59 protein-coding genes and 1 other annotated feature (1 of these 60 running past the window's edge) are annotated in these 56,042 nt (G+C 42.6%); of the genes, 42 read left to right on the forward strand and 17 right to left on the reverse strand.

All coding sequences use genetic code 11. From position 1 onward, the window contains the following. From JEQ21_RS02865 to JEQ21_RS02885, 5 genes are all read right to left on the reverse strand, one after another. The coding region (locus JEQ21_RS02865; protein WP_199363878.1) for a transposase at nt 1-553 on the reverse strand (553 nt) is incomplete at its 3' end. 587 nt (nt 554-1,140) lie between these two features. Next, nucleotides 1,141-1,413, reverse strand: a complete 273-nt coding sequence (locus JEQ21_RS02870) for a GIY-YIG nuclease family protein (RefSeq protein WP_196090912.1) — start codon at nt 1,411-1,413, stop codon at nt 1,141-1,143. Continuing rightward, nucleotides 1,400-2,146, reverse strand: a complete 747-nt coding sequence (locus JEQ21_RS02875) for a tRNA1(Val) (adenine(37)-N6)-methyltransferase (protein ID WP_199363879.1) — start codon at nt 2,144-2,146, stop codon at nt 1,400-1,402. The genes JEQ21_RS02870 and JEQ21_RS02875 overlap by 14 nt, the downstream gene beginning before the upstream one ends. Before the next feature lie 133 nt (nt 2,147-2,279). Further along, nucleotides 2,280-3,443: a tyrosine-type recombinase/integrase gene (locus JEQ21_RS02880; protein WP_199363880.1), complete on the reverse strand. Its 1,164-nt coding sequence runs from the start codon at nt 3,441-3,443 to the stop codon at nt 2,280-2,282. Between the two features lie 484 nt (nt 3,444-3,927). After that, nucleotides 3,928-4,548 (reverse strand): helix-turn-helix domain-containing protein, encoded by a 621-nt coding sequence (locus tag JEQ21_RS02885; RefSeq protein ID WP_199363881.1) that lies wholly within the window; start codon nt 4,546-4,548, stop codon nt 3,928-3,930. 165 nt (nt 4,549-4,713) lie between these two features. Between JEQ21_RS02885 and JEQ21_RS02890 the strand changes: the two genes are divergently transcribed. From JEQ21_RS02890 to JEQ21_RS02965, 16 genes are all read left to right on the forward strand, one after another. Next, nucleotides 4,714-4,902: a helix-turn-helix domain-containing protein gene (locus JEQ21_RS02890; RefSeq protein WP_199363882.1), complete on the forward strand. Its 189-nt coding sequence runs from the start codon at nt 4,714-4,716 to the stop codon at nt 4,900-4,902. 51 nt (nt 4,903-4,953) lie between these two features. Beyond that, nucleotides 4,954-5,559, forward strand: coding sequence for a BRO-N domain-containing protein (locus tag JEQ21_RS02895; protein WP_199363883.1), 606 nt, complete (start codon nt 4,954-4,956; stop codon nt 5,557-5,559). A gap of 10 nt (nt 5,560-5,569) precedes the next feature. Then, entirely contained in the window at nt 5,570-5,788 is a 219-nt protein-coding gene (locus JEQ21_RS02900; protein ID WP_199363884.1) for a hypothetical protein, read from the forward strand. Between the two features lie 216 nt (nt 5,789-6,004). Beyond that, nucleotides 6,005-6,343 (forward strand): hypothetical protein, encoded by a 339-nt coding sequence (locus tag JEQ21_RS02905; RefSeq protein ID WP_199363885.1) that lies wholly within the window; start codon nt 6,005-6,007, stop codon nt 6,341-6,343. Then, a complete protein-coding gene (locus JEQ21_RS02910) occupies nt 6,340-6,546 on the forward strand; it encodes a hypothetical protein (protein WP_199363886.1) in 207 nt (68 codons plus the stop codon). Before JEQ21_RS02905 ends, JEQ21_RS02910 begins: the two co-directional genes overlap by 4 nt. 10 nt (nt 6,547-6,556) lie before the next feature. Next, nucleotides 6,557-6,895, forward strand: coding sequence for an HTH domain-containing protein (locus JEQ21_RS02915; RefSeq protein WP_199363887.1), 339 nt, complete (start codon nt 6,557-6,559; stop codon nt 6,893-6,895). Then, nucleotides 6,879-7,151: an XRE family transcriptional regulator gene (locus JEQ21_RS02920; protein ID WP_199363888.1), complete on the forward strand. Its 273-nt coding sequence runs from the start codon at nt 6,879-6,881 to the stop codon at nt 7,149-7,151. The genes JEQ21_RS02915 and JEQ21_RS02920 overlap by 17 nt, the downstream gene beginning before the upstream one ends. Then, the gene (locus JEQ21_RS02925; RefSeq protein WP_199363889.1) at nt 7,148-8,026 is read left to right on the forward strand and encodes a primase alpha helix C-terminal domain-containing protein; all 879 of its coding nucleotides are present in this window, start codon (nt 7,148-7,150) and stop codon (nt 8,024-8,026) included. The genes JEQ21_RS02920 and JEQ21_RS02925 overlap by 4 nt, the downstream gene beginning before the upstream one ends. Before the next feature lie 27 nt (nt 8,027-8,053). Further along, nucleotides 8,054-9,547, forward strand: coding sequence for a DNA primase family protein (locus JEQ21_RS02930; protein WP_442805112.1), 1,494 nt, complete (start codon nt 8,054-8,056; stop codon nt 9,545-9,547). Between the two features lie 513 nt (nt 9,548-10,060). Continuing rightward, entirely contained in the window at nt 10,061-10,366 is a 306-nt protein-coding gene (locus JEQ21_RS02935) for a hypothetical protein (RefSeq protein WP_199363891.1), read from the forward strand. 28 nt (nt 10,367-10,394) lie between these two features. Then, a complete protein-coding gene (locus JEQ21_RS02940) occupies nt 10,395-10,853 on the forward strand; it encodes a hypothetical protein (RefSeq protein WP_199363892.1) in 459 nt (152 codons plus the stop codon). A gap of 30 nt (nt 10,854-10,883) precedes the next feature. Further along, the gene (locus JEQ21_RS02945) at nt 10,884-11,039 is read left to right on the forward strand and encodes a hypothetical protein (RefSeq protein ID WP_199363893.1); all 156 of its coding nucleotides are present in this window, start codon (nt 10,884-10,886) and stop codon (nt 11,037-11,039) included. An 87-nt stretch (nt 11,040-11,126) separates the two neighbouring features. Next, a complete protein-coding gene (locus tag JEQ21_RS02950) occupies nt 11,127-11,996 on the forward strand; it encodes a hypothetical protein (protein ID WP_199363894.1) in 870 nt (289 codons plus the stop codon). A 58-nt stretch (nt 11,997-12,054) separates the two neighbouring features. Next, nucleotides 12,055-12,480 (forward strand): DUF1492 domain-containing protein, encoded by a 426-nt coding sequence (locus tag JEQ21_RS10185; protein ID WP_199363895.1) that lies wholly within the window; start codon nt 12,055-12,057, stop codon nt 12,478-12,480. 127 nt (nt 12,481-12,607) lie between these two features. After that, nucleotides 12,608-12,928, forward strand: a complete 321-nt coding sequence (locus tag JEQ21_RS02960; RefSeq protein ID WP_199363896.1) for a hypothetical protein — start codon at nt 12,608-12,610, stop codon at nt 12,926-12,928. Between the two features lie 871 nt (nt 12,929-13,799). After that, the gene (locus JEQ21_RS02965) at nt 13,800-14,312 is read left to right on the forward strand and encodes a hypothetical protein (protein ID WP_199363897.1); all 513 of its coding nucleotides are present in this window, start codon (nt 13,800-13,802) and stop codon (nt 14,310-14,312) included. A gap of 103 nt (nt 14,313-14,415) precedes the next feature. On the opposite strand, the gene yghU is transcribed toward JEQ21_RS02965, so the two are convergent. Continuing rightward, nucleotides 14,416-15,204, reverse strand: a complete 789-nt coding sequence (gene yghU / locus JEQ21_RS02970) for a glutathione-dependent disulfide-bond oxidoreductase (RefSeq protein ID WP_199363898.1) — start codon at nt 15,202-15,204, stop codon at nt 14,416-14,418. Nucleotides 15,205-15,455: 251 nt separating this feature from the next. Beyond that, complete coding sequence (locus tag JEQ21_RS02975) at nt 15,456-17,810, reverse strand: HAD-IC family P-type ATPase (RefSeq protein WP_199363899.1); 2,355 nt, start codon at nt 17,808-17,810, stop codon at nt 15,456-15,458. Nucleotides 17,811-17,894: 84 nt separating this feature from the next. Between JEQ21_RS02975 and JEQ21_RS02980 the strand changes: the two genes are divergently transcribed. The 9 genes from JEQ21_RS02980 to JEQ21_RS03020 all read left to right on the forward strand — a co-directional run bounded on the left by JEQ21_RS02980 (nt 17,895) and on the right by JEQ21_RS03020 (nt 25,783). Further along, a complete protein-coding gene (locus tag JEQ21_RS02980) occupies nt 17,895-18,632 on the forward strand; it encodes a lysophospholipid acyltransferase family protein (protein ID WP_199363900.1) in 738 nt (245 codons plus the stop codon). A gap of 43 nt (nt 18,633-18,675) precedes the next feature. Next, entirely contained in the window at nt 18,676-19,305 is a 630-nt protein-coding gene (locus JEQ21_RS02985) for a helix-hairpin-helix domain-containing protein (protein WP_199363901.1), read from the forward strand. Nucleotides 19,306-19,320: 15 nt separating this feature from the next. Next, complete coding sequence (locus tag JEQ21_RS02990; RefSeq protein WP_199363902.1) at nt 19,321-21,567, forward strand: DNA internalization-related competence protein ComEC/Rec2; 2,247 nt, start codon at nt 19,321-19,323, stop codon at nt 21,565-21,567. Between the two features lie 144 nt (nt 21,568-21,711). After that, nucleotides 21,712-22,005: an antitoxin gene (locus tag JEQ21_RS02995; RefSeq protein ID WP_199363903.1), complete on the forward strand. Its 294-nt coding sequence runs from the start codon at nt 21,712-21,714 to the stop codon at nt 22,003-22,005. Continuing rightward, on the forward strand, nt 21,998-22,336 hold the full coding sequence (locus JEQ21_RS03000; RefSeq protein WP_199363904.1) for a type II toxin-antitoxin system RelE/ParE family toxin: 339 nt from the start codon (nt 21,998-22,000) through the stop codon (nt 22,334-22,336). The genes JEQ21_RS02995 and JEQ21_RS03000 overlap by 8 nt, the downstream gene beginning before the upstream one ends. A gap of 157 nt (nt 22,337-22,493) precedes the next feature. Beyond that, the gene (locus JEQ21_RS03005) at nt 22,494-23,369 is read left to right on the forward strand and encodes an ABC transporter ATP-binding protein (protein ID WP_199363905.1); all 876 of its coding nucleotides are present in this window, start codon (nt 22,494-22,496) and stop codon (nt 23,367-23,369) included. Then, entirely contained in the window at nt 23,366-24,097 is a 732-nt protein-coding gene (locus JEQ21_RS03010; protein WP_199363906.1) for an ABC transporter permease, read from the forward strand. The genes JEQ21_RS03005 and JEQ21_RS03010 overlap by 4 nt, the downstream gene beginning before the upstream one ends. Nucleotide 24,098: 1 nt before the next feature. Beyond that, the gene (locus tag JEQ21_RS03015; protein WP_199363907.1) at nt 24,099-25,184 is read left to right on the forward strand and encodes a sensor histidine kinase; all 1,086 of its coding nucleotides are present in this window, start codon (nt 24,099-24,101) and stop codon (nt 25,182-25,184) included. Nucleotides 25,185-25,186: 2 nt separating this feature from the next. Next, nucleotides 25,187-25,783 carry a response regulator transcription factor gene (locus JEQ21_RS03020; RefSeq protein ID WP_199363908.1) on the forward strand — a complete coding sequence of 199 codons (597 nt, stop codon included), beginning with the start codon at nt 25,187-25,189 and terminating at the stop codon, nt 25,781-25,783. A gap of 348 nt (nt 25,784-26,131) precedes the next feature. Here JEQ21_RS03020 and adhE read toward each other — a convergent pair whose 3' ends face one another. After that, entirely contained in the window at nt 26,132-28,780 is a 2,649-nt protein-coding gene (gene adhE / locus JEQ21_RS03025; protein ID WP_196090926.1) for a bifunctional acetaldehyde-CoA/alcohol dehydrogenase, read from the reverse strand. A 148-nt stretch (nt 28,781-28,928) separates the two neighbouring features. On the opposite strand from adhE, the gene holA reads away from it, so the two are divergent. From holA to JEQ21_RS03040, 3 genes are all read left to right on the forward strand, one after another. After that, nucleotides 28,929-29,969: a DNA polymerase III subunit delta gene (gene holA, locus JEQ21_RS03030; protein WP_199363909.1), complete on the forward strand. Its 1,041-nt coding sequence runs from the start codon at nt 28,929-28,931 to the stop codon at nt 29,967-29,969. Nucleotides 29,970-30,029: 60 nt separating this feature from the next. Then, a complete protein-coding gene (locus JEQ21_RS03035; RefSeq protein ID WP_199363910.1) occupies nt 30,030-30,635 on the forward strand; it encodes a superoxide dismutase in 606 nt (201 codons plus the stop codon). Nucleotides 30,636-30,732: 97 nt separating this feature from the next. Beyond that, complete coding sequence (locus JEQ21_RS03040; protein ID WP_199363911.1) at nt 30,733-31,125, forward strand: HIT family protein; 393 nt, start codon at nt 30,733-30,735, stop codon at nt 31,123-31,125. 327 nt (nt 31,126-31,452) lie between these two features. On the opposite strand, the gene JEQ21_RS03045 is transcribed toward JEQ21_RS03040, so the two are convergent. Next, entirely contained in the window at nt 31,453-34,239 is a 2,787-nt protein-coding gene (locus JEQ21_RS03045; protein ID WP_199363912.1) for an ABC transporter permease, read from the reverse strand. Nucleotides 34,240-34,251: 12 nt separating this feature from the next. Beyond that, nucleotides 34,252-34,953, reverse strand: a complete 702-nt coding sequence (locus JEQ21_RS03050) for an ABC transporter ATP-binding protein (protein WP_196967593.1) — start codon at nt 34,951-34,953, stop codon at nt 34,252-34,254. Nucleotides 34,954-35,073: 120 nt separating this feature from the next. Here JEQ21_RS03050 and JEQ21_RS03055 point away from each other — a divergent pair, with 120 nt between their 5' ends. Then, the gene (locus tag JEQ21_RS03055) at nt 35,074-35,619 is read left to right on the forward strand and encodes a TetR/AcrR family transcriptional regulator (protein WP_196967592.1); all 546 of its coding nucleotides are present in this window, start codon (nt 35,074-35,076) and stop codon (nt 35,617-35,619) included. 70 nt (nt 35,620-35,689) lie between these two features. Here the strand turns inward: JEQ21_RS03055 and queA are convergent, their stop codons facing one another. Together queA and JEQ21_RS03065 are read right to left on the reverse strand one after the other, a co-directional pair. Further along, nucleotides 35,690-36,718 (reverse strand): tRNA preQ1(34) S-adenosylmethionine ribosyltransferase-isomerase QueA, encoded by a 1,029-nt coding sequence (queA, locus tag JEQ21_RS03060; RefSeq protein ID WP_199363913.1) that lies wholly within the window; start codon nt 36,716-36,718, stop codon nt 35,690-35,692. Between the two features lie 9 nt (nt 36,719-36,727). Then, nucleotides 36,728-36,907: a hypothetical protein gene (locus JEQ21_RS03065; RefSeq protein ID WP_199363914.1), complete on the reverse strand. Its 180-nt coding sequence runs from the start codon at nt 36,905-36,907 to the stop codon at nt 36,728-36,730. Between the two features lie 133 nt (nt 36,908-37,040). Here JEQ21_RS03065 and JEQ21_RS03070 point away from each other — a divergent pair, with 133 nt between their 5' ends. After that, nucleotides 37,041-37,748, forward strand: coding sequence for a glucosamine-6-phosphate deaminase (locus JEQ21_RS03070; RefSeq protein ID WP_199363925.1), 708 nt, complete (start codon nt 37,041-37,043; stop codon nt 37,746-37,748). A gap of 103 nt (nt 37,749-37,851) precedes the next feature. Further along, on the forward strand, nt 37,852-39,399 hold the full coding sequence (locus JEQ21_RS03075; RefSeq protein ID WP_196967588.1) for a peptide chain release factor 3: 1,548 nt from the start codon (nt 37,852-37,854) through the stop codon (nt 39,397-39,399). Between the two features lie 65 nt (nt 39,400-39,464). Here the strand turns inward: JEQ21_RS03075 and JEQ21_RS03080 are convergent, their stop codons facing one another. Beyond that, nucleotides 39,465-39,737, reverse strand: coding sequence for a type II toxin-antitoxin system YafQ family toxin (locus JEQ21_RS03080; protein WP_199363915.1), 273 nt, complete (start codon nt 39,735-39,737; stop codon nt 39,465-39,467). Between the two features lie 3 nt (nt 39,738-39,740). Next, nucleotides 39,741-40,022: a type II toxin-antitoxin system RelB/DinJ family antitoxin gene (locus JEQ21_RS03085; RefSeq protein ID WP_199363916.1), complete on the reverse strand. Its 282-nt coding sequence runs from the start codon at nt 40,020-40,022 to the stop codon at nt 39,741-39,743. A 993-nt stretch (nt 40,023-41,015) separates the two neighbouring features. On the opposite strand from JEQ21_RS03085, the gene lepA reads away from it, so the two are divergent. The 5 genes from lepA (at nt 41,016) to JEQ21_RS03110 (ending at nt 51,659) form a co-directional block, all read left to right on the forward strand. Then, a complete protein-coding gene (gene lepA, locus JEQ21_RS03090; RefSeq protein WP_199363917.1) occupies nt 41,016-42,839 on the forward strand; it encodes a translation elongation factor 4 in 1,824 nt (607 codons plus the stop codon). Nucleotides 42,840-43,252: 413 nt separating this feature from the next. Next, nucleotides 43,253-44,290, forward strand: a complete 1,038-nt coding sequence (locus tag JEQ21_RS03095; protein WP_199363918.1) for a M42 family metallopeptidase — start codon at nt 43,253-43,255, stop codon at nt 44,288-44,290. Nucleotides 44,291-44,292: 2 nt separating this feature from the next. After that, nucleotides 44,293-47,520 carry an ATP-dependent nuclease subunit B gene (gene rexB, locus JEQ21_RS03100; protein WP_199363919.1) on the forward strand — a complete coding sequence of 1,076 codons (3,228 nt, stop codon included), beginning with the start codon at nt 44,293-44,295 and terminating at the stop codon, nt 47,518-47,520. Between the two features lies 1 nt (nt 47,521). Further along, a complete protein-coding gene (addA, locus tag JEQ21_RS03105; RefSeq protein ID WP_199363920.1) occupies nt 47,522-51,124 on the forward strand; it encodes a helicase-exonuclease AddAB subunit AddA in 3,603 nt (1,200 codons plus the stop codon). Between the two features lie 55 nt (nt 51,125-51,179). Beyond that, nucleotides 51,180-51,659, forward strand: coding sequence for an EbsA family protein (locus JEQ21_RS03110; protein WP_196092240.1), 480 nt, complete (start codon nt 51,180-51,182; stop codon nt 51,657-51,659). On the opposite strand, the gene JEQ21_RS03115 is transcribed toward JEQ21_RS03110, so the two are convergent. Then, on the reverse strand, nt 51,656-51,847 hold the full coding sequence (locus tag JEQ21_RS03115) for a ferredoxin (protein ID WP_196092241.1): 192 nt from the start codon (nt 51,845-51,847) through the stop codon (nt 51,656-51,658). The two genes, JEQ21_RS03110 and JEQ21_RS03115, sit on opposite strands and share 4 nt — an antisense overlap. A 54-nt stretch (nt 51,848-51,901) precedes the next feature. On the opposite strand from JEQ21_RS03115, the gene JEQ21_RS03120 reads away from it, so the two are divergent. The 6 genes from JEQ21_RS03120 to JEQ21_RS03145 all read left to right on the forward strand — a co-directional run bounded on the left by JEQ21_RS03120 (nt 51,902) and on the right by JEQ21_RS03145 (nt 55,309). Next, a complete protein-coding gene (locus tag JEQ21_RS03120; RefSeq protein ID WP_210766477.1) occupies nt 51,902-52,342 on the forward strand; it encodes an SAG1386/EF1546 family surface-associated protein in 441 nt (146 codons plus the stop codon). An 8-nt stretch (nt 52,343-52,350) separates the two neighbouring features. Then, nucleotides 52,351-53,031 (forward strand): (d)CMP kinase, encoded by a 681-nt coding sequence (cmk, locus tag JEQ21_RS03125; protein ID WP_199363921.1) that lies wholly within the window; start codon nt 52,351-52,353, stop codon nt 53,029-53,031. Between the two features lie 32 nt (nt 53,032-53,063). After that, nucleotides 53,064-53,191 (forward strand) — a sequence feature (ribosomal protein L20 leader region). 15 nt (nt 53,192-53,206) lie between these two features. Beyond that, nucleotides 53,207-53,737 (forward strand): translation initiation factor IF-3, encoded by a 531-nt coding sequence (infC, locus tag JEQ21_RS03130; protein WP_135037791.1) that lies wholly within the window; start codon nt 53,207-53,209, stop codon nt 53,735-53,737. Nucleotides 53,738-53,766: 29 nt separating this feature from the next. Beyond that, nucleotides 53,767-53,967, forward strand: a complete 201-nt coding sequence (rpmI, locus tag JEQ21_RS03135; RefSeq protein ID WP_135037788.1) for a 50S ribosomal protein L35 — start codon at nt 53,767-53,769, stop codon at nt 53,965-53,967. Nucleotides 53,968-54,004: 37 nt separating this feature from the next. Beyond that, entirely contained in the window at nt 54,005-54,364 is a 360-nt protein-coding gene (gene rplT / locus JEQ21_RS03140) for a 50S ribosomal protein L20 (RefSeq protein ID WP_135037785.1), read from the forward strand. Nucleotides 54,365-54,670: 306 nt separating this feature from the next. Then, complete coding sequence (locus JEQ21_RS03145; protein ID WP_233340720.1) at nt 54,671-55,309, forward strand: NAD(P)H-binding protein; 639 nt, start codon at nt 54,671-54,673, stop codon at nt 55,307-55,309. Between the two features lie 215 nt (nt 55,310-55,524). Here JEQ21_RS03145 and JEQ21_RS03150 read toward each other — a convergent pair whose 3' ends face one another. After that, nucleotides 55,525-55,830, reverse strand: coding sequence for a bacteriocin immunity protein (locus tag JEQ21_RS03150; protein ID WP_196092057.1), 306 nt, complete (start codon nt 55,828-55,830; stop codon nt 55,525-55,527). A gap of 3 nt (nt 55,831-55,833) precedes the next feature. Beyond that, nucleotides 55,834-56,042: the 3' portion of a garvicin Q family class II bacteriocin gene (locus JEQ21_RS03155; protein WP_199363922.1), read on the reverse strand. The gene runs 19 nt beyond the window's last position; 209 of the gene's 228 nt are visible here — the last part of the coding sequence; its start codon lies beyond the right edge, outside the window; the stop codon is at nt 55,834-55,836.

The raw sequence follows: 56,042 nt of genomic DNA on the forward strand, positions 1-56,042 counted from the left end.
CATTGAAACAATAGCCCGTTTGACTTTCAAAAGCATAGAGAGGATGGTAGCCTGTAGCACGGTAATGGGCATTGTAATCCGAACCTTCTTGCTTCCCATAAGTTGTAAAATGAGTTGAATCGACATCTATGATAAGATTATCCAACTGATGAAATTGTAAAAAGAGTTGGATTAGTTCAAAATTAAGCTGTCTTAAAGCCTCAACAGTTTCTTCTGTTGCACGTGAAAAGAAACGCGACAGGGTTGATTGAGAGGCTACTTGTTTCGACTCTAGTAGCTGATGGAAATAAGCATCATCTTTCAATTCTTGACAGGCATAGTCTGTATCATGACCCGCTAGAATTTGAAAAATGAGTTGGATAACAATCATTGTGTCTGAGTAAAGAGGGGAATGGCGTTGATCATTAGTGACTAAATATTTGGAAATTAACTCAGCCAGCTTCAAGACCTCAAACAATTCTTTAAAGAGAATCAGTCCGCCATAATTCGTAAGATTTCCTCCCTCAAAAGAAAAATTCTTGTTTTTAGCATTATTATTTGATAGACTGAACATGTGGATTTCCTTTCTTTTTGTTGTTCTATGCACTTATATCATAAAGGGGAAATCCTTTTTTGTCTAGTTGAATGTTTCACCCAATGGGTGAAAAGCAGAACCTTCCAGAAACCCTGTGATCAATACGGTTTCTGGAAGGTTTTTAAGTTAGGTATGAATAATTTGGGTTTAATTTTTTTCGTAAGAGTCTCGCTTGATTTCGAGACTCTTTTCTATTCCAGAATATCTGGAGCATCAAATTTTTTATACTTATTGCATTTTAAACTCTGGCTTTGTCAAGCCTCTTTGATGAATTTATTGATTGCGTGTTTTCACGCCTTATCCTTAATATTCAAAGTGAATTCAACTAACTAAAATAGGAAGGTTGGGACAAAAGTCTCAACCTCGAACGATCATCATCGGCATTCCTCGTCATTTTTTTGAAATTCCGCAAGTATTCTGAAGTTGAAATTAGTTAAGTATAGTCTTTTAGTTTACTTTTAGTACAAGGCAGCGAGTCGTAGACAGTACTGAGTTACGGCAAGACGAGCTAACACAGTAATAAAAGATAAACTAAAAGAGTATATAAGCAAAAAAGCCGCTTGAGTCTAAGGATTCAAGCGGTTTTGGTATTCTTCAATAATGGCTTCTTTTTTAGCTTTGCTGAGTTTTTTGAATTGGGCTTCGGCTTTGAGGGCCTGACTTTTGTCAGGGTAGGTTTGGGTATAGACCAGGGTTACCGGGCCTTTGGCACGTGTGTACTTTGCTCCCTTACCGTCGTTATGTTGTTTGATTCGCCGTTCCAGATTATTGGTGTAACCAGTATAGAGGCTGTTGTCCCGGCAACGTACGACATAGATGCAGTCTTTATTGGCGTCCATAAATCTCTTGAATATCCGGACGATAGGATCCGTCTTCCTCATGAATATAGAGAGGAGGGAAGATTTTTAGCCCATCCGTTGAGCCATCTTTAATCGCCTCAATTAAGATCATATTGGCCTCGCGGTTTTCTTTAGGGTAAATAAATTGAAGGCGCTTGGGTGCTAATTTAAAAGCCTGCAGTGTATTTAAAATGTCTAGTAAGCGATCGGGGCGATGGACCATGGCCAGTCTACCGTTGGATTTTAGAATCTTTTGGGCAACTGCACAAATCTCCTTCAGGTTGGTTGTGATTTCATGACGGGCTAAAAGATAGTGGGGGCTATGGTTCTTGTTGGAGGTTTCACTAGCTTTGAAATAAGGTGGGTTACAGAGGATTAAGTCCACCTGACTAGGAGGTAACTGTTGGGGAAGCTCCTTTAAATCCATATTCCAAACCTGAACCTGCTGCTTTAAGTTATTGAGAGCCACAGAACGTTGAGCCATATCTGCTAAGCGCTCCTGGATTTCCACTAAAAGAATCTCCGCCTTGGTATGCTGACTAGCAAAGAGGCCTACAGCGCCGTTTCCGGCACAGAGGTCCACAATTTTGCCCTTTTTAGGGAGTTTGGGGAAACGAGACAGAAGGATACTGTCGATCGAATAAGAAAAAACTTCTCGATTTTGGATAATTTTTACCGGGCTCGTGAACAACTGATCTAGCCGTTCCCCCGGACGCAATTCAATTTCACTCATAGAACCATTATAGCATTTTGCTCAAAAATAAGGATTTCCCCTTTATCACACCTTAAAAACCCCGTATCTATAGGCTTTTTGAGGTCTATCCTTTTGTTTTTCCATAAATTTGCGCACCATTTTGCGGACTTTTCTATAAATCGCCCATAGCTTTCTCAAACAATGAGACGGCTTTTTTTGCGCTTTCTCGTGATAGATGACTATAGACATCCATGGTCACCGAGATATTGGAATGCCCTAGGCGGTGCTGGAGTTCCTTGTAAGGTATCCCAGAGTTTAGTAGCAAGCTGGCATGGGTATGGCGGAATCCGTGAAAGCCAATTCTTGGGACATTGGCTTTTTTGAAATGAGTTTGGAGACGAAAGTCCAAGTTGTCCCTTTTGGGGTATTCGTGAATGAAGTCCGAAAATACAACCGTTTCAGTTCGCCCTAGTTGCCAAGCTTCCAAGGTTTGGCGTTTCTTGTACTCTTTTAGCATGCTAACCGTTTGGGGATCTATATCTATATCCCTCTCGCTGGCCTTGGATTTAGGCGAGTTTATGCCACCTTTTAGATTGATTGTTTTTGTGATGGATACAACACCACCCGCCAAGTCAATATCTTCCCAGTGTAAAGCTATGGCCTCCCCGATACGGCAACCCGTAGCAAGTAGGAACTTATATAGCACTGTTTCATAATAATTGCGGTAGCGATTATGGTCAAGATTATCCAAGTGGTCAAGGAATCTTTTTAGTTCCTCTTTCTCAAAGTGTTTGACCTTAGTCCGTTTTGCTTTCTGAAGATTACGGGGGAGAATGACCTCCCTAGCTGGGTTGAATGGGATAACTTGAAGGACAACCCCATATTGAAGTATTCTCTTGTTGAGCGCGTGGATTTTATCATAGTGGAGATAAGCACCTTTTTCCCCTCGATTGGTTTTGCTGGCCAAGTTGTTGATGGTGGATTGAATCAAGGGAGTAGTCAGCTTATCCAACTTGTACGACCCGAATAAACTTAGAACATGTTTAAGGACGTTTTTAGTGCTTAGTTGAGTATTTACTTTCACGGTATCCTTGTAACTATCCCACCAAAGTCCTGCTAGTTCCTCGTAAGTATCCACCTTGGCAAAGCGAACCCGTGTAGATCCATTGTTTTTAAAATTGGCCACGGCTTCGATTGCCTTATGCTTGACCTCTTTTTGAGTTCTCCCAGTGACCTTGGTTTTGACTTTCTTCCCAGTTACTGAATCAGTTCCCAAGTAGACATCAGCACGGTAAATGGTAGATCCGTCTTTCTTTTTGATTTGATTGATTTTCATGATATTCCTTTCTACAGTAGGCAAGGTTATTGAAAAGGACTTAGGTATCATGAAATTTTAAGCGAGTCTTGAGCGGTAGATTGTAAGGGAAGAAGCAGGATGGGCGTATCACGCGCCACGGTTTATATTTTTACGTTCCGGCGAATTTGAGAAAGTAGAACCGCTGGAGTGGGTCGCTATTTTGTCAAAATGGCCAAAATGTGAAAATAGGGACTGTTAGGAAATGTTAAGTTTTTCCAGAACCCCAAAGAACCTAAAATAATAATGCGGACTTTTGCGGACTTTTTTCGTAGTTCAGGACTACTGACAAAAACTGACTTTTTTTCCGAAAATGTGAAGCAAAGGAACTCGTTACAAAACGTGACTTTTTTCACGTTCTAAGGAAAATCCCCAGCTATTGAATTGATCCGCTGGGCGCGTGGGTTGGCTGATGACTCCCTAAAACAGGGACTCACCGATAACATTGGATAGCTGGTTGCGTGGGTTATGGTTCTAATTTAGTTAGGTAGAACTTATATTTATTTCTATCTCTAATAATCACTGACAAGAGACCGCTATCTAATGATCCTTCATCAAAATCAGATACACCGTGAATCAATTTATTAAAGCCTTCAATTGATTTTTTTAAATATTTTATCAAACTTTCACGATCTGCAATTTTTATTTTTTCAAGTACACAAGACGAGTAGAACGTTTCTATATCGTGACGTGTAAAAGTAACTTCATCAATGCTAGATAGAGTATTTTTTATTTCAATGAAAATTTCTTCATGAAATGGAGAAGGAAGAAGATTTCCGTCCCAATCGTAAGTCCCCCATCCCCTTAAATTTTCCTCTTCATCGTCCCAATCGTATCTTGTTGAATTAACTTTAATAACTTGGTCACCGTCTAATTTCTGTATCAAGCTATTGATTTCTATTCCCATAGCTTCAGCGATTGATTTTAAAGTCTCAAAAGTTGGAGCAATGGGTTTGTGAGTTTGAGGATTTTCTCCTTTCTCTAACATTGATATATATCCTTTTGTTTTCCCTATTTTGTCGGCAAATTCTTGCATAGTTAGCTTGTTACTTTTTCTATATTCTTTTACAATATCGCCTATTTTCATTATCATTTCCTACTTTCATCTACTCTTGTTTAGTGTATTATACAACGATTTCTAAACAATATCAATTATTTTGTTTAATACGCTTGACAATAATAGTTTAATACGCTAAACTCAATATAATCCATTGTTTAATGGATTTAACTTTTGATGAAGGAGGAAAAACTCTTGAATGGTAAAAGAATAGCAGAAATGAGAAAACTTCAAAGACTTTCTCAAGAGGAATTGGCTGAAAAAGCAAAAGTATCTCGTTCTATTATTTCCTTTTTAGAAACTGGAAAAGAAAAAGATGTAAAGCTTTATACTCTTATTAGAATTGCTAACGCTCTTGATTGTAAAGTTGAAGATTTTTTATAATCAAAAAGTTTAATTCGTTGAACTTTTTTATAAAACATAAGGAGTAGAACCATGAAAACAGAACAATGGAACGGCTATCCCATTCGGTTTGTAGACCATGAAGGCGAATGGTGGGCGGTAGCCAAAGATATTACAGACGCCCTAGGAATTAAGAACACAGGGGACGCCCTAAAAAGATTAAAGGGTGTAGCTATTACCTATACCCTTACAAATGGGGGAACTCAAAAAGTTCTTATCATTGATGAAAAATCAATCTATAGACTTGTTTTCAAAAGTCGCAAAAAGGAAGCTGAACAGTTTCAAGATTGGGTTTTTGAAGTGATCAAGAACTTACGTCAAGCGACAGGACTAGAAGGGTTCGAAGTCTTTCGAATGTTGGACAAGGAACATCAAAAGCAAGCTATGAAGCGCTTGAGTGATGGCCTAGAACACGCGCAACAGGTTGACCTTATCAAGGCGAACACCATTGCTAATAAGGCAGTATCCAACTTATACGGACTTCCGAAGATGGTCAAAAAGAATGCTATGAGTGAAGCCATGTTGAAGGACAGGGAGCAAATCCTTGATGATACTGTAGGACTTATGACGGTCAAAGAACGGTATGGCTTACCTATCAGCGTTTCAAAGGCAATTTACAACAGGAACAGACGGGCTTAGGAGGAAAGCAATGACAGACAAAAGAACACCCCAACCCTATGACATTCTGACAGACTATGACAGGCTAATAAAAAGTGCCAGTCAAGTCTTGGGAGTCTTAGAACAGTTTGACGGATTTAAGTCAACACAAACCGTGGCCGTCCCAGTTTATGCCTTACGGGCTATCTTGGACGAACATAGAGCCGTAACCAAAGAATACTATTCCGCTATTTTCGCCAAAACTAACTAGAGCGGAATAAGTAAAAAATCTGATCGTATAGTAAAACCCGCAGACACAAAAAAGACCCATTGGGAATCAGCCAATGAGTCAGCACAAAAAGTAAAATCAAAACCAAAATCACAAATAACGTAGGCAAGGTTATTGTAAGGGACTTAGGTTATTGGATTTATTTAATTATAGCACAGAAATTGGCCTTTTCGGCCATCTTAAAAGGAGAAATCAGGAATGAAAAAAGCTAGCGTTTGGACGATTGACAAGAGCAGATACACGGCCGAAGAATTGGAAAAGATGAGACTTAGGGACGAAAGTAAGAAAAGAGCCGATAAGTTTTTCAAAGATTTGTACGGGCAAAGTGTTTCGTGGGTGATTGTGGCTAATATCATGGAGCAAGGAAGCCGAGCAGGGGCGAAACGTTTCCGTACATTTGAAGAAGCGTGGGACGTTTTGCCGTTTGAGCAAATCACAGAAATCATTTTCCGAGCAGTGAACGGCCTTCTGTGTGCTGAAAAGGATACGGGTCAAATGGCAGAACTTAAAGTAAAAAGAAAAGGAGTAGGCGCATGATCACAGAACTAAACTTGTCACCAGCAGGGCAAACAGTAGCCATTTTGGTTCTGCTGGGCTTGCTATGGCTGGTACTCAAACACAGACCGACCAGAATCAGCCTAGACGAGCCGAAACCCGAACCCGTGGAAGAATCTACCACAATGGATTTAAATCCCGACTATGGCCGATATGTATGGCTTGCTGGGCGCTATTACAACTAGGAGGGAATGAATGACAGACATCGAAATCAGATTGTTGCGATTGATCCCCGTAGGGAGTGACAGACCTATCAATACAAATGAATTGAGCCGAATCCTCGGGGTTGATGAACGAGCGACAAGAAAAATCATAAGCCGACTAATTACCAAGTACGGTGTACCGATTGTTGCCAAGCGTGGAATCAATAGCGGTCACTATATCCCAAGGAATGAAGTGGAACGGCTGGAAGGTATCAGAGAGTTACAGGCGCAACATCAAGCGGAAGGCAAGCGCCTAGACACACTTATCATGGCCGACCTGAACCGCCGTGATGAATTGCTGGAGGAGTACGGAAATGAAAGTATTGAGTGAAGAAGTAGGGCGGGAGTTGGTAACGGAAATTCTCGGAAGTGTTGAGGAATATATCAATGCAAGGGAGAAAATCCCCCGCAGGCTAACGGGTTTGATGACTAAAAAAGAAATTTTTGAGGAGTTAGACATCAACGGCAACACCTTGAAGCGCTGGGAATCACTTGGGCTAAAAAGATACATGCCCCCAGTTGAAAACACCAAGAAAGCCTATTACCGAGTTAGTGACGTATTGAAATTTTTAGGAGCAGAAAGATGATTTATACAAGTATAGGAGTGCAAAATAGACGACTGACCCTAGTAGGTTCTGGCATGAGTTCGTGGGACTATTTGGCTACTTTAGAGCCTGTACCTGTCCCATCTACCGCAGGACTCGGTCAATGGAAGAAAAATCAAGCCCCTTATTGTATCGCTGGAACAGTTGAATCTGAAGCAGACGGGAGTTACAAACGAAATAACAAAAGTCTTGTAGCGCGTGATTTGATTTTTCTTGATTATGATGATCTGGAGGATCAACATTCTTTCTTTGAGGCTGTGAATGAGGTTCTTAAAGATTACAGTTTTTTGCTTTACCCAACTATTTCATACAGTCAAGAGAAGCCAAAATACAGATTGGTAGTCAAGCCGAGTGAAGAGATGGACGAAGTAAGCTATAAAGCTACTGTTAGGGAGATAGGGGATAGAATTGGTCTCCCTTATGATGGGGCTTCTCTTACATGGTCACAATTGCAAGGCTTGCCAGTGGAAACAAAGGCAATGGCTGGGGCTATCCGCTTCCAGAACCTGGGGCAGGACTATCCGATACAAAAGATTGGAAAGGCCGAGGTGGTCGGTGTAACTTCTCCTAAAAGTTCGGGAACTATATCAACTACTTATAGCGGTGACTCAATCACCATGCGAGTTGTTAAAACTCTTTTGAATGGTCTAGGAGACGAGGGAGGGAGAAATGTTGTGCTGACTCGCTTTGTGGGGCTTTTATACTCAAAGTATGTCCGTTGTGATGTTGCTACAGCGTATGAGTTGGCGAAAATTGCCAACAGCGTTACGGCTGACCCCTTAAAGGCGGAAGAGGTTGACAGAACTTTTGAAAGTATCACGAGAAGAGAAATTGAAAAAAGGAGATTGGGTTTATAGATGAATATTGAAGAGTTGACCCTAAGCATGAATCAAGCTGGGGCGGAGCATGATTTTAGCGAGATTGAGAACACGGCGGATTTGTACCGCAGAATCAAGCAAGCTGGAGATTTTTGGAGGGTAGAGCATACAGAAGAGCGAACTATCACAAAAGGGCCGAGAAAGGGGGAGGTGGAAACAAAAATCCCTATACCGTCCCCCGTGGATGTTGCGGAGAATTTGAATAAGCTATGCCATTTCACCTTTATTGGTCGGGGAGGAATTTCAGACAGTAGTCCCGTCTATACATTTGATTGGGATAGTGGGATATATTCCCATAGTCGGGATTTACTTTGGCGATTATGCAGGGCTTTTGATAACCGCTTGAAGTCTGCTCACTACAAAGAGGTTGAAATGCAATTAAGGACTATGATAAAGATGAGGCGACCGCTGGAGGATAGAAATCTTATCCCCGTGAACAATGGAATTTTTAACCTTAAAGACAAGACTTTCAGACCGCACGCGCCCCAGTATATCATCACTAGTAAAATCAAGACTAGTTACAACCCAGAAGCGAAAAAGCCAATACTAGGGGGCTGGTTTGATTTTGATGAGTGGCTAGATGGTATTGCAGTAGGTGATAGGGATGTTGTTACGCTCCTATGGCAGATCATGAATGAAGCCATCAACCCAAACCATACAAGAGGAAAAATCGTTATTCTTCTAGGGGACGGAAATAACGGGAAAGGAACCTATCAAGATTTATTAAAAAATCTGATAGGACAAGAAAATATATCCGCTTTGCGTCCGTCCCAGTTTGAAGATCATAAGACAGCTTCTCTTCTTGGTAAGGTTTGTAATATTGGGGATGATATTAGTAACAAGTATCTGGACGAGGTGGCTGACTTGATGAGTATAGCAACAGGCGACACGGTCATGGTTAACCCTAAACATGAGAAACCTGTGGAATTGACCCTAAAGCCTTTATGCTTATTTTCAGCTAACGCTTTACCGAATAGCCGAAACAAATCTCAAGGGTGGTATAGGCGTTTGTGTATTGTCCCATTTAATGCCGACTTTAACGGACAGAAGGAGCGTCCTGAAATCAAGCAAGTGTTTCTAAAGGACAGGGAACTGTTGGAGTGGGTTCTGTTTAAGATATTGAATAGTCCTAATTTTGACAAATTCATAGAACCAGAAGCAGTGAAAGAAGTTCTTGAGAATTACAAAGCAGATAATGATCATATCCTGCTATGGCTTACGGAGTTTTATATCCCCAATGGATGGCATGAGATGAAGCATGTTCCTTTATTCATAGCTAAAGAGCGACTGAAATCATTTCTGTCAGATATTGGAGCAGACAATCCGAAGACAACCAATTTTGGGCGGAAAGTCGTACAACACTTAGAAAAAGAGACCAAGAACAAGTACAGTTTGAGAAGCGGAAGGGTGGAACTCAAAGACAGGGAGGCTTTAATTGATGGAATCTGGGAAACGGATAAGACGCAAGAATCAACCCACGGTATACACAAAGAAGATTAAAAATGAATATGTGAGAAAGTGAGAAAATTGGTGAGACCTTTTTTTTGAAAATCTCACCCCTAAAACCCACTAATAGCAACGTTTTTCCCTATTATGTGAGAAGGTGAGGTTTTTAATTCTATTATGGGTGAAATACAGAGAACAAAAAAGATTTCCTTTTATTTTATATATAATGGAAAACCAAAATCTCACATCTAACTTTTTGGGCTAACCCCTTGGTACATAAGGGTTTACGGAGGTTTTTAAAATCTCACCTAAAATCTCACATTTTGGAAAAATTAGACAAAGGAGCTAAAAATGAGCAAAAAAAAGACTTAAGCTATTTATCCCCCAAGACAAGTTGGGTGTAGAAGGTAGCCTTGAGAGTTTTGAAGATATGGTTAACGAGTTTTTGAAGTCTCCCCATGTTGGGGACGTGAGAACCTACCCTATCGGCGAAGGTCTAGCGGTAGAGTACGTAGATTTGAAGAGTGTTAGGGAATCGTTTAGAGAAGATTGAAGGAGAGTAGCAACATGACACTAACAACATTTAGAAATAACAACGCCTTGGGTGACATTGAAGCCCGTTTCGTAAAAGAACGGATTGGCCAACTTTATCAGCTTGAGAAAACCGACCTGATGGAATTGGTCGCCTTGTATGAAATTGATTTACTAGATTACATTGACCGACTTTTATCAGATAACCCAATCCCATTGGATCATGATACGGCATACAATTCCCTATCAAACATGGAAGAAGGGGCGTTACTGACATTGTTGTCCGTTGATACAGAACAGGAATATGATGGCTTACATCAGTACGCAGAGGGTGAGGCCTAGATAATAGCAAAGCAGGAGGAGAGAAAAGATGCAATTCGAAAACAAAAAACTAAATGATAAGATGGCTATAACAAACAGAAAAAATCTAAATAATATGGCGGAAATGGTCGATGAACTTGTCGAAAAATTGAAAAATAGGGGAGTACCGGCTACCCCTGACGTGATTTATGAATCACTGGGCATGCAGTGTGAGAAGTTTTCGTTTAATGTGGTTGAAGGAGATCTATCAAGCGCCAATAAAGCAATGAATCATATTCGGGGTTTTTTCGTGAAGAAGGGTGGAAAAGTTATTGGTGTACACCAAAATTCAATACCTAATCCTGAAAAAGGAACTAGGGAACTAATATTTTATGTTGGTTACTCAGATAAGTTACTAAAGAGAAACAAAGGGCAGAACAATGCAGTCGAGCGTACTATGGGGGAGGTATACGGCGTAGACAAAATGATGAATACTTTATCTAATCAAAGCAAAACTAAAAAAAATTGATTTTAGACTTTTTTAAAACGAGGTGAATCAATGAACAAACCAAATAGAATTGAAGAAGGTTGGCTTTTCTTTTTGAAAGATGGTAAAATAGATAGTGTCAAGTTACCGCAATATGGCAAGGTTGTCTTGAGTGTTACCGATGGCAATATCGTATTTGCGGAAACTAGAACACAAGAAAAATTATAGCTGACTGAAAAAATCAGAGGCACGATATAAGAGCGTAAAATGCTTTTAGTCGTGCCTCTTTTGTTTTGTCAAAGAAAGGATTTAAAAATGGAATTACAGGAAGCAAAATCAATTTATCATGCACTTAGAAATGATTATAGTTTGTTTTTAGGGGATAAGAAAACCTTTTGGGAATTTTCAGAAGGTGAAGACTTATATACGATATTGGGAGTGTATGAGGATATTAAACCTTACCTGACTAAACCACAAGTAGGTTCGATTAAAAAAGTGTTAGAAAAATACGAAGATTTTCAAGAACGTTGGTATGCCTTGCATAGTAAAGTTTATGATGAAAAACACGAAATTGAAAGTAACAAATTATTAACAAGAAAACAGAAAGAAGAGGCACTTTTATCTTTACGGGAGGAAGTAGAAAAAGAACTTACAAAGTTGAACGATCTATCTCAAAAGAATCAATCTGAACAGTTTGAGGTGAATTCGTTTGCGATTGAATTTTTGAAATCAGTTGAGGAAGTTTTAAAAACGAAGATGCCACAAAAGTTAGCCCCTCGAAATCTCTATGAACTAGACACGGTTAGCCCAATGTATAAGGAACAAGTCTTAGATAGAATTTGCCCACCTTTTGTGCCGTACGAAGAACGCAATTGGGGATATTATCAAAGTAAAGGGCTTGATGTACGTTTTGTTAAGTTTGTAGATAAATTGCTAAAACAAACCGTAGGGCAGTTTGCGGAAGATTGGCGACAAGGGCAGTATGCTAAACAACTAGGATACACCAATGCGACAGAGTGGAAAGCTAAAAAGTTTGAAGAATATCTAGAGGAGGAAGATCTAGAACAAATTAAGGAAGTAAAAAAAGAGATGGCCTTCCAGAGATTACAAGAAGAAGGAGGAAAAGAAAAAGCGTTTGGTTGGTTTGATAAGATCATCAACGGCTGGCGTCCTGAAGAAGAATAATGGAATTTGAAGTGCTGGGTTAGCGCCTAGCACTTTTGTATTTGTAAGGAGGAAGCTCGTGACGAATGTTAAAGACAGATTAAACAGACTCAAGAAAATCCCTAAACGCTTGCAAGAAATCAAAAGGGAAATCGAATACTTGGAGAGTAACTTAGCCTCCCAGAATCTACCAAACGAATCAACAACAAAGAATTACAAGAACACCGCTGAAGATAGAATCATCAATGCAATTGACAGATTGTCAGAATTAAAAAGAGAAAGGTATACCATCTATTGTGAGTATTCGGATATGATTAAAGTTATTGAGCAATTGCCTGACCTTGAGGATAATCTAGTCTTACGGCTTTTGTACGTCAATGGCCATAGCTGGAACGAGGTCGCCAAGAGCATGAAGATGAGTTCCAGCACTGTACAGAGGGTTAGGACTAGAGCAATAAAGGAGTTGGAAGAGTTGCTGGAAGACAACGCCACAGAATCCAACTAGACGAACGAGACCATGCCATTTTGAAGTGTTAGCCGTTAACTGGTAAGATTATCCCATCGAACACTAGAACGCCATACAGGGCGAATGAGGGGGATTGTAGAAGGTGGATGAATTAAGCAAGCACGCCGTGAGAGTGTTGAAAAATTACCGAGGTTTCCAGCAGTTGGCAGAGAGTTCTGGCAGACCTTTTTCAGTCCGTGGGGGAGAACTGGCGGAAGAGATTGAACGAGTTACCGACAACCTAGATGAATTGGTTAGGGCTATCCTAGTCAATCAGTACATGATAAGGCCTAAAGATAGATTGTCACGGATAGCATTCTGTAAACACTATGGCCTGACCGTGAAGGAATATGATCAAGTAAAAAGCGAGGCCTTGCATGAGTTCGCCAATGCATATCTAGGAGGTTGCTTGCTGGAGTTGGTGGAATGTGAACAGGCAGAAACCTAGGACTTGCTGGAAGCCATTCTGACACCCATACAGTAACAGTAAAACGCAGTAGGTAACAGAACGAAGCTCGAAGGAAGCACGAGAACACCCCCACCCTGAAAAAATTTGAGTTTAAATTTTGTTTCGCCACCGGTGGTGGGGTCGATTACGGAGATATACGCCTGTTTCGCGTACGACCCCCCCTCCCCCTGATTTTTATCGTATTTAGAAATGCGTGTGTTTTTAAAAACACAATAGTAGTGCGGGTCTGCTGGGATTTGGTTGAATCAATTCGCTGGAACTCTTACTCAAAAACGAGTGAAAAAACAAGCAGATTTTTGTCGTTTTTGACCCAATATGATTGTGTTATACTTGATTTAGGCAATAAAAAAAGCGTAGCTGGTCGCCACGCCATCCTTGCCTACTGAACCCGTAAAATGTTAGTGCCCGTTACAGGGCTTTTTTTTGCGCCAAAATTTGCGCACCCTTGAGGGTATGGATATGGATAGATATGAATAGGTGAAAGTGCCACAAATGCCTAAAAGTCAGCGTTTTAGGGGGGATATGAATAGATATGGAGGCCCGCGATTGAGTTTGCTCAAAAATAAGGACATCTGTGAAAGGTTGTCCTATTTTAAATGATAAATGGAAGAACTTGTTTTGATCATAGACAAGGAACTTCTTTACAGACGGGTCTTTTCATGATCATTGATTTCCTAGCTCTGGTTTTCTTTGAAAATTTCTGACAATAGGTGTAGAATAATCTTGGAAGTAAAGTAGAGGTTCTATTCATTCATATCGGCAATGATTTCTTGAACACTCTGAATTTTTATAGCGTTTAAGAACGCTCTCTGGTCTATCTGAAGTCTGGAGATCGAAAAAGGAGGTCAAGATGACAAATGCTGAAAAAATCCCTGACGTCAATACAGATAATTTTCAAGAAATTGAAAACGACGTTCATCCAAATAAGAAAAGAAGATTGTGGAGTATGACCCTACAAGATGGCTATTCAAAATCTGAAGTCGATTTAAAGCTGGATAAAATCGAATCGGATATGCACCATGGATTTGAAAGTGTAAATATACGTTTCCAACATTTGGGGACAGAAATTGATAGGCGCTTTGAACAGGTGGATAGACGATTTGAACAGGTGGATAGACGATTTGAACAAATTGATGAGCGGTTTAACAAAATGGAACAGCGTTTTGATCAATTCCAAAACCAAATAGTAACCATGATCGAACAGTTGGATCAGAGATGGGAAGTCAAGTTGGAGAATTATTTTTACAAGCAAGATGCAGAAAGAAGAAAGGAACAGCGTATCTTTTTTAGATGGTTGATTGGATTTGGCTTCATGTTGATGGTTACGGTCCTCGCCAATTTCATCTCGCTTCTTTTTAAGTGAGTTTGATTTCCTAAAAGAATAGTGTTCGAACAAAGAAAAGTGAACCCCAGTTGGTCACTCCTAGTTAGGAGTCTCGGGTTCACTTTTTTATAGTTCAGTCAGTCTAAATTTCCTGATACTCAACTTCCAAGGCTCGTTGAACGGCTGGACGCTGGGCGATTTTGTCAGTCCAAGCTTGGAGATTTTTGTACTCTTTGACATTAAGGAAGAGGCCGGCTTTATCCCAAATCTTGTCTTGGGCGAGACGACCGTACCAGGACCAGATGGCCATATCCGCAATGGTGTAAGTATCGCCGGCAATATAGGGTTTCGTTGCGAGCTCCTTGTCTAGAAGGTCTAGCTGGCGTTTCGCTTCCATGGCAAAACGATTAATGGCGTATTCAATCTTTTCAGGAGCGTAGTGGAAGAAATGACCAAATCCTCCTCCCAGGAAGGGAGCAGCCCCTGTTTGCCAGAAGAGCCAGTTGAGAACTTCATTGCGTTCTGCAGTGTCACTTGGAAGGAAGTGATTGAATTTTTCTGCGAGGTAAAGGAGAATGTTTGCGGACTCGAAAATCCGAACTGGCTTGTCACCAGAGAGATCCAGAAGTGCTGGAATTTTAGAGTTAGGGTTAATGGCTACAAAGTCGGAACCGAATTGATTCCCGTCTCCAATTTTAATACGAAAAGCATCATAATCTGCTGCAGAGACTCCAAGTTCTCGTAACTCTTCAAACATAATAAGTGGTTTAATTCCGTTTGGAGTTGAAAGGGAGTAGAGTTGGAAAGGTTTGTCGCCTCGTGGCAATGTTTGTTCAAAACGACTTCCAGCTGTTGGCTGATTAAGGCCACCCCAGGCTCCTCCCATTGCGGAAGGGTTTTCCCAGATTTCTGGTAATTTGTATTCTGACATAATGGACTCCTTGTTTCATTTGCTACCGTTATCCTAGCAAATTCAACCAAGCTTTTCAAGTTTTTGCTAAAGTTAATTCTAACTTAACTTCAAAATCAGAATACTCGAATAATTTCAAAAAAATGACGAGGAAAAGTGACGATGGTAGAACTAATGGTTCACCGAGGAGCTTTGACAATGTCAGATTTTGAAATTAAAAGAGTATAAAAAAGCTGAGACGAAGGTCTCAGCTTCAAGTTTAGGCTCTTCATCTAGGCTGTTGCCATCATCTCTTTGGGATAATAGCGCTTGGAGAAGAGAATGAAGATTAGGGTAAAGATTGTTGCAAGCACTAGGTAGACTGGCCACGTATTGGCTGTGAGAGTGCTGATATGCAAGAGTCCTTTGAGGAAATAGGCGGAGAGGAAGAATCCTCCTACTGACCAGAGTATCAAGCCCACGCGCCATAGGTTGAGTGGGAGGCAGGCCCGGATAACGGCTAGGAATGAAATGGTTCCGAGTAAGTAGTAGGAGAGAGTGCCGATTTCCATACTTGACCAACCGGCAATACTTCCATAAATTTGACTAAAGAGCACAGATACAATAATCATCAAGGCGTTTGGAAGAGCTAGGAACATGGACTTCTTGAGGAAGTGAGGCTCTACTGGTTTGATGTTGCGTTCGAAAGTCAAAACAAATGGTGGGAATCCTTCGACGAATTGATCGACCAAGGTAATTTGGATTGGGATAAACGGGAAAATCATGATCCAATCTGCCCGGAAGAAGAGGACAGTGGCCATACAGATGATACTTAAAATGAAGGAGTAGATTGTTTTAATAAAGAAGATTGGCGCAATCTTACCGATATTATTCACAACGCGCCGACCTTCAAAGAGAATCTCAGGTACATCGTTAAAGTCAGAGTTCAAAAGTACTAAATTGGCAATTTGTCGAGTTGCCGGATCCCCTTCTGCCATCACAATGGACACGTCAGCTTCGCGAAGGGAAAGAATATCATTGACGCCATCTCCAGTCATGGCAGTGGTGTGTCCTGCTGTCTTAAGGGTTTGGATAATCAAGCGTTTTTGGTGAGGGGAAACTCGTCCAAAGATTGCTGTAGTAGGAACTGCCGCTTCTAATTCTTCATCTGTGACTTTAGAGCAGTCTAAGAATTGATCGTAGTTGTGGAAACCAGCCTTAGCAGCAACATTCGAAACAGTGACAGGGTTGTCCCCAGAAATGATTTTGAGGTCAACGTTTTGAGAGCGAAGGTATTCCAGCGTTTCTGCAGCACCTTCACGAACCGGATCGGAGATTTCTAAAATTGTCAAAGTCTCGAGGTTATCTGGCAGAGAAGGGTGTTCCAAGTTGATAGGGTCTGGGCTCCATGCGAAGGCTAGGACACGAGAACCACGTTCTTGAGCAGCTTGAATAAAGTCAGTTGTTCCTTTTACTAAGAAGTCTGTTGCTCCGAGGTAGAAACTGCCTTTCTGTTCAAATTGGATGGCTCCCCATTTTCGATCGCTGGAGAAAGGGATAACAGCTGCCAAGACTGCTTCCGTCTCTGGTTGTGAAACAAAGTTGCGGATGGCACGCGCTGTTGGATTTTTATCCTCGGAATGGCTCATGTAGTGCGCCAAGTTTTCCAAGATGGTTTCCTTGGATAAATCTGTGGAAAGGACTTCTAAATCTTCAACGGTCATTTTCCCTTCCGTAATGGTTCCTGTTTTGTCTAAACACAGGGTGTCCACTCGGGCTAGGGTTTCCACAGAGTACATTTCCTGAACCAAAACCTTACGCATTCCCAGTTTGATAACAGCTGTTAGCAGGGAGGTGATGGTCAAGAGGGCAATCCCTTTTGGCAGCATACCCAAGAGAGCTGTGGAGGTATTTACCACTGAATCTTTTAACGGAAGCATTTTCATGACAAAGGCTTCAAAGAAGAGAATCAAACCGAAGGGGATAATGATTTTTCCGGTAAAATTGGCGATTTTGTTCAATTCGGAGAGTATCTTAGAGTTGATGGGTTTAACTACTTTGGCTTCGGTCATCAACTTGGCAGCATAGTTGTCGGCACCGACCCGAACAATCTGTGCTTGAACCTGACCGGATGCAAGGAAGGAGCCGGAAAGCAACTCGTCTTCGATATTCTTAGGAACAAGATCACTTTCACCCGTCAGCATGGCTTCATTGGCTTCAGCCATTCCCGAGATCACCTGAGCGTCACTAGGAACTTGCTCACCAGCGGCAAGTAGAATCACGTCGTCTAGCACGAGTTCTTCAGAATCTACTGCGATTAATTGGCCGTCACGGTAAACCTGCACCTGCTCTTTATTGAGCAGATTGAGTTTATCGATCATGTGCTTGGCCCGAAGTTCGGTCACAATTCCGGAAAAGGCGTTAAAGCAGATAACCGCGAAAAAGACTAGGTTGGACCAGGCCTGAACCAACATCAGGGCGACCGCAATCGCAAAGTTGAGGGCATTAAACAGGGTGAAGACATTTCGCTTCACAATGTCCCAGGTGCTGGTCGAAGCATCGGCGTTAAATTGGTTGACCTTATTGCGTGCAAGGCGCTCGTCAACCTGGGCTTGTGTTAGCCCAATCAATTGTTCTTTCTTATCCATATCTCTTATCTTATCAGATTTGTTTTAAAAATACTATTTGCGTGCTGAAAAAGCTTGGGGTATAATGTCAAAAAAGGAGAGAATATGTTTTATACTTATCTGAGAAGTCTGGTCGCCCTTTTGTTATGGGCTGTAAATGGCCCCGCTCGTTATGAAAATCTTGATAAATTACCAGACCTTGAGACCAATTATGTGTTAGCAGCGCCCCATAAGACGCTCTGGGATCCTGTTTACCTAGCTTTTGCGGCTCGGCCTAAGCGCTTTATTATTATGGCCAAGCAAGAACTCTTTAAAAACCGTATTCTTGGTTGGTGGATTCGGATGTGTGGGGCCTTTCCGGTGGATCGGGAAAATCCAGGTCAAGAAGTTTTGAAGTACCCTGTGCGGATGTTGCGAAAAAGTAATTTTTCGCTGATGCTGTTCCCATCTGGAACCCGTCACTCTTCTGAACTCAAGGGAGGAGTAGCTGTTATTGCTAAGACTGCTAAAGTTCCTATTGTACCAGCCTTTTACCAAGGTCCAACAACCATTGGCGGGCTTTTGAAGGGCCAACCAGTTACCATTCGAATTGGAGATAGTCTCGATATGAGCGACATCAAGCGCCTCAATAGTGAGGGACTAGCAGAAGTTTCCACGCGTCTCCAGGCTTCCTTCGATCAACTGGAAGCGGAAATCCAGCCGCAGGGGCGCAGCCTCTTGACTTGGTTGATTCTGCCTATCCGTCTTGTGGTTTTACTCTTTGTGTTGGTCTTGATTCTTTTGACCGTCCTCTTTAGCTGGATTGCCTCTTTTGTCTATCAACCAACTATTGATGTGAAATAGTTTTTTCTTTTTTTCTCCGAATAAAAAAGTAGGAGGAACGCCTATGCACAATTGGAAAGAACTGATTCGCCAAAACGCTTTGCCACTGCTCCTGGTCCTAGGAGTAGTGGCTTTTTTCATCTATAAACAAGTGACATCCCAGCCTCAGGTGCAAGCACCTGTCGTGGCGGTGTCCAAAACAAGTCAGACGCTTCAAAATACGGAGGAGCAGCCAGTAAAATCTGAGACTGGAAAAATCACGGTGGATGTTAAGGGGGCGGTACACAATCCTGGTGTCTATGAACTGTCCAGCCCAGCCAGAGCCCAAACAGCTATTCAAAAAGCAGGCGGCCTAACTTCAGAGGCCGATCCGAATGGACTCAACCTGGCTCAATTACTCAAGGATGAAGCGGTCGTCTATGTCCCTCGAGAAGGTGAGGTTCCTACCATCGCGTCGGCAGCATCGGTAGGGGGGAAAGCAGTTGGTTCGTCTGACTCTGGAAAAATAGCTCTCAATCAGGCTAGTGCAGAAGACCTGCAAAAAATCCCTGGAATTGGCAAGAAACGCGCAGAAGATATCTTAGCTTTTCGGGACCAAAACGGAGGTTTTCAATCCATTGACGACTTGAAAAAAGTATCAGGAATTGGGGAGAAAACCTTGGAAAAAATCAAGGATCATGTTCAAGTGGATTAGAGGAGGGGGACTGTGATGAAACAGTTCGTTCAAAGTGTTTCCCAGAAACTGTCACTTCCTCATGTCGCTTTTCTGGCAGGTTTATCCTATTTTACTTGGGCCACTCTCCATCCTTTGCTGATTATTTTCTGGCTACTGTCAATGTGCTTCCTTTACTGGAATCAAGGGAGGGAGGTCTTTTTGATGCTGACTCTGATGTTACTGATCTTAGGCGTTACTTGGCAGTTGCGCCAGAAGCTCAGTCAGGACAAAGCGGCAATGGAGCTGGAGGCTCCTCGTCAGGTTTTTCTTAAACCAGATAGTTTGATTTACGAGGAGGAGAGTCTCAAGGGGGTCGCACAATGGGAGGGGCATTCTTATCGCTTTACCTACCGATTAAAGGAAGGAGAAGATCTTCGTTTTTTGCAAAAGGGCACTAGTTTGCCATCACTTGTGATTGAAGGAGAACTGGGGGAAGCGCGTGAGCAGGAGAATTTCGGAGGTTTTGATTATCGGGCTTATTTAGCAAAACAAGGGATTTACCACACCTTGAAGATTACCAAAATCGAACAAGTGACCTGGCAGGAGACATGGAATCCTATCGACAAGCTATCCATTTGGAGGGCCGCTTGTATCGGCTGGATTCAATCCACCTATCCAGAAGAATTGGCCTCTTACATGACGGGCTTATTACTGGGCTATCTGCCAGCGAGTTTTGAAGACCGTGGACAAGTTTATCGCCAGTTGGGAATTTTTCACCTTTTTGCTCTTTCAGGCATGCAGGTTGATTTCTTCACCAAACTTTATAGACGAGTGTTTGCTCGCTTGGGGCTGACCAAGGAAAGTCTCAATCAACTTCAATGGGGCTTTTCCTTCATGTATGCTGGTCTGACAGGTTGGAGTCCGTCCGTTTTGCGAGCCTTGGTTCAACAACAATTAGCTCTTTTGGGTCTGAGAGGAATGCAGCAGTTCTGGGTACTGATCTTACTGCTGGCCGGACTAGCCCCCCACTATTTTCGAGATATGGGAGCCATCTTGTCCTTGAGCTTTGCCTTTGTTTTGCAAGTTCTGGCTCAAGATAGATGCCTAGCGACTGGTCGGAAGCAGGCTCCCATTCTCGCCCTTGCAAGTTTGCCCGTTCTTTGTCTCTTTTTTAGTGAATACCAGCCCTTTGGGATTCTTTTGACCTTTTTATTGTCTCTTCTTTTTGACCGGGTTCTTCTTCCCCTTTTCTTGATTTTACTCTTCTTCGTTCCTTTGACAAAAGGGGAAGAGATCAACAGTCTTTTACAAGGTTTGGACTGGTGCTTGCAAATGGCCCAATCCTATTTACCTGGCCCCATCATATTCGGTCAACCGTCATTGCCAGTCTTTCTTGGCTTATGTCTCTGTCTGGCCTTTATGTGGGATTTTCGTTCCCATAAAAGACGATTCCGCCTTTGTTTTTCCCTCTTTCTAACAGGGTTACTCCTGACTAAATTTCCCTTGGTTAACGAAATAACCCTGGTCAATATTGGACAAGGTGACAGTATTTTTCTCAGAGATTGGCAAGGACGACATGCCCTCATTGATGTCGGAGGCAAGGTGAGCTTTGGTTCTAAGCTCAAACAGGCCATTAAAGCTAATGCTGAGTATAGTTTGATTCCCTATCTAAAATCCAGAGGTATCGACCATTTAGAACAGGTTTTCCTCACCCATCCAGACGCCGACCATGTCGGTGACCTCTTGGCAGTGGACCAGGCTATTCCCATTTCTCATATCTATGTTAGTCCTGGCAGTCTTCACAAGGCAGGTTTTTTAGACAAGTTAGAGGCCACCCAAGCTCAGATCCATCTAGTCGAACCCGGTCAGACTTGGCCTATTTTTGATAGTCAGCTTCAAGCCCTCTATCCTTTGGAGGAAGGGCAAGGGGATAACAACGATTCCCTTGTTCTATATGGTCAGTTTTACCAAACTCGTTTCCTTTTTACCGGAGATTTGGAAAAAGAAGGAGAGGACGTTCTCATGAACCACTATCCAGACTTAACGATAGACGTTCTGAAATTGGGCCATCACGGTAGTAAAGGCTCCTCAACACCCGCTTTCTTGGATTACCTCCATCCTAGCCTAGCCCTGATTTCAGCCGGTAAAGACAATCGCTACCACCACCCTCATGAAGAAACCCTGGAGCGACTAAGAGAACGCGGCATCCCTTGGCATCGAACTGACCAAGAAGGTGCTATCCGGCTTTATGGCTGGTGGAATTGGAAACTAGAAACCGTCCGCATGCTTGAGGAAGAGTGAAGATTGGTGGAGGTAGGTTGACTTTCATTGCTAGAGCAAATCTAGTGGTCAATCTAAAAATGTTTGAAATGAGAAATGATTGATAAAGCGGGAACATTTTGTTAGTATGTATTTACAAATTGTATTTATAAGATGGAGGGAAATATGGCAAACACTCAACCCGTTAATTTTAGAGCTGATACAGCTTATTACCAACAAACAAAAGATACCTTAAAGAAGGAAGGACTTACAGTATCGGATATTCTAAACGCAACACTAAGGAAAGTTGCTACTGGCGCTGTAGATCCCAAAGTGTTTGTAACTAGTGATCTCGAAGATTCAACCTTTGATGTTGCTTTTCAAGACTTAAAAAGAGAAGTGTTACATGGTCACCGAGAAATCATGGAAGGTAAGGTGACTTCTTTAGCGGAAGTAAGAAAGGAATTTGGACTTGAGTAACCAAAATGTCTATGATGTTTTTCTTTCAGATCAGGCTAAGTCTGATCTGCGTGAAATACGAGACTACATCCTTAATAACTTTTATAGTCAACAAGCAGCAGATAGTAAGACTGCTTTGATTTTGAGAGCACTGGAAACACTAGAAACCTTTCCTGAGGTCTGTCCTCTTGTCTCTAGTCGAGGTTATGGGGAATTGACGGACGATGGCAAACGTTATCGATATATGCCTATCGAAAATTACTTGGCCTTTTATTATATTGAAGGATACAGAGTCTATGTGGCTCGAATTCTAAGCTCAAGGCAGAATTGGGCAGCCCTATTTTTGAAATAAATCAAATGACATCTCTTATATAGAGGTGTTTTTTTAGTTTGGTGTTTTACCTATGGAAATGGTTTTACCTGACAAATGTCATAAGAAGTCATGACATTCAGTGCTAGTTCTGATAGTCAGTAAGGAGTAGACTAGAGTTAGATAAGGAGGGAATAATATGATTCATGTTGAAAAGTTAGTCAAGGAAATAAAGGGAAAGCGAATAGTCGACACCATGTCTTTTGATATTGCTGCTGGAGAAAGTGTAGCTGTCATCGGTCCTAATGGTGCTGGTAAAACAAGTTTGATGAATTGTCTGACTGGAAAGTGGAAGCCAAGTGCCGGATTAGTGAGGGTCAATGAAAAAGCTCCCTGGGCTAAAGAGAATAAGGGGAACTTGACTGTTTTAGGACAAGAGAATGTTATTCCAGTAGATTTGAAGGTTAAAGAGTTATTGGCTTTCTTTCAAGACATTTTTCCAGATTCTCTCAATGATGAGGAGCTGGATAGACTTTTACAGTTTTCCCAAGAGCAAAAAAATTTATTAACTCAAAAATTATCGGGTGGACAACGTCGACTTCTGGCTTTTGTGCTCTGTTTGGTTGGAAAACCCAAGGTCTTGTTCTTGGATGAGCCGACTGCGGGTATGGATACCAGTACTCGGAAGCGTTTCTGGGAAATTGTGGAGGAGCTAAAGGCTCAGGGGCTGACCATTTTTTATTCGAGTCATTATATTGAAGAGGTGGAGCATACTGCGGATCGGATTCTTTTAATTCATCAGGGGAAACTGTTGCGGGACACAAGACCAGAATTGATGAGAAGTGAAGAGCAGGTTAAGGTTGTAACCTTAGCAAGAAAATGGATGGGGACACTATCCCCGCATCTCTACTATGAAGTGGAGGATAAGGGAGAGAATGTGAACTTTAAGACACAAAATATTGAGGAAGTCTGGGAGGAGCTATCAGCCCAAGGTTGTAGCATTTCAGATGTTCAAATTCAGAATAAGAGTTTGTTAGATATTTTATTTGAGCAAACCAAGGAGGAGAAGCGATGAAAGCCTTATTAAAAATTGAAAGCTTGAAACAGGTGCGTAGTATGTGGATTTTTGCACTAGGTGTTGGTATGCCACTCATTTTCTTTCTAATTTTCTCCTCAACTATTGATTTCGGAGATCCCAAGGTCCAAGCAGTTTTCGTTCGAAACTACATGTTGACAATGACCTCGTTTTCCATGTCTAGTTTTGCCTTGTTTACTTTTCCTTTGATGCTACATGAGGATCGAAAAAATCACTGGACAGATTTTCTTCGCTACTCACCGATTTCAAGCTCTCGTTATTACCTGTCTAAAATCTATCGGGTATTTCTAACCTACTTGGTGTCCATACTATTGGTGTTCTCAGTGGGAGCATTGGTGCGGGGTGTTTCGATGTCGCCTTGGGAATGGGGAGGTGCGGCATTCTTGTTAATACTAACGTCAATTGTTTATTTAGCTATTGGACTTTTAATAGGTTTGTTACCATCGGAACAATCCATGTCCGTGGTGGCCAATATATGCTTTTTCATCCTAGCTATTTTGGGAGGATCTTGGATGCCAATTTCAGTGTTTCCAGAATGGGTTCAGAGAATTTGCAAATTTACCCCAGGTTATCATGTCAATCAAGCTGTTCTTAGTTTCGTAGAAAATTCCCGTTTGAACTGGAAATCTTTAGCATTTGTTGCGATCTATACCTTTATCTTCCTAGCTATAGTACAATATAGTAAACAGAAGAAAGAGGGGAATTAGGATGTTTGAAAAGCGAAAAGTCAATCCGATGTATTTCATTGGGCTTATTTTTCTCATCTTTCCCATTGCATATGCATGGGGCGATGTAGATTTTCCTGTTATAGTTGGATCGTCTTTTTTGTTTGGTGCCTTCTATATTTCCTTGCTTTATACTCGAAATCCCTTGTATGAAAAAGTCGCTTGGTTTTATATGCTGGTCTATATTTTGTATATGTCCTTAGAAAGAAACTTACAGTTTTCTTTGTTTCTCTTTAATCTCTCAAATCTATTATCCTGGCATTATACGGAAGATCGCTGGACTTTTCGAACGGTTTCCTATATCTTGGCTCTAGCTATTTGTTTAGGGTGGGCTATTCTAGGGCCTTTTACTTGGGAGACTGTAGTCTTTATGTTTGTTCTTCATTCTTTTGCTTTGTTTATGTTTTATGGTGGTCGTCAGGAAATGGCAAAAGAAAAAATGGAGAAGCAGTTGCAGGAACAGAATGCCTCCATTAACCTTCTTATTGCGGAAAACGAACGAAATCGTATTGGGCAAGATCTTCATGATAGTTTGGGGCATGTTTTTGTGACTATGGCCATAAAAGCAGAGTTGGGGTTAAAGCAATTGGAAAAAGGGAATTTGTTGGCAGTCCAACAAGAATTAGAGGATTTGCAGGCTACTAGTCGAAAGAGTATGATGGACGTCAGGAACATTGTCAATCAATTGAAGTATCGGAGTTTGGAAGAAGAACTACTGCAATTGCAAGAAGTGTTTGAAATGGCAGGGATCGATTTACAAGTCCAAAAAGAATTGGAGGTGTCGAATTTATCACCAGTTCTCCAATCCAATCTCACCATGATGGTAAGGGAGTTAGCCAATAATGTCATTAAACATGCGGAGGCTGACCATGCTTGTTTACGATTTAAAAACTTAGGAGATCAGATGTTAGTCGAAATGGAAGATGATGGCAAGGGCTTTTTGAATCAGACGACTACGGAACTTGTCTCTTTGCGCAATCGCTTGTCATTGATTCATGGCCAAGTGACCATCGAATCACCCAGTCGTCCAACCCTAGTCCGTCTGAGTCTACCTTTTAGAAAGGAGTAACCATGAAATTATTAGTAGCAGAAGACCAATCCATGTTGCGGGATGCCTTGTGTCAGTTGTTGCTTTTAGAAGATGAAGTTGAACAGGTATATGCTGCCAAGGATGGTCGGGAAGCCATTGATTTACTCCTGCAAAAAGAAGTAGATGTTGCTATTTTAGATATTGAAATGCCTTATGTAACGGGATTGGAAGTTTTAGAATGGATTCGTGAACATCAAGAGGTGCGCGTGATTATTGTAACGACTTTTCGGAGAACTGGTTATTTCAAAAGGGCTTTGACAGCAGAGGTGGATGCCTATGTGCTAAAAGAACGTTCGATTTCAGACCTAATGGTGACGATCTGCAAGGTTTTACAAGGGCAAAAGGAGTATTCTCCAGAGTTGATGGAAGAAATGACGCATTCGACCAATCCTCTCAGTCCTCGTGAAATTCAAGTTTTAAAAGGGATAGCTCGTGGCTTGTCCAATCAAGAGATAGCTCAGGAACTCTATCTCTCTAATGGTACCGTTCGAAACTATGTGACGAGTTTGATGACAAAACTTGGAGCTAACAACCGAACGGATGCTCTGATTATAGCTCAGAAAGAGAATTGGATTTAGTGATACATTTAAAATCTAATCATGTCAGGGCTTTCTGATGAATGGCATTAACAATCTAGACTAAATATGGATAATCCTCCAAATTAAAGGTTTTGGAGGATATTTTTGTATATATAAGAAGATGAAAACAGACCGGCTGATGCCGGTCTGTTTATCAGTTTTATATTAGACTATTATACGAAATCAGCATACTCGAGAAATTTCAAAGAGATGACTAGGAAAGCCGATGAAGGTTGTTCAACAGGTCTCCCAGACCTGTTGAATATTATCGATAAGGCGTGCAAAACACGCAATCAATAAGTTCACCGAAGAGGCTTGACAACGTCAGAATTTGAAATTTAATGAGTATTATTTGATGCGTCCTGGGCGTTCTTTATAGCCGTAGTATGCGTCTTCGATAATTTCTTGCATATGCTCTACAAGAGCCAGGCGTGGGTTGGCTGGAGTACATTGGTCTTCATAGGCTAGCAGGGCAAGTTCACGAGAGTGTTTTTTGAGTTCTTGCTCGTCGACTCCCTGTGCTTTGAGGTTCATCTCAATACCAACGCGTTCACCGAGGTCATAAACAGCCTGTGCATAAGCAGCGACAGCTTCTTCTGGAGTAGAACATGGTAGACCAAGCATGCGGGCGATGTCTTGGTATTTTTCATCAGCCTTGTAGTAGTTGTATTTTGGCCAGGTTGCTGTTTTGGCGGGACGTGTACCGTTGTAGCGAATCACGTATGGCAAGAGGATCGCGTTGGTTCGTCCGTGAACAGTGTGGAACTGAGCTCCCAATTTATGAGCGATGGAGTGAGAGATACCGAGGAATGCGTTGGCAAAAGCCATTCCCGCCATGGTTGAAGCATTATGCATTTTTTCGCGAGAAACAAAGTCGGCATTCTTCACAGAATTTTCCAAGTTTTCAAAGACCAATCGAATGGCTTGAAGGGCTAATCCATCTGTATAGTCATTGGCAACAGTTGAAACATAGGCTTCGGTTGCATGGGTTAGAACATCCATACCGGTGTCGGCAGTGACGTGAGCTGGAACAGTCATAACCAAGGCTGGGTCAACGATTGCGACAGTTGGTGTGAGTGAGTAGTCTGCAATTGGGTATTTACGGTTATTGGCTTTGTCTGAGATAACAGCAAATGGAGTAACCTCAGAACCGGTACCAGAAGTAGTTGGGATAGCAATGAATTTTGTTTTCTTGCCAAGCTCAGGAAACTTGAAGGCCCGTTTGCGGATGTCCATAAATTTTTGAATCAAGTCATGAAAATCAACTTCTGGTTGCTCATAAAAGAGCCACATGACCTTGGCAGCATCCATTGCGGATCCACCCCCGAGTGCAATGATGGTATCAGGGTTGAAAGTCCGCATCATCTCGGTTCCCTTGTAGACGGTTGTGATGTCTGGATCTGGTTCAATATCGGCAAAAATTTGGTAAACAATTTTGTTCCGACGGAGATGGAGTTGTTCAAGTATACGATCGAGGAATCCTAATTCTACCATTGAAGGATCTGTTACAATCATAACGCGTTCTACATCACGGCATTTTTGGAGATATTGGATGGAGTCGCGTTCAAAGTATGTTTTGGAGGGAACTTTAAACCATTGCATATTATTTCTACGTCTTCCTACTTTTTTGATGTTTAAGAGATTGATAGCACTTACGTTGTCACCAATTGAGTTACGTCCATAAGAACCGCATCCAAGAGTGAGAGATGGTAGGAAGGAATTGTATACATCTCCAATACCGCCGAAGGTTGATGGTGAGTTCCAGATAACCCGAATAGCTTTAACCAAGTTACCAAAGTCCTTGGCAAGTTCAGCATCTTCGGTATGGATGGCAGCGGAGTGTCCAAGTCCATCGAATTCCACCATTTGACGAGCTTTGTCTAGGCCATCTTCACGAGAATCTGCTTTTAAAACAGCAATAACTGGAGAAAGTTTTTCGCGAGTCAAGGGTTCTTTTGGACCGACTTGTGAGACCTCAGCAGCTAAGATATTGGTGCCTTCTGGAACGGAGAAGCCAGCTTGTTCAGCAATCCAAGCCGCTGGTTTCCCAACGATATTCGGATTCAATTTGGCAAGGGCACAGTTCTTCCCATTTGCTTTAGCTCCGAAGCAGAATTCTTCGAGAAGAGCTTTTTCTTTTTTGTTTACAAAATAGGTGTGGTAGGATTTGAATTCATCAATAAACTCTTCATAAATTTCTTTGTCAATGATCACTGCTTGTTCGGATGCACAGACCATTCCATTATCGAAAGATTTAGACATAACGATGTCGTGTGCGGCTTGGCGAATATTTGCAGTTTTTTCAACGTAGGCTGGCACATTTCCAGCACCAACTCCTAAGGCTGGTTTTCCACAAGAGTAGGCAGCACGTACCATGGCATTTCCACCAGTAGCCAGAATGGTTGCAATTCCGGCATGGTTCATAAGGGCTGCAGTTGCTTCCATGGATGGTTGTTCAATCCATTGAATACAGTTTTCAGGAGCACCCGCTGCGATAGCAGCATCTCGAACGATACGAGCTGCATGTGCAGATGATTCTTGTGCGGAAGGGTGGAAGGCAAAGATGATTGGATTCCGAGTCTTCAAAGAAATCAATGATTTGAAAATTGCTGTTGAAGTTGGGTTCGTGGTCGGTGTAATTCCGCAGATAACCCCAACTGGTTCAGCAATTAAGGTAAGACCAGTAACGTCGTCTTCTTCGATAACTCCGACGGTTTTAGTATGGCGCATGTTGTTAACCACGTGCTCGCAAGCAAAAAGATTTTTAGTTGCCTTGTCTTCAAAAACACCGCGACCTGTTTCTTCGTAGGCATGCATGGCCAAAGTTCCATGTGCGTCTAAAGCTGCAACAGAGGCTTTAGCCACAATATAATCAACCTCTTCTTGATTGAGCTTACGCATTTCCTCAAGGGCAATCAATCCCTTGGAAACCAAGTCATCGACATGAGTTTGAGCTAGTTGTTCTTTTTCTTCTTTTGTGATAGTTTTTTCAGTCATACTACTCTCCTAATCTTTGTTAAGTATTTCACATTTATTATTATAGCGCATCCGAGATTGTTTGTAAAGTTTTTCACAAGGTTTTTTAAAAAAATTTCAAATAGGCTGAAACAGGAATTTTTGCTAGAATAGAAGAAAAGGGGGAAGCATGACAGCAATTCGACAAGTAGAAAAAATGACAGCAGGGGATTTTCCAGCTTTAACCGTTGTTGCTGGAGAAGATGTGGGGCAGTTTTCTTTCCTAAAGGAAGAAGTACTCCGTAAAATTGGCTTTGATCCAGCTGATTTAAGTATGAGCCGCTTGGATATGCGGGAAACTCCTTATGCACAGGTTCAGGAAGAGTTGGAAAGTCTGCCTTTTTTTGCAGAAAATAAGTGGGTAGTCTTGGATTCTTTTCTGGATTTGACGACGGGGCGGAAGCGTTTTTTGTCAGATGAGGATCTCAAGCGTTTTGAAGATTATGTACAGAATCCAAGTGCTGATACCAAGGTTCTTATTTTTGCGGAAGGTAAGCTGGATGGAAAACGTCGTTTGGTCAAGTTGCTTAAACGTCAAGCTTTATTATTAGAAACCAAGCAGTTCAAAGAGAAGGAATTTCGTTCCTTTTTACAGGAAGAGTTAAGAAATCGAGGCTGGAAGCTTGGGGCAGATTTACAGGATGTCTTGCTGGAGAAATCTATGCTGAATGTGAGCCTGCTTCGTCAAAACTTAGCCTTTCTGGAAGACTACAGCAATCTAGCTACTTTGACGGTTGAAGAACTGCGACAGCTACTCCCCAAAACCTTACAGGACAATCTTTTTGATCTCTCTAGTCTTCTCTTACAGGGGAAGTTGGAGGCAGCCAGGTCTTTAATGGCGGATTTACGGCTCCAGGGCAAAGATGATATCCAAATCCTTGCGCTATTACTCAGCCATTTTCGCCTCTTTCTCTATGTGCGGTTCCTCAATCCCTCTACTGAAGCCAACCTGGTGGCTGAATTGAAAAAATTGACGGGGATTAGTTACAATCCTTACCGAGTTCGATTTGCCCAAAGAGATAGCCAAGCACTCCCAACCAGCTATCTACGCAAGATCTATGAAAAAATGATTCAAACGGATTATGATATGAAAACGGGATTGTATGACAAGGCCTATTTGATGGATCTGTTGATGATTGAGATGGTGCAAGGTCTCGAGCAGAAAAATTGAAATAACAGCGTTTTTGAAGTATGATGGAACTAAGGAAAAAAGAAAGAGGTAAAATTGAGTATGACCTATACAGTACCTGAATTACCATATGCATACGATGCTTTGGCACCACATATTGATGAAGAAACCATGCACTTGCACCATGATAAGCACCACCAAGCTTACGTTAACAATCTAAACGCTGCCTTGGAAAAACACCCTGAAGTGACAGCAGATATTCTAGATCTCTTGAAAGATGTTGAGTCTATCCCTGCTGATATTCGTCAGGCTGTCATCAATAACGGTGGTGGTCATGTCAATCACTCCCTTTTCTGGGAAATGATGACACCAGAAGCTACAGCTCCATCTGCGGATTTAGCAGCAGACATTGAAGCAACCTTTGGTTCCATGGATGCCTTCAAAGAAGCTTTCGCCGCTGCAGCAGCAACCCGCTTTGGTTCAGGCTGGGCTTGGTTGGTGCTCAACGCTGAAGGGAAATTGGAAGTTGTCTCTACACCTAACCAAGACAACCCAGTATCCAATGGTCAAGAACCACTTTTAGGCTTGGACGTATGGGAGCACGCTTATTATGTAAGCTATCGTAACCTTCGCCCAGACTACATCAAAGCCTTCTGGAATGTGGTTAACTGGAATAAAGTATCGGAGCTCTATGCAGCTGCAAAATAACAGACAAAAACTTGCTCCTTGTTTTGGGAGCAAGTTTTTGTGCTAGATAGGTAAAAAATGTAAAGAGCTTGAATGCAAGCTTAGAGAGGAGATGCCGATGACCTGTGTTTTTTGTAAGGGAATCAAAGAAGAGAACATCCTTTTCCAATCTAAATATTTCAAAATGGTTTGGGATATTAATCCTATTCAATCAGGACATTTACTTGTGATTTCTAAGGAGCATTATGAATCTTTAGAGCAACTGCCTGAAAGAATCCGCTATGAACTTGTGGATTTACAAGCTTATTTGACAAAGGTTTTTCGTGAAAAAACAGAAGTAGATGGTGTTTCTGTAGTCTATAATGATGGTGTGATGGATCCTGGGACACATTTCCATTTTCACTTCATTCCTCGCTATCGAGCAGATGGATTATGGGATCCGATTGATGTCGAAAGGGTGGAAATGGATGTCACAAATTTGTTAGAAGCGATGAAAAAATGGTCGGATTAATTCGACCTTTTTTGCCAATATTAATGAATAAACATGGCATCACCGAAGCAGAAAAACTATAGTTTTCTTTGATGGCGTGTGGGCTATTTTTCCATTTGTGGGAGTTGATATCTAATTCTAAAGTATAGGTTGTGATGTTTCAATGGTTCTGTATTGATACTCATTACATTTCAAAATCTGAATGTGTTAATCCTCTTCGCCGAACCCTAAGTTCTGTCTTCATCGGATTGCCTTTTCAGATTTCGAACTGTTTCGAGTATGACTTTTTTAATTATCAATAAAAATGGCAAAAACTTGCTCCCAAAATAAGGAGCAAGTTTTTTGTGTCTATTCAACTGATTTTAGTGCTTCTAGCATATCTACTTTTTTGAGCCATTGATTTACAATGAGACCTAGGAGAACGAGGATCGTAATGATGACGAAGGCAGGAATGATGTAAATGATAGCTCCTAAATGTGGGTTAAAGAGGATGAATTCAGGTGGAATCATCTGAATCATGTAAGCATGTAACCAGCTTCCCATTAGGAAACCTAAGAGAATTCCGAAAATAGAGAGATAGATAGATTCACGATAAATGTAGAGGGTAACTTCTTTGTCATAAAATCCGAGTACTTTAATAGTGGATAGTTCACGGATTCGTTCGGCGACATTGATATTGGTCAAGTTATATAGAATAACGATCGCAAGAAGTACGGACGTTGCAATTAAAACAATCATGACACGGTTGAGGGACTGAACGATGGTGGTGACTTGTTCTTTTAGACTTGTATTTTGCACGACACCTTGCACATTATCTAGTTTCATAAACTCATTTGCCATGCGATTCGTTTCTTCTATACTTGTGTTTTGAAGTCGAATGAAGCTAGCGTTTTCGAGTGCCGGTGTTTTAAAAGCCTGATCATAGGCGTTTGTATTCATGAAAATAAAGTGTCCCATGTACATCTCAATAATTCCGGAGACTTTGATTGTTATGGATTGTTGATCACCTGTTTCGACTGTAAAGGAATCACCAACTTGCAAATCAAGTATTTGAGCTAATTTTTCAGAAATGAGAGCACCTTCAGAAGGTAATTCTAAAGACTCTTGACTTTGACGATTCACAAGATGTATATAATTTTCGAATTCCTTCTTATTTTGATCGTCTGCAGCTAACAGGGTGATGGACTGTTGGTCTTGCTTTTTACCTGCCACCTTGGTAACTTTTTCATAATGAACCGGCATGGAGCTTTTTATGGCTTTGTCATTTAAGAGTTTATCAAAAGCACTCTCTTCTTGAGTTGAATTCGTTTCTTGAGTAGCGACAATCATGTCGTATTTAATCAAATCGGTAAACTGACGATTGTTTAGGTCAGCAATCGAAGAGCGAACTCCTAGTCCAGCAAATAGCAAGGCAATGGAGCCGCAAACTCCAAAAATAGTCATGAACATCCGTTGCTTATAACGGAAAATGTTTCGAGCAGTAACCTTTTGAGTAAAACTCAAACGAGTCCACAGTGGTTGGATTTTTTCCAAAAGGATCTTTTCTCCTGCAACAGGCGGTTTGGGTAAGAGAAGTTGAGCGGGTTGCTCAGTTAATGCTTTGCGTGCGACTAGATAGGCGGGAAGAACAGTACTTAAGAGCCCCAGTAATAGTGCTAAAAGAGTTTTTCCAGGGTAAAAGTGAAGTTCCATAGGTGCTAGGACAATCTTTTGACTGTAAGTAGAATAAATAATGGACGGAAGTAGGGTATGTCCCAAAATTGTTCCAATGACAGTTCCTAAAATCCCAGTGACAGCACCGTACATCACAAATTTGCGGATGATTTCTTTTTTATCATATCCAAGTGCTCGGAGGGTTCCCATTTTTAAGCGCTCTTCATCAACAAAGCGAGCCATCGTTGTAAAGGTTACCATGGCAGCAATGAAGTAGAGCACAAGTGGAAAAATATTCCCAACAGAATTGATAATGGAGGCATTGTTTTCATAGGATACATAGCCTTCAGAACCGGGAATTTCCCGTCGGGTGTAGACAGCATAGGTAGGGCTAGCCAAGTTATCGAGCTTGTCTTGAGCCTGAGCTAATTCTTCTTCCTTGGTTTTGATGTCTGACTCTGCTTTTGGTTTTTCTTTTTCAAAAGCAGTCTGTTTGCTGGCTAATTCTTTTTTAGCAGCATCTAATTCTTGGCTTTTTGCATCCAATGCCAAAAGTTGCTCAGGACTTAGAAGGTCTTGTTGACTCTGGGCAAGTGCCAATTCTTGTTCCTTCTGCCCAAGCTCAGTATCGGCATCTCGCAATTGCTTTTCAGTTGCCTTGAGTTGAGCTTTGGCCGCTTGAATTTGCGTTTGTCCCTGATCGACTTTTGCTTGACCTTCCTTTTTTAGTTCCGCAAGACGCTGATCTGGCTGATCGGCCACCAATTTTTGAATTTCGTCCTTATAATCATGAACTTGATCTAGATAGGTATCATCGTAAGGGCTTAAGGAGGATAAATCCGAATAGGCGATACGAGCTAGCATGTAGACATCTGAGTTAAAGGCTTGAGGAGGTATCACGGCATAGCCACGTAATTCTCCACTGCCTGCTGTGCTTTGACCCATGTTGACACGTGAGAGGAGTTCAGATGAATTGACAAAACCGCTGATGGTGAAGGTTTTGTGCTTCAAGCTATTTGAAGTTGAGTCCTCTTTTTCCTCGATTGTGATGGTGTCACCGATTTTATAGCGATTTTGTAGGGCTGCAGTTAGGGCAATCTGATTCGATTCACTGGGCAAAGCACCTTCAACCAAATCATAAGTGGATAACTGATCGGGCGTTGAGAAGATTCGAATTGCATCAGTGCTGTTCTTTAAGACTACATCTTTGAAATAGCCATATTCCACAACAGCTTGATCTTCAAGACTGTCTAATAATTCTTGATCCGTTTTATCTAAGCCATAATTACTGAACACATATAAATCAGCGACCTGGTGTTGTCTAAAAAAGTGTTCCCCTGTAGATTGCATGTTGGGAGGTGTCACCTTTAGACCAATCAGAGCAAAGGACCCTAGTGCCATGAGAGAGATAATGGATAGAACACGTCCTTTTGAGCTACTAAAGGACTGTCGGATATCTTTCCAATAAGTTTTTGAAGCCATGCTACGCTCCTTCTAGTATTCTAATTCAGAGATGGATTGCGGTTCAGGATTTAATTCAATCGACTGAACTTTGGCATCGTGCATGCGGATAACTCGATCTGCGATAGGAGCCAGAGCCCCATTATGGGTGACGATAATAACGGTCGAACCTTTCTTACGAGCCATGTCCTGTAAGATTTGCAAAACTTGCTTACCGGTTTTGTAGTCAAGGGCACCCGTTGGTTCATCACAGAGTAGGATTTTTGGGTTTTTGGCAACCGCACGTGCGATAGCCACCCGCTGTTGTTCACCACCTGATAGCTGTGCGGGAAAATTATGGATCCGATGCTCCAAGCCCACATCCTTGAGAGTCTGGACTGGATCCAAAGCGTCCTCCACGATTTCTGATGCAAGTTCCACATTCTCTTTGGCTGTCAGATTGGCAACTAAGTTATAGAATTGAAAGACGAAACCAACATCCTCTCGTCGGTATTTAGTGAGTTGATGGGCACTATGATTGGAAATATCTGTCCCGTCAATGATGACCTGGCCTTCATCATTTGTATCCATCCCACCAAGGATGTTAAGAACAGTCGATTTTCCAGCACCTGAGGATCCAAGAATGATGACTAACTCTCCTTTTTCAATTTCAAAGTTAATATCATTGTTGGCGACAATTTCGGATTCTCCAACCTGGTAACGTTTGAAACTATGTTTCATTTCAATATAAGACATCATGTTTCCTTTCTTAAATAAACACATTGTTGATTTAGTTACCACTTTAGTATATAGTTGAATGATGAGGAAAACAATCATCAATCTTGCCGAATTTGTTGATTTAAGAAAGGCGATAGAATGACTCAGAAAAGACAGACCTTAACCAAGAGCTATATTAAAGAAGCACTTACCCTTTTATTGAATGAGGAACGCTTTGAGGATATTTCCGTTAGCAAAATTTGCAAAAAATCAGGTATTAATCGTGGAACTTTTTACCTGCATTATCTGGATAAATTTGATTTGATGGATCAATTAAAGGAGGAGACAATAGGGGATTTAAAAGTCATCCTGACAGACGGAGACAAGAAGCCTCGGCAGATTATTCGAGAAGCTTTGGAATACATCCAAAGTGATTTTGCCTTTCTCTATGCTGTTTCCCAATCTAGCTATGCCAATTTTTCAGAAACAATGAAAGAATTTGTTTTGGTTTTAGTTGACTGGGCACCAAATGGTAAAAAGCGCGTGACACAGATGTACGACATCCCTCAAGATTATGCACTGGGGATTCTTGCTGCTAGTATTGAATCGATTATTAGTCGGTGGTTACAGGGCGGGGCTACTGAAGAGATAGAAGAAGTAACGAATATGATTCTCCGTGTTTCTAAATTTGATGAATGGATGTAATTCTTGGATTTTTTAGCATAAAAAGCCACAAATCAGCCTAAGCTTGATTTGTGGCTTTTGCATTTCTAACTTAATGAATAAACATGGCATCACCAAAGCTGAAGAAGCGGTAGCCTTCTTGGATGGCATGGTGGTAGGCTTCTAGGGTTTGTTCGCGACCAGCGAAGGCTGAGACCAGCATGACGAGGGTTGATTTTGGTAGGTGGAAGTTGGTTGAGAAGGCGTCTACAACTTGCCACTGGTAGCCAGGTTTGATGAAGATGTTGGTCCAGCCACTGGCTCCAACGAGTTTGCCTTGGTTGTCTCGGGCAACGGTTTCCAGGGTTCGGATGGTGGTGGTACCGACAGCGACGACTCGGTTTCCGGCTTCTTTCACCTGATTCAAGGCTTGAGCTGTTTGGTCTGAAATGGTGTAGTATTCCGAATGCATATCGTGAGCTTCCACATCATCCACGGATACGGGGCGGAAGGTTCCGAGTCCGACATGGAGGGTGAGGTAGTGGATTTGAACTCCTTTAGCTGCAATGGCTTCCAACAATTCTGGTGTAAAGTGAAGTCCCGCGGTTGGGGCGGCGGCAGAGCCATTTTCTTTGGCATAGACGGTCTGGTAGCGTTCACGGTCTTCTAATTTTTCATGAATATAAGGAGGAAGGGGCATCTCGCCGAGGCTCTCTAGAATTTCCAAGAAGATTCCCTCATATTGGAATTGAATGATGCGACCGCCGTGCTCCAATTCTTGGATTACTTCAGCTTGAAGGCGGCCGTCTCCAAATTCAATCTGAGCGCCAATTTTTAGCCGTTTAGCGGGTTTGGCAAGAACCTCCCATTGATCGCCTTCTGTATTTTGCAAAAGCAGGAGTTCCACATGACCACCGGTCTCTGTCTTTTGCCCATAGAGACGAGCGGGCAACACGCGTGTGTTGTTGAGGACGAGCGCATCGCCTGGATTCAGGTAGTCAATCAGATGGTCAAAATGGCTGTCCGTCATCTCCCCACTCTCCCGGTCCAAGACCAGTAAGCGGGAGGAGGATCGATCCTCAAGTGGAACCTGAGCAATCAGTTCTTCCGGTAATTCAAAATCAAAATCACTAGTTTTCATATAGAGTCCTTATAGTTGATAAAATAAAAAGAAATAGTAGAGCAGAAGCAGGAAAGGTGTGCTCACCAAAAGAAAGGCTAGGAAGCTCAAGAGAAAAACCAACCAAGCCTTCATTTTGTAGCCCCAAAAATAAAGGGCTAGTAAAAGCAGAATCCCTGCTAAAAAGAGATAAGCAACAAGTTCTAACATAGGAATCATTATAGCATGCTTTAGAACAGAAGTAACCTGAAAATTATTTTCAAAAAATCGGTCTATACCAGTTGACAAAAATTGGTCTATACCATACAATAAGATTAGGAAAACACAAGGAGGAAGACTCATGATTAAAGTTGTTCGTGTCGCAAGTCAAGAAGAAGGTGGGCAAGAGGCCCTTGCTATTTTGAAGGAGAAACTTACTGCAGGTGCTCAAACACTAGGATTGGCAACAGGCAGCAGCCCTCTCGGTTTTTATGAGGCAGTCCGGGCTAGTGATCTTGATTTTTCTCACTTAACCAGTGTGAATTTGGATGAGTATGTTGGTCTAGCGGCAGATAATCCTCAATCCTATCGTTATTTTATGGAAGAAAATCTTTTCCAAGTAAAACCATTTAAGGCGAATTACTTACCAAATGGGGAAGCTGCTGACTTAGATGTGGAATTAGCCCGTTACCAAGAAATCTTGGAAGAACATCCAGTTGATTTACAAATCCTTGGGATTGGCCGAAATGGTCACATCGGGTTTAACGAGCCAGGCACTTCCTTTGATCAAAAAACACAGGTGGTGGACTTACAAGAATCTACAATTGAAGCCAATGCCCGTTTCTTTGATAAGATTGAAGATGTTCCAACCAAGGCTATTTCGATGGGAATCAGCGATATTATGAGAGCTAAAACCATTGTTCTCTTTGCCTACGGTGCTGATAAGGCAGATGCGATTGCAGGTGCCGTGAATGGTCCTGTGACAGAAGAATTACCAGCCAGCATTTTACAAAACCACCCAGAAGTTTATATCTTTGCAGATGACGCAGCCCTTTCCAAATTGGAAGCTTAATCGTTTGCCCTCCTGATGCTACAATCGGAGGGCTTTTCTATTTTGTCTACTTTTGATGAACATGGTATACTAGTAAGGCAGAAAAAATCGGAAGGAAACAGTGATGTCACGTATTGATGAAATGAAGCGGCGACGGACCTTCGCCATTATCAGTCACCCGGACGCGGGAAAAACAACCATTACCGAGCAATTGCTCTATTTTGGAGGCGAGATTCGGGAGGCTGGTACCGTAAAAGGGAAGAAGACTGGAAATTTTGCCAAGTCTGACTGGATGGATATTGAGAAGCAACGGGGAATCTCCGTTACCTCATCTGTCTTGCAATTTGACTATCTTGGCAAGCGGGTTAATATCCTAGATACCCCGGGACACGAGGACTTCTCTGAAGATACTTATCGGACCTTGATGGCAGTGGACGCAGCTGTTATGGTGGTCGATTCCGCCAAGGGGATTGAAGCTCAAACCAAGAAACTTTTTGAGGTTGTGAAACACCGCAATATTCCCGTTTTCACCTTTATTAACAAGTTAGACCGAGACGGTCGCGAGCCCCTCGATTTGCTGGAGGAGTTGGAGGAAGTTTTGGGAATTGCTTCTTATCCAATGAATTGGCCGATTGGGATGGGAAAGAGTTTTGAAGGGCTCTATGACCTTCACCATAAGCGGATTGAGTTGTATAAAGGGGAACAGCGTTTTATCGAGTTTGAGCAAGCTGAGAGTCACGGGTTGGGGAACAATCCTTTCTACCAACAGGTGCTAGAAGATGTGGAGTTGCTCAGTGAAGCTGGAAATCCTTTTTCTGAGGAAGCTATCTTGGCCGGGGACCTGACCCCAGTCTTTTTCGGATCAGCACTTACGAATTTTGGGGTCCAAACCTTCTTGGAAACTTTCCTTGAATTTGCCCCAGAACCACATGGCCATCAGACAACTGAAGGTGAGTTGATCCAACCGGATGCGCCAGATTTCTCAGGATTTGTCTTCAAAATTCAGGCCAATATGGATCCGCGGCACCGTGATCGAATTGCCTTTGTGCGTATTGTATCAGGGGAGTTCGAACGTGGTATGGCCGTTACCCTACCACGAACTGGAAAAGGGGCGAAACTGTCCAATGTTACCCAGTTTATGGCAGAGTCTCGTGAAACAGTTGAAAATGCTGTGGCAGGGGACATTATCGGGGTTTACGATACTGGTACGTATCAGGTGGGGGATACCTTGACCGTTGGTAAAAACAAGTTTGAATTTGAACCCCTCCCAACCTTTACACCGGAAATCTTCATGAAAGTTTCTGCTAAAAATGTCATGAAGCAGAAGTCCTTCCATAAAGGAATTGAGCAACTAGTACAAGAAGGGGCCATCCAGCTCTACACCAACTATCAAACCGGTGAGTATATGCTAGGGGCAGTCGGCCAACTGCAATTTGAAGTTTTCAAACACCGGATGGAAAATGAATACAATGCGGAAGTTGTCATGTCCCCAATGGGTAAAAAAACCGTCCGTTGGATCAAACCAGAGGACCTGGACGAACGCATGAGCTCCAGCCGTAATATTCTGGCTAAGGACCGCTTCGAACAGCCCGTATTCCTCTTTGAAAACGACTTCGCCCTACGCTGGTTCGCAGATAAGTATCCAGATGTAGAACTCGAAGAGAAGATGTAGGATACAAGAAGCTATAGACACAAAAACACTTCAAGCGCACAAAGCCTTGAAGTGTTTTTTCGAAATCAAAATAAATCGGAATGGCTACCTGTTCGTGTTGCAGTTAAAATGAGGTGTCCTTTATCAATTGCATAGATGAGGAGCCAATCGGGTTCAATATGACATTCTCTAAAACCCTGATAATTTCCCTTTAGAGGATGGTCGAGATATTTTTTATCTAGTTCTATTTCTTGCTGGAGTTTACTTAAAACAGCTTCCAATTTAAGTAAATTACCTCCACGTTTTTGGATTCGTCTAATATCCTTTCGGAATTGGTTAGTGGTTCTGAGCTCTAACATGAGCTATTCCTCATTCAAGTCATTCAGAAAATTTGAAAAATTCGAATAAGATTGACTAGGAAGGTCACCAGCAATAATACGTCGGGCTTCCTCTATTGCTAATTCTGTCGGTTTATTATACCTAGGTTGCCGAATTTGAAATGGAAATCCACCTTGCATAATTGCAGTATTAAGGAAAATATTAATCGCATCTGTAACAGAGATGCCAAAACTTCCAAAGAGTTCTTCAGCCTCTTTTTTCAAAGTAGGTTCAATTCTTAGATTAATATTTGCAGTTTTTGCCATAGAAATCACCTCCTAAGTCAAATTGTACTCCATTTGTGTAACATTTGCAACTAATTTCTGTATGGTTGTTCTTTTTAGAAATAACAAATATAAATAATCAAGAAGAGTAGCTAGAACTCTTGAGATACAAAAGGCTTGTGTATTTTTTAGTGGATTAAAACGTGTTGAACTTACCAGCAATGAAAGCTAGATTGAACGAGTTATAGGTTTCTTTTCTAACAGTCCTTTTTCTGAACTTGAATTTATTTATAGAGTGTCGGAAAAACGTTCGTAAATAATTTTCTCGATTAAGCAGAAATAAAAACCGATAAATCTTAGATAGAGATCCCGAGGAGTATACTAGAAGGGTAGAAAGTTACAAAGCGGGGCGGAAATCTTATTTTGGAGGTAATGCGTATGCAGAAACCACCTAGAAAGAGAGATGCTATGAGTGTTGAAGCAGCCAGTGGGCTTATGCTTCAGTTCGGGATTGACTCCTGGCACTTTTGACATTTATTGTCCGTTGCATTCATCGCATGAACAAAAAATGACAATCAACCGCTAAGAACTTGACAGAGTGACTAGCGGCTAATTGTCGTCTTATATTCGTCCCAGACGCAGTTCAAATTTTGAAACGATGCTCTTTTAAAATTTGAACAAGTGCATAACTTAGTCAAATTCAAGATAGAATTTGACGTTTGTTGATGAGTTGGTATACCAACCATCAACAATAGTTAGTGAAACGGTCTACTTGAGGTTGAGCTGGAACTCAATCTCTCTCATAACAAGTATGGCAGATAGTTCTGGGAAAGGCAAAGAATTATCGGTTCTGTGTTATTTTTTCAGAATGATGTTGAAGTCCCTGCAGGTCCTTTAAACAGTTTTGTTAAGGGACTGTTTTTTTATTAATTTTTTCGATATAACAGAAGCGAAAGCCTTGCCCCTCGTTGAAAAGCGAGGGGGTTCTTGTTATAATGGTAGGAGCTTAGATCTGAAAAGAAAGAGATTGTGTTTATGAATTTTGAGGAATTAAAGGCAAGGCAGGAGAAGATTCGAAATTTCTCTATTATTGCCCATATTGACCATGGGAAGTCGACGTTGGCGGACCGGATTTTGGAGGCAACGGAGACGGTTTCTAGTCGGGAGATGCAGGCGCAGCTTCTAGATAGTATGGATTTGGAGCGTGAGCGGGGGATCACCATCAAGCTTAATGCTATTGAATTGAATTACACAGCTAAAGATGGCGAGACTTACATTTTTCACCTGATTGACACTCCGGGGCATGTGGACTTCACTTATGAAGTTTCCCGTTCTTTGGCGGCTTGTGAGGGAGCTATTTTAGTGGTGGATGCGGCTCAAGGGATTGAGGCGCAAACCTTGGCCAATGTGTACCTGGCTTTAGACAATGATTTGGAAATTTTACCGGTCATTAATAAAATCGATTTGCCGGCTGCTGATCCTGAGCGCGTGCGGACCGAGGTTGAGGATGTTATTGGCTTAGATGCCTCTGAAGCGGTTTTGGCTTCTGCTAAAGCAGGTATTGGTATTGAAGAAATTCTAGAACAGATTGTGGAGAAGGTGCCAGCACCAGCGGGTGATGTGGAAGCTCCGCTAAAAGCCTTAATTTTTGACTCTGTTTATGATGCTTACCGTGGGGTTATTCTTCAAGTTCGGGTTATGGACGGTGTGGTCAAGCCTGGGGATAAGATTCAATTGATGAGTAATGGTAAGACTTTCGATGTGACCGAAGTTGGAATCTTCACGCCAAAAGCGGTGGGGCGAGATTACTTGGCAACAGGGGATGTTGGTTACATTGCTGCGTCTATTAAGACTGTTCAGGATACCCGTGTCGGGGATACTGTGACCTTGGCTTCGAATCCAGCGGATGCGCCTTTGGATGGTTACAAGCAGATGAATCCCATGGTCTTTGCGGGTCTTTACCCAATCGAGTCTAACAAATACAACGATTTGCGTGAAGCACTAGAGAAATTGCAACTGAATGATGCCTCTCTTCAATTTGAACCAGAAACATCACAGGCCTTGGGCTTTGGATTCCGCTGTGGGTTCCTGGGGCTGCTCCATATGGACGTTATTCAAGAGCGTTTGGAGCGGGAGTTTAACATTGATTTGATCATGACAGCGCCATCGGTTATCTATCAGGTTAACCTAACAGATGGCGAAGTGATCGATGTCTCCAATCCAAGTGAGTTCCCAGATCCAACTAAAATCGATTCGATTGAAGAGCCGTATGTGAAGGCGCAAATTATGGTTCCGCAAGAATTTGTTGGGGCTGTGATGGAGTTGGCTCAACGTAAGCGGGGAGATTTTGTGACCATGGATTACATCGATGAGAATCGTGTTAATGTCATTTACCAAATTCCGCTAGCTGAGATTGTTTTTGATTTCTTTGATAAATTGAAATCATCGACGCGTGGTTATGCTAGCTTCGATTATGAAATTTCGGAGTATCGGAAATCTCAATTGGTGAAAATGGATATTCTTCTCAATGGCGATAAGGTTGATGCCCTTAGCTTTATTGTCCACAAGGAATTTGCCTATGAACGTGGAAAAGTCATTGTTGAGAAGCTCAAGAAAATCATTCCTCGCCAGCAGTTTGAAGTTCCAATTCAAGCGGCGATTGGCCATAAAATCGTGGCCCGTACTGATATAAAGGCCCTTCGGAAAAACGTCTTGGCCAAGTGTTATGGCGGTGATGTTTCTCGGAAACGCAAACTCTTAGAAAAACAAAAAGCTGGTAAAAAACGGATGAAAGCCATCGGATCAGTTGAAGTCCCTCAAGAAGCCTTCTTGAGTGTTCTATCCATGGATGACGAATAACCAATGAATCTCAAAACTAGGATACTCGAAAAAATTTAAAAAAATGATAAGGAAGAGCGATGATAGTTCAACAGGTTTGGGAACCTGTTGAATTTTATGGATAAGTCCTGAGCATACGTAATCAATAGGTTCATCAAGGAGGCATGACAAAGTCAGATTTTAAAATTTAATGAGTATGATAATCAATGAAAATCAAAAATTAAACTAGGAAGTGAGCTTGCTGATAATACTTTCGAAGAAAGTTTCAAATAAGTACGGCAAAGTTGACAAAAACTTCGTTTCTTCAACTAGAATCTCAGACAGTCTCCTAGACTGTCTGACCTGACAACGGTTCAATTTGATTTTCAAAGAGTATGAATAACCAAGGAAGAGTGGGGTGGGCATAAGCCCACCCGCTTTTTACAAAGGAGAAAATGATGAAAATTGTAGCCTATCTTAAAAACTTACTCGCTATTCCTTCCCCAACTGGTTTTACCCAGGATGTAGTGACCTATTTGGTGGAGACTTTGGAAAACCTGGGTTTGCAACCTCAAGTCAGCCCCAAAGGGAATGTCTTAGTAACTTTGAAGGGAAAAGAGGAAGGGCCTGCTCGTCTTTTGACAGCCCATGTGGATACCTTAGGGGCGATGGTTCGGGCCGTTAAACCGGATGGTCGTTTGAAGTTGGACCGGGTTGGTGGCTTCCCCTGGAATATGATTGAAGGGGAGAACTGTCTGGTACATTTGGCGGATGGGTCGACGGTTTCAGGCACAATTCTGCTACACCAAACCTCTACCCATGTCTATAAGGATGCAGGGACTCTTGAGCGGAGCCAAGATAATATGGAAGTTCGCTTGGATGCCAAGGTGACCAAGGCAGAAGAGACTCAAGCTTTGGGGATTCAGATTGGCGATTTTGTTTCCTTTGATCCACGGACTCAAGTGACGGAGACAGGTTTTGTCAAGAGTCGTTTTTTGGATGACAAGGCCAGTGTTGCGATTTTGTTAGCGCTCTTGGAACAGATTCAATCTGAAGGAATTCAGCTTCCAGTAACCACCCACTTTATGTTCTCAACCTTTGAAGAGGTCGGTCATGGAGCTAATTCGTCCATCCCAGACCAGGTAGTGGAATATCTAGCTGTGGATATGGGAGCCATGGGTGATGACCAAGCCACGGATGAATACACAGTTTCCATTTGTAGCAAGGATGCAACAGGTCCCTATCATTATGGCTTCCGTCGCCAGCTAGAAGCCCTGGCTCAGGAATTTGATATTCCCTACAGAATTGATATTTATCCCTTCTATGGCAGTGATGCTTCGGCAGCTATGAGGGCTGGTTGGGAAGTGCGCCACGCTTTAATCGGTCCGGGGATCGAGTCGAGCCATTCTTATGAACGCACCCATGTCGATTCGTTGACGGCCACCTTTGATTTGATTTTCCGCTATCTCCAATCTCCTCTAATGGAAGGTTAAACATGAAAGTAATTTACACTTCAATCCGGGCCAATCTGGTTAAGGATTTGGTTCAGGAAGCTTTGGACCTGGAATCCAAAGGTTACCGTGTCTTTTACATTGCTCCCAACTCCCTGTCTTTCGAAAAAGAAAGACAGGTTTTGGCATGTCTGCCCAAAAAGGCTTCTTTTGGCATTACGGTGACCCGTTTCCAACAAATGACCCGCTACTTGCTGCTGGATCAGGAGACGGAAGTCCAGCGCTTGGATGATTTGGGACTGCAATTACTGATTTATCGGGTATTACAGACTTTGCCCTTAGACCAGTATCGAGCTTATGGACGGATTCGGAAGGATCCAGGATTTGTGCAGGAAGTTGCCAAGCTGTATAAAGAATTGCAGGAAGCCCGGATGAGTCTGGAGGATTTGAACTATTTGGACAATCCGGCAAAAGCCCATGATTTGCAGCTGATTTTTCAAGCGTTAGATGAAAGTATGGTTACTGAAGGCTATCTGCCTGCAACGGCCTTGTCCGATTTCATCAGTAAGCTAGAATCTGGCCGTTTGGATTCAAGTTTGGACAAGGTAGCCCTGGTTATTGATGGTTTCACCCGTTTTTCTGCTGAGGAAAAGCACCTATTGGGGCTCTTGCATCGCAAGGGTTGTCCCATTGTCGTTGGGACTTATGCCAGCGGACGTGCACGGAAGCAGCAGTACCTTGAAGGAAATCTCTATCAAGCCAGTGTGGAATTTCTTCAAGATCTAGGGAGGGATTTTCAGGCTCAGATTGTGGAAGGTTCTGCTGGAGTTCAAGATGCCTTTCAAGAACTAACGGATAGGCTAGAAATTTTTTATGAATTTGGTCCTAAACAGGACCTGCCTCCGCTAGAGGTCCCTCTTTTCTTACATAAATGGGGAAATCCACAAGCGGAAGTCGAATGGGTGGCACGGCAGATTCGCCGTCTCCTAGCAGATGGTTACCGTTATAAGGAAATCCGCTTGCTCTTGGGGGATGTGGAGACCTATGCTCCGCAGGTAGCGACTATTTTTGATCGCTATCAAATCCCCTTCTATATCGGTCGCCGGGAAGCCATGTCTGACCATCCTCTCATTCACTTTGTGGAGTCCCTGGAAAGTTTGGTTCGTCGGCATTTTCGTCGAGAGGATTTGACCAATCTGTTGCAGACAGGCCTATATGGAAGTTTAGAGACTGAAGATTTGGACCAGTTGGAATCCTATCTGCGTTTTAGTGACACCAATGGTTTGAAGGTCTTGCAGCGGACCTTTACCTCCAATGACGGAGATCGCTACAATTTGGACAGGCTTAACAACATCCGTGATGCGATTCTAACGCCCCTTCTTCCTTTTGTCAAAGCCAAAAAACAAAAAGGGGCAAGTCTCCTCAAGAAATTTCGAACTCTGTTAGAGGAAATCGCTTTGCCAGCCAATCTGGCCCGGTTAAGTCAGAGCTTGGACTTGCGGGAGCAGGAGCAGCAGGCTGAGGTCTGGAAAGTCTTTACGGACTTGTTTGCACAAATGGATCAGTTGGTGGGAGATACCCCACTGACAGTAGCAGAATTCTTGGAACTATGGCGGGCTGGGATCCAGTTGGCCAGTTATCGGACGGTGCCAGCTACGGTTGATGTGGTTCAGGTTCAGTCTTATGATTTGGTCCAGCCGTTGGTGGCCAAGCAGGTCTTTGCCATCGGCTTAGCGGAGGATTTCTTCCCTAAAGAAGGGGGAGAAATAGGGCTTCTGACCATTGAAGAAAAGGAAAAACTCAATCAACATGTGGATCAAGGGCAAGCGTTGATGATTCCTTGGCGAGAAAATGGGCCTAAGAATCATTTTACCGCCCTGTCTCTCTTAAATGCGGCAGAGGAAGCCCTGTATCTAACTTGTCCAGGTCAGATTGATAATAGTGAAAAGCGGCCCTCTCCTTACCTGCAAGTCCTAGGGAAATTTGGCATTCAGTGGACAGAGTCACACGAGCAAGGTCGAACTCCGGATGATATCGGTTCCTATCAAGGACTCCTGTCCCAAGTAGTGGATCTTTATCAGGAAGGCATTCAGGTGGAGTGGAAGGCGGAGGAAGAATCCTATTGGAAGGCCATGATTCGACACCTGCGTCGTCATTTGGCTCAAGAAGGATTCAGTCTGCCTGGTTTGACCTACCAGGTTCAGAGTCGTCCCTTACAGGAGGAGACCTTGGCTCGACTCTATCCACAAGATCAAGGTCTCAAGTTGTCTGTTTCCAGCTTGACTGACTATTACAAGAATCCTTATTCCTACTACCTCAAACATGTGCTTCGGTTACGAGAAGAAGGCAGTATTCACCCAGATGCACGGATTCATGGCCAGTACATGCACCAAATTTTTGAGGAATATTTTGAGTATTTATCTGATGGAGAACCGGCACAAGCCTTACAAAGAGCGATTGAAACAGTGAATCAAGAAGCCTATGTGCGCTACCGGTATGGTTTGGACGGTGAAAGTCGTTTTTCTCAACGAATTTTGTTGGATATTGTTCGGACATCGGCCAAAACTTTGGAAGCACCTGTCACGGAAACTCTGGAGGAAGAGCTATATTTCCACTACCTCCTATCACCTCAAGACAAGCTCTATGTGAGCGGGGTTATCGATCGCATTGACCAGCTTCAAGGAACCTCGATTAAAGGGGTGGTAGACTACAAGTCAGCGAATCAGAGCTTTTCTTATCAAGATTTTTACAATGGTCTGAACTCTCAGCTGGTGACCTACCTCGATTACCTGTCCAAGGATCAGGTTTTTGGAGCCATGTATTTCCATCTCAACAATCCTTTGATTTCCTTTAAAAAACAAGAAGAATCCGGTCAGTATCTAGCTCAAGCCATGAAAGAATTTACCTACAAGGGCCTCTTCTTGAGCAAGGAGAAAGATCGGTTGACGGATCAATATTTGCTGAAAAGCGGTCGCAAGGACTTTACCTTAGAGGAAGAAGAACTGGCTCTGCTCCTAGCCTATAATCGTCTGCTCTTCCAAAAGGCTGGTCAAGCCATCCGGCAAGGGCAATTTCCTGTCCACCCCATTAGTGAAGATGGTCAATCGGTGCGCGCTTATGTCGACCAGTACAAGGCCATTACTCAGTTTGAAACACCCTATCATTACCAGAACTTACGAATTCTGGACCAGTTAGAAGGGGGCGCCAACAAGGAGGACTGGCTGGCAAAAATTCGTCAAGAATTGGATATGCAAATGCAGGAGGAGGAATAAGATGAAACCTGTACCGTTTTTAAAGACAGAAGAGATTCGCCTCTTGCAAGAAAAAGAGGCACAGCTGCAAACCGACCGCAAACGGACTCCTGAACAGATTTTAGCCATTTATAGCTCTGGCCAAAATATCTTGGTTTCGGCTTCGGCAGGGTCTGGTAAGACCTTTGTGATGGTTGAGAGGATCATGGATCAGCTTAGCCGTGGTATTGGGATTGATCAGCTGTTTGTATCGACCTTTACGGTAAAAGCTGCTGGCGAACTCAAGGAACGGCTTCAAGCCAAGTTAACGGAAAAATTATCGGACCAGAACTTAAGTCCTGTTTTACGGGAGCACTTACTGCGTCAGCGACAACTCTTGCCTCACAGCGATATTGGCACTATGGATGCCTTTAACCAGAAGCTGCTTTCAAGAGAGGGCTACCGCCTGAGTGTCAGTCCTAATTTTCGGATTCTCTCCGACCCTAGTGAACTGCTCCAATTTCAGAAGGAGGTCTTTGCGCAAGTCTTTGAACGCTATAGTTCTGGTTCAGGAGAAGAGGACTTTTACAATCTGGTTACTAATTTCACGGGCCAAGCCAAGGATATCTCCGGTTTCCGTAGGGTAGTTTATGACCTGGCTGAGTTTATGGATGCCTTGCCCCAACCGCTGGAATGGTTAGAACTGGCGGTAAATCCTCAGGAAAGTCAGGATTTACGGCAAATCTCACGGGAGTTATATCCAAGCTTGGCGGCTGACTGTTGGACGGCTGCTGATCAAATCTACGACCTCACACAAGATCCGGATTATAAAATGTTCAAAAAGAATGGCAAGAAAACGGCTGCCTTTCTCAAACATGAACAGATGATGGAAGAATTGCGCGCCTTGGCTCAAGGTCTGGATTCGACACTATCATGGGCAGAACTGGAAGAGGAGCTTAGCCAGATTTTATCTCTCCTTCCCAAAACAGGGGTGATTACTGTGGCTGGGGTGAAATACGATTTTCTCAAGACCATTGTGGACCAAGTTCAAGGGCTGCAATCCCTACCCTTTATCTTGGAACAAGAAGCAAACGTCGTTGAGATACTTGATGCTCTTAAGCGCTTTGTGAGGGATTATTATCAGGCCCTCCACCAGGCTAAATTGGCCGAAAATGCCTTTACCTTTAGTGATGTCAGTCACCTAGTGCTGCAGCTTTTGCGGGAATTTCCAGATTTACGTGAGGAGTTAGTGGCGACCTATCATGAAATTATGATTGACGAGTACCAGGATACCAACTCCCTACAAGAGGAAGTGTTGGAACTCATCTCTAGTGGTCACAACCGTTTTATGGTGGGGGATATTAAACAGTCCATTTACCGTTTTCGCCAGGCTGAACCTGAAATTTTTAACCAGAAGTTTAAGTTGTACCAAGACAATCCTCAGGCTGGACAGTTGATTTTGCTCAAGGAGAACTTCCGGAGCCAAGAGTCTATTTTACAAGCGACCAATGGTCTTTTCAAACACCTGATGGACGAGGAAGTTGGGGAAATTGACTACAATCAGGTTCATTATTTGGTTGCCGGAAGTGCTGGTCAGAAGCAAGCGGATTTGCAAGCTCAAGCCCAGTGTTTGATCTTTGATCAAGAAAGCGAAGGCATTTTAAATGAAGGCCATGTCTTGCTTTCTCAGATTCAGGATCTTCACAATTCCGGTGTTCCTTATAAAGACATGTGTGTCTTGGTTGAAAGTCGAACCCGCAATAAGACCTTGGTGGACCTCTTCCAGCAATGGCAGATTCCCCACCTTGAGGATCAGGGTCAGGGTTCCTACCTCCAAGCCGTTGAGGTGATGGTCATGTTGGATACCTTGCGGACTCTGCACAATCCCTTGCAGGATTATGCCCTCTTGGCTCTCCTTAAATCGCCCATGTTCGGTTTTGATGAGGATCAATTGGCCCGCATAGCCTTGCAAGAGCAGGAAGTTTCTCTTTCCTTTTTTGAAAAAATGAAAAAAGCCCATGCAGGTACAGGGGCTGCGCCAGACTTAATGGAGACGGCCCTTCAGGAGAAAATCAGTCTTTTCTTGGAGTATCTGAATTTCTGGCGGGATTATGCGAAATTGCATAGTCTCTATGACTTGATTTGGAAAATTTACAATCAGCGACACTACTATGATTATGTTGGAGCTTTGCCGGATGGGGCCAAGCGGCAAGCCAATCTTTATTCCTTAGCCTTGCGGGCTCGGCAATTCGAGCAAGGTGGCTATAAGGGCTTAGCTCGCTTTATCGACCGCATTGAAAAAATCCTTGCGGCGGACAAGGACTTGGCGGATGTGGTCACGGAAGTGGACGAGGATGCAGTTCAAATCCTGACAATCCATAAGAGTAAGGGGTTGGAGTTCCCTTATGTCTTTATCTACAATTTAGACAAGGATTTTAATAGCGAGGATTCTAAGGGACGGATGCTCCTGAGTCGGGATTTGGGAATTGGGATTCAGTCTGTCAAGGTGCTGGAGACTCCCAATGATAAGCCCAACCATCTGCAATCCGTTCGTCTGTCTCTTCCTTCTTTGAATTATCAGCGAATTCGACAGGAGAAACGACGGCAGACTCTGTCAGAAGAAATGCGACTTTTATATGTAGCCATGACCCGGGCCGAGAAGCAACTCTTTTTGATTGGAAGAGGGAAGCGGAGTAAGTTGGAAGATGCTTACCCAGGAATCGGTCCAAGTCAGTTTTTAGCAGCCAATGACCGTCTGAGCTATAAGAATTTTCAAGATTGGGTCTTGGCGGTTGCGTCTGCCTTTCCTAGCTTTAAACAGGAAATGGCTGTAACCTTCCTAGGACAGGAGGATCTGAACTTACAAGAGCCACAAGAGACAGTTCCGACTCTACCCGTGGATCCGGATGACCTAACAGCCAACCGCCAGTCAGAGGATTTGACCCGTGCTTTGGAGATTATTGAGAATGTAGATCGTCTGAATAGTCTCTACCAGGCAGCTATCCAGTTACCAACCGTGCGAACTCCTAGTCAGGTTAAGGATCTTTATCAACCAGTCTTTGATCAAGAAGGTGTGGCTTATATGGAGCCGGCACAGGCTATGCCTCTGGACTTTCCTTTGCCAGAACTTGGTCGGAAGAAGTCAGCCATTAAAGCGAGTCAGATTGGGTCGAGCCTCCATGCCTTTATGCAAGGTTTAGATTTATCCCAAGGAAGAGTGGATCAAGAGGTTCTGGAGGAGCGTCTGGCTCAGATGAAATTGGAGCCAGCTTTGGCTAAGGCTTTGCCCTTGAATAAGGTTATGGACTTTTTCCAAACAGAACTGGGGCAACTCTTTTTAGCCAACCCTTCTCGACTCCACAGGGAAGCCCCTTTTGCCATGTTGCAGAAAGATCCAGCTAGTGGTGAGGAATTTGTAGTTCGGGGGATTTTAGATGGGTATCTCTTGTTTGAAGATGAAATTATTTTATTTGACTACAAAACAGACCGTTATCGGAATCCAGCTCGACTTGTCGATCGTTACCGTGGTCAGATGGCCTTGTATGCCCAAGCTCTGAAACAAGCTCATGGAATCAACAAGATTCAATCGTATCTGATTCTTTTGGGAGGAAAGGAGATTCAAGTGATTCCTATCGGGAATTCCTAGCAAGGTCTCCCCATTTTCTAGCATTTATGCTAAACTAGTAAGGAGGAGGTGGACCATGATAAAAATTTTTGGTCAAGTACGCTACCATTGGCAGCCCCAACTATCCATCCTGATTATCTATTGGTCACTCTCTTTAGTTCCTATTTTTTTGGGTTTGGCTTTGATGTATGAAAGTTCACGGATTCCAATGGTGGTTTTGTCGTCCTTTGTACTGTTTATGATTTTAATGGGCATTGGATTTCACCGGTATTTTACCATCTATGACTCAGGAACGTTACGGATTATCTCCGCTAACCCCTTCCATCCTTCTAGATTAGCTATTGACCAGATACAAAAAATAGAGGTGACCAAAACCTCTATTACCCTTTATTTATTTGGCCAAGAAAAAGGCTTGACCTATTATATGCGAAAATGGCCCAAGAAGTATTTTGTTAATGCCTTGGCGTTGAACCCTCATTTCAGGGGGGAGGTCGTTCTAACAGACCATCTCATCCACTTGGATTATTATGAGGTCTATTACCAGGACAAGGGTTAGTGTTCGATGGCCTTTGTTGGGCATTCTTTAATAGCCTGGATTAGGCCTGGGTCAGAGTCTAGATCTAGACTAAGTTCGTCTGTTTGGTAGAATTTAACGATACCATTGTCATGGTAGTCAAAAACATCGGAGTAAGTTTGGCAAAGGCCGCATGCGATGCAGCGTTCAGGTATAAGTGTAACTTTCATAGTTCTATTGTATAGAGAATAGGGCTAAAAAACAAGAAGAAGAGGTAGATTGTTTTGAGTAGAAAACGTAAAAGTGAAATTTCAGATGATAAACTCAATTCGTGGTTGGTGTGGGCAGTGTCTGCAACAGCAATTGTAGTCATTATTATTTCTGGAGTTTTGATTTTCCTATCCGTTGGCGGTAGCAATCAACAAGAAGCTGTACAAGGCTTCTATAGTTCTGAGGTATCTGCTGGCAACGCAGCTTCTTCAACAGAGACTACTGCTGAGTCAACGGATGAGGAAGCGGCTAGTGAAGATGAAGAGACTACAACTAGTTCCAGCCGTCGGAATACCACTGGAGGAGCGACCATTACTGTTCAAGCGGGTGAGGGAGAAGCAGCCATTGCGGCGCGTGCAGGAATTTCCATTGCGGAACTGGAAGCTTTGAACCCAGGAAATATGAGTACCGGATCTTGGTATGCTAATCCTGGTGATGAAGTACGAATTGAGTAGGAGTCATCATGCAAGCATTACAAATTGCCATTGACGGCCCAGCATCTAGTGGAAAAAGCACCGTTGCCAAACTTCTAGCCAAAAAACATGGCTATACGTATTTGGATACAGGAGCTATGTATCGGGCAGCAACCTATCTGGCCCTTCAGGAAGGACTGGATTTGGAAGATGCTGCTGGAATTGTAGCCGCCTTGGATGCTGCCCCAATCTCATTCGGACGCAATACGGGCGGCGAACAATGGGTCTATGTTGGAGATGTTGAGATCACAGATGCTATTCGCCAACCCGATGTTACTCAGGCTGTATCGACAGTCGCTGCCTTGCCGGAGGTTCGGGAAAAATTAGTCCAACAACAACAAGCTCTGGCCCAAGCGGGAGAGATTGTGATGGACGGTCGGGATATCGGAACCACCGTTTTACCGAATGCCCAAATCAAGATTTTCTTAGTCGCTTCTGTGGAGGAACGAGCAGAGCGCCGCTACAAAGAGAATTTGACCCGAGGCATCGAAACCGATCTGGAGGTCTTAAAGGCAGAGATTGCTGAAAGAGACTATAAAGACAGTCACCGGGAAGTTTCCCCCTTGAAACCGGCAGCAGATGCTATCCATTTTGATACCACAGGAGTATCCATTGATGGGGTTGTCGCTTTTGTTGAATCTAAAATTGAAAAAATAAAAAATAATACTTGACAGAGAGTTCTGATGTGGTACAATGGTTTACATGAGAAAAGCAGAAGTGAGAGCTTCTCGCCTTGCGACTAACGTTGTCTGGCTCTACGATTCAAGTCCTGTCAAGGATTCTATTCGTGTGAGTGGGTGTGCGTTAGCAGACCCACTCTTGTTTTTCTCGAAATAAAAAAAAGAGGTGAACACCATAGCAAAACAAGACTTATTCATCAATGATGAAATTCGTGTGCGTGAAGTTCGCTTGATTGGTCTTGAAGGGGAGCAGCTTGGAATCAAACCATTGAGTGAAGCTCAAGCCATCGCGGATGATGCCAATGTTGATTTGGTTCTTATCCAACCCCAAGCAAAACCACCGGTTGCTAAAATTATGGACTACGGTAAGTTCAAATTTGAGTACCAGAAAAAGCAAAAGGAACAACGGAAGAAACAAAGCGTTGTGACCGTCAAAGAAGTTCGTCTAAGTCCAACCATCGACAAAGGTGACTTCGAGACAAAACTTCGGAATGCACGCAAATTCCTTGAAAAGGGAAATAAAGTCAAAGTGTCCATTCGATTCAAAGGTCGGATGATCACCCACAAAGAAATTGGAGCTAAGGTTCTCGCTGATTTTGCTCAGGCAACACAAGATGTTTCCATTATCGAGCAAAGAGCGAAAATGGATGGACGTCAAATGTTCATGCAATTGGCACCAATTCCAGACAAAAAATAAAGTCTGATCATTAGAAAAGAGGAGAAATCATGCCAAAACAAAAAACACACCGCGCATCTGCTAAACGTTTCAAACGTACTGGTTCAGGCGGACTTAAACGCTTCCGTGCTTACACTTCACACCGTTTCCACGGAAAAACTAAAAAACAACGTCGTCACCTTCGCAAAGCTTCTATGGTTTCTGCAGGAGACTTCAAACGTATTAAATCAATGCTTACAGGTCTTAAATAAGACACACTCGTATAACTAGAATCTGGAGGAAAACTAAATGGCACGTGTTAAAGGTGGCGTTGTATCACGCAAACGTCGTAAACGTATTCTAAAACTCGCTAAGGGTTACTATGGAGCTAAACATATCTTGTTCCGCACAGCGAAAGAACAAGTGATGAACTCTTACTACTATGCATACCGTGACCGTCGTCAAAAGAAACGTGACTTCCGTAAACTATGGATTACACGTATCAATGCGGCAGCTCGTATGAACGGACTTTCATACTCACAAATGATGCATGGTTTGAAATTGGCTGAAATCGAAGTAAACCGTAAAATGCTTGCGGACCTTGCTGTGAACGATGCAGCAGCCTTCACAGCCTTGGCAGACGCTGCTAAAGCGAAACTAGGTAAATAAAAAGGTCCAGTGGACCTTTTTATCCCGAGCTTAAAAATTAGAGAGCGAGGAGGTCCAGTGGACCTTTTTATCCCGAGCTTAAAAATTAGAGAGCGAGGAGGTCCAGTGGACCTTTTTATCCCGAGCTTAAAAATTAGAGAGCGAGGAAGGTCCAGTGGAATAAGTCCTGCAAGAGTTGTGGGATTTAGCAATAGGATTAAGCGAACCTAGTTCGCTACAATTATTCGTCACTCAAAAATAAAAAATGACGTTAGAAGAAACCCTTTGGATTTATCCAAGGGTTTCTCTTGCAATCTTGGAGGAATCATGAAATTTGCAATGATCGGTGCTTCTAGTCGCATTGGCTTGGAAGCGATTGACTTAATTCTAAGTGAAACAGATTGGGATTTGAATCTTTTTCTACGGAATCAGGAAAAATTATCCCATGTGACGTTACCGAGTGACCGTGTGCATATCTTTGAAGGTAGTGCCGACAGTGTTGAGGATTTAGTACCGGCTCTGGAAGGAGTGGAATTTGTTTTCGCTAGCCTTGCAGGAGATATGGAAGCACATGCAAATGCCTTGGTTACTGCGATGAAAGAAGCAGGTGTGGCGCGCATGAGCTTTGTCACAACGCTTGGGATTCTTGATGAAGTGCCTGGTGATTTTGGGGCTTGGAACAATCAGGCAATTGGTGCTTATTTGCCACCTTATCAGGCTGCGGCAGAGATTATTGAGGCTTCAGACTTGGATTACACCATTTTCAGACCTGCTTGGTTGACCAACCAAGCGGAAGTGGACTACGAGGTAACCTTGCGGGATGAGCCCTTTAAAGGGACTGAGATTTCTCGCCGCAGTGTAGCTGCAGCTGCGCTTGATTTGGCAAAAAATCCTGAGAAATACAGCCGTCAAAATATTGGTCTAAACAAACCAGGAACTAATGGTCCTAAACCTGCCTTTATGTAATACTCATTGAAAATCAAATTTAACTGTTGTCAAGTCAGACAGTAGACTGTCTGCGGCTCACTTCCTAGTTTAAGATTGATTTTCATTGACTATAAGTTACGGGTGGCTATCCAACCATAAATCATGAAAACATCCCGTCAGTTCAACTGATAGGATGTTTTTTATGCATAGGACTGGTCTTTAACCATAGTTAAAAATACAGTAGGAAGACAGCCTCACTTTAACCACAATCCGCTAGCCGCAATTAAGCCTCTTCCCAGATTTTCTTCGAAAAAACCAACGCTGGAAATCTCTTTGTAGAGCGCTGCGACTGGTGGACTAAGAGTTTTTTGGTGCTGAATGTTTTCAACAGATAATTGCCGAAGAGATTCTGCTAATTCCATCAGAAATCGTTTTTCATCATTTTTTTCAGAAAATAGATTTTTAAAGTGCAGTAAAATGTTTCGTTCAGATTCAGTTATCTTCGGATCAAGGATGAGATTGTAGATTTGGTTGTGGATGTTTTCAAAGTTTATTTTCATTCTCTACCCTCTATATCCTGGAAGGTAATAGCCTTGTCCGAGTGATTTTGCCCAACCAGTTGTGATTGTATTGGTGGTTGCCTCAAAAATCCCTTTCGTGACTATATAATCCCATTTACCATTTGGATAGCGACAGGAATAACCATTTGCTCCTTCCATTATAAATTTACAAGTCCCAGAGTTTCCTCCAGATATATTTGTAAGCGTACGTG

The sequence above is a fragment of the Streptococcus sp. 121 genome, from assembly GCF_016458205.1.
Lineage (GTDB): Bacteria > Bacillota > Bacilli > Lactobacillales > Streptococcaceae > Streptococcus.

What these genes read in the sequence shown, in the direction of transcription:
- JEQ21_RS02920 (WP_199363888.1), top strand. Translation starts at nt 6,879, where the DNA reads ATGAAAGTATTGAGTGAAGAAGTAGGGCGGGAGTTGGTAACGGAAATT.
- JEQ21_RS02980 (WP_199363900.1), top strand. Translation starts at nt 17,895, where the DNA reads ATGTTTTATACTTATCTGAGAAGTCTGGTCGCCCTTTTGTTATGGGCT.
- JEQ21_RS03075 (WP_196967588.1), top strand. Translation starts at nt 37,852, where the DNA reads ATGTCACGTATTGATGAAATGAAGCGGCGACGGACCTTCGCCATTATC.
- rplT (WP_135037785.1), top strand. Translation starts at nt 54,005, where the DNA reads ATGGCACGTGTTAAAGGTGGCGTTGTATCACGCAAACGTCGTAAACGT.
- JEQ21_RS03040 (WP_199363911.1), top strand. Translation starts at nt 30,733, where the DNA reads ATGACCTGTGTTTTTTGTAAGGGAATCAAAGAAGAGAACATCCTTTTC.
- JEQ21_RS02995 (WP_199363903.1), top strand. Translation starts at nt 21,712, where the DNA reads ATGGCAAACACTCAACCCGTTAATTTTAGAGCTGATACAGCTTATTAC.
- JEQ21_RS03045 (WP_199363912.1), bottom strand. Translation starts at nt 34,239, where the DNA reads ATGGCTTCAAAAACTTATTGGAAAGATATCCGACAGTCCTTTAGTAGC.
- JEQ21_RS02925 (WP_199363889.1), top strand. Translation starts at nt 7,148, where the DNA reads ATGATTTATACAAGTATAGGAGTGCAAAATAGACGACTGACCCTAGTA.
- JEQ21_RS03055 (WP_196967592.1), top strand. Translation starts at nt 35,074, where the DNA reads ATGACTCAGAAAAGACAGACCTTAACCAAGAGCTATATTAAAGAAGCA.
- JEQ21_RS03145 (WP_233340720.1), top strand. Translation starts at nt 54,671, where the DNA reads ATGAAATTTGCAATGATCGGTGCTTCTAGTCGCATTGGCTTGGAAGCG.
- JEQ21_RS02945 (WP_199363893.1), top strand. Translation starts at nt 10,884, where the DNA reads ATGAACAAACCAAATAGAATTGAAGAAGGTTGGCTTTTCTTTTTGAAA.
- rpmI (WP_135037788.1), top strand. Translation starts at nt 53,767, where the DNA reads ATGCCAAAACAAAAAACACACCGCGCATCTGCTAAACGTTTCAAACGT.
- JEQ21_RS03065 (WP_199363914.1), bottom strand. Translation starts at nt 36,907, where the DNA reads ATGTTAGAACTTGTTGCTTATCTCTTTTTAGCAGGGATTCTGCTTTTA.
- JEQ21_RS02935 (WP_199363891.1), top strand. Translation starts at nt 10,061, where the DNA reads ATGACACTAACAACATTTAGAAATAACAACGCCTTGGGTGACATTGAA.
- JEQ21_RS03095 (WP_199363918.1), top strand. Translation starts at nt 43,253, where the DNA reads ATGATGAAAATTGTAGCCTATCTTAAAAACTTACTCGCTATTCCTTCC.
- JEQ21_RS02875 (WP_199363879.1), bottom strand. Translation starts at nt 2,146, where the DNA reads ATGAGTGAAATTGAATTGCGTCCGGGGGAACGGCTAGATCAGTTGTTC.
- JEQ21_RS02880 (WP_199363880.1), bottom strand. Translation starts at nt 3,443, where the DNA reads ATGAAAATCAATCAAATCAAAAAGAAAGACGGATCTACCATTTACCGT.
- JEQ21_RS03110 (WP_196092240.1), top strand. Translation starts at nt 51,180, where the DNA reads ATGATAAAAATTTTTGGTCAAGTACGCTACCATTGGCAGCCCCAACTA.
- JEQ21_RS02975 (WP_199363899.1), bottom strand. Translation starts at nt 17,810, where the DNA reads ATGGATAAGAAAGAACAATTGATTGGGCTAACACAAGCCCAGGTTGAC.
- addA (WP_199363920.1), top strand. Translation starts at nt 47,522, where the DNA reads ATGAAACCTGTACCGTTTTTAAAGACAGAAGAGATTCGCCTCTTGCAA.
- JEQ21_RS03005 (WP_199363905.1), top strand. Translation starts at nt 22,494, where the DNA reads ATGATTCATGTTGAAAAGTTAGTCAAGGAAATAAAGGGAAAGCGAATA.
- JEQ21_RS02910 (WP_199363886.1), top strand. Translation starts at nt 6,340, where the DNA reads ATGATCACAGAACTAAACTTGTCACCAGCAGGGCAAACAGTAGCCATT.
- JEQ21_RS03115 (WP_196092241.1), bottom strand. Translation starts at nt 51,847, where the DNA reads ATGAAAGTTACACTTATACCTGAACGCTGCATCGCATGCGGCCTTTGC.
- JEQ21_RS02940 (WP_199363892.1), top strand. Translation starts at nt 10,395, where the DNA reads ATGCAATTCGAAAACAAAAAACTAAATGATAAGATGGCTATAACAAAC.
- JEQ21_RS03020 (WP_199363908.1), top strand. Translation starts at nt 25,187, where the DNA reads ATGAAATTATTAGTAGCAGAAGACCAATCCATGTTGCGGGATGCCTTG.
- JEQ21_RS03085 (WP_199363916.1), bottom strand. Translation starts at nt 40,022, where the DNA reads ATGGCAAAAACTGCAAATATTAATCTAAGAATTGAACCTACTTTGAAA.
- JEQ21_RS02985 (WP_199363901.1), top strand. Translation starts at nt 18,676, where the DNA reads ATGCACAATTGGAAAGAACTGATTCGCCAAAACGCTTTGCCACTGCTC.
- rexB (WP_199363919.1), top strand. Translation starts at nt 44,293, where the DNA reads ATGAAAGTAATTTACACTTCAATCCGGGCCAATCTGGTTAAGGATTTG.
- cmk (WP_199363921.1), top strand. Translation starts at nt 52,351, where the DNA reads ATGCAAGCATTACAAATTGCCATTGACGGCCCAGCATCTAGTGGAAAA.
- queA (WP_199363913.1), bottom strand. Translation starts at nt 36,718, where the DNA reads ATGAAAACTAGTGATTTTGATTTTGAATTACCGGAAGAACTGATTGCT.
- lepA (WP_199363917.1), top strand. Translation starts at nt 41,016, where the DNA reads ATGAATTTTGAGGAATTAAAGGCAAGGCAGGAGAAGATTCGAAATTTC.
- JEQ21_RS02905 (WP_199363885.1), top strand. Translation starts at nt 6,005, where the DNA reads ATGAAAAAAGCTAGCGTTTGGACGATTGACAAGAGCAGATACACGGCC.
- JEQ21_RS03050 (WP_196967593.1), bottom strand. Translation starts at nt 34,953, where the DNA reads ATGTCTTATATTGAAATGAAACATAGTTTCAAACGTTACCAGGTTGGA.
- yghU (WP_199363898.1), bottom strand. Translation starts at nt 15,204, where the DNA reads ATGTCAGAATACAAATTACCAGAAATCTGGGAAAACCCTTCCGCAATG.
- JEQ21_RS02930 (WP_442805112.1), top strand. Translation starts at nt 8,054, where the DNA reads ATGAATCAAGCTGGGGCGGAGCATGATTTTAGCGAGATTGAGAACACG.
- JEQ21_RS02885 (WP_199363881.1), bottom strand. Translation starts at nt 4,548, where the DNA reads ATGAAAATAGGCGATATTGTAAAAGAATATAGAAAAAGTAACAAGCTA.
- JEQ21_RS02915 (WP_199363887.1), top strand. Translation starts at nt 6,557, where the DNA reads ATGACAGACATCGAAATCAGATTGTTGCGATTGATCCCCGTAGGGAGT.
- JEQ21_RS03035 (WP_199363910.1), top strand. Translation starts at nt 30,030, where the DNA reads ATGACCTATACAGTACCTGAATTACCATATGCATACGATGCTTTGGCA.
- JEQ21_RS02950 (WP_199363894.1), top strand. Translation starts at nt 11,127, where the DNA reads ATGGAATTACAGGAAGCAAAATCAATTTATCATGCACTTAGAAATGAT.
- JEQ21_RS02895 (WP_199363883.1), top strand. Translation starts at nt 4,954, where the DNA reads ATGAAAACAGAACAATGGAACGGCTATCCCATTCGGTTTGTAGACCAT.
- JEQ21_RS02965 (WP_199363897.1), top strand. Translation starts at nt 13,800, where the DNA reads ATGACAAATGCTGAAAAAATCCCTGACGTCAATACAGATAATTTTCAA.
- JEQ21_RS03080 (WP_199363915.1), bottom strand. Translation starts at nt 39,737, where the DNA reads ATGTTAGAGCTCAGAACCACTAACCAATTCCGAAAGGATATTAGACGA.
- JEQ21_RS02990 (WP_199363902.1), top strand. Translation starts at nt 19,321, where the DNA reads ATGAAACAGTTCGTTCAAAGTGTTTCCCAGAAACTGTCACTTCCTCAT.
- JEQ21_RS02870 (WP_196090912.1), bottom strand. Translation starts at nt 1,413, where the DNA reads ATGGACGCCAATAAAGACTGCATCTATGTCGTACGTTGCCGGGACAAC.
- JEQ21_RS03150 (WP_196092057.1), bottom strand. Translation starts at nt 55,830, where the DNA reads ATGAAAATAAACTTTGAAAACATCCACAACCAAATCTACAATCTCATC.
- holA (WP_199363909.1), top strand. Translation starts at nt 28,929, where the DNA reads ATGACAGCAATTCGACAAGTAGAAAAAATGACAGCAGGGGATTTTCCA.
- JEQ21_RS02900 (WP_199363884.1), top strand. Translation starts at nt 5,570, where the DNA reads ATGACAGACAAAAGAACACCCCAACCCTATGACATTCTGACAGACTAT.
- JEQ21_RS03010 (WP_199363906.1), top strand. Translation starts at nt 23,366, where the DNA reads ATGAAAGCCTTATTAAAAATTGAAAGCTTGAAACAGGTGCGTAGTATG.
- JEQ21_RS03015 (WP_199363907.1), top strand. Translation starts at nt 24,099, where the DNA reads ATGTTTGAAAAGCGAAAAGTCAATCCGATGTATTTCATTGGGCTTATT.
- adhE (WP_196090926.1), bottom strand. Translation starts at nt 28,780, where the DNA reads ATGACTGAAAAAACTATCACAAAAGAAGAAAAAGAACAACTAGCTCAA.